The organism is Streptomyces sp. NPDC005811, assembly GCF_040630405.1.
GTDB lineage: Bacteria > Actinomycetota > Actinomycetes > Streptomycetales > Streptomycetaceae > Streptomyces.
On sequence record NZ_JBEXXK010000010.1, the window covers coordinates 1 to 57,671 of the forward strand.

Here is a 57,671-nt window from a genome sequence, read left to right on the forward strand (position 1 = left end):
CTCCGCATACGACAGCTCCACACCCTCGAACGACACCGCCACCGCATCCGGCGTACGCCCCACCTGCTCCTCGAACACCTCATGCACCCGACGGGTGACCGGGGTCTGCTCGGTGGGGTCGATCAGGAGGGCGCGCTCCTCGGGGCCGACGAAGTCGACGGTGGCGAGGCGGGCCTTGGGGTCGGCGGTGACGGCCGTGAGCAGGCGCAGCAGGTGGTCCGTCATCCGTTCGGCCGTGGCACGGTCGAAGAGGGCGGTGGCGTATTCGATGTGGCCGGAGAGGGTGCCGTCGGCGGACTCCTTGAGCTGGAGGTCCAGGTCGAACTTGGCGATCCGGCTGCTGCCCTCGTACGGGGAGACCGTCACGCCGGGCAGGTCGAAGGCGGCCGTGCGCTCGCCGTGCAGGGTGAACGCGACCTGGAAGAGCGGGGTGCGGGACAGGTCGCGTTCGGGCTGGAGTTCCTCGACGACGCGGGTGAAGGGGAGATCCTGGTGGTCGTAGGCGTCGAGGACGGTGGCGCGGGTGCGGGCGAGGAGGTCGGCGAAGGTGGGGTCGCCGTCCAGGCGGCCGCGCATCACGAGGCTGTTGATGCCGTAGCCGACGAGTTGCTGGAGCTCGGGGCGGCCGCGGCCGGAGACGACCGTGCCGACGGCGATGTCGTCGCGCCCGCAGGTGCGGGACAGCAGGGTCTGCCAGGCGGCCAGGAAGGTCATGAAGAGGGTGGCGTCGTGCTCGTGGGCCAGGGTGCGCAGCCGGTCGGCCAGTTCGCCGGGGACGGTGAACGGGACGGAGTCGCCGGCGCTGTCGCGGACGGCGGGGCGCGGGCGGTCGGCCGGCAGCTCCAGCGGCGGCAGGTCCGCGAGCTGCTCCTTCCAGTAGGCGAGGTGCCGGTCGACGGCCGGGCCGGTCAGCTCGGTGTGCTGCCAGGCGGCGTAGTCGGCGTACTGGACGGGCAGCGGGGCGGGTTCGGTGCCCCGGTAGAGCTCGCCGAGCTCCTGGCCCACGACGCCGACGGACCAGGCGTCGCAGGCGATGTGGTGGAGGACGAGGGCGAGGACGTGCTCGTCGTCGGTGATCCGCAGCAGCCGGGCGCGGACCGGCCATGCGGCGGCCAGGTCGAAGGGGCGGGCGAGGTCGGCCTCGATGAGGGCGCGGGCCTGCGCGTCGTCGGTGACGTCGGTCCGCTCCAGGGGGCTGGGGCGCGGCGGGTCGATCACCTGGACCGGGTCGTCGCCGTGTGTCCCGTACCGGGTGCGCAGGATCTCGTGGCGGTCGAGGAGCCGCTGCCAGGCGGTGTCGAGGGCGTCGGCGTCGAGGGCGCCGCGCAGGCGCAGGACGACGGGCACGTGGTACTCGCCCGACTCGGGAGCCAGGCGGTCGAGGAACCACAGCTGCTGCTGGCCGTGCGACAGTTTCAGGGGCCGGTCGCGGTCGGCGCGGGGGATGCCGGAGCGGCGCCGGGCGGTGGTGCCCCGCCCGGCGAGGCGGCGCCGCAGCAGTTCGGCGCGCAGCGCTTCGGCGTCGGCGGCGGACACCGGGGTCTGCTCCATCTCACCGGTACTCATGCGTGGTGCTCCTTGGTCAGCGCTGCGTTGAGGAACGGGGCGGCGTCGAGGATCTGGTCGTCGGGCAGGGCGTCGATCTGGGCGCGGACCCGCTCCTCGACGGCGGCCGCGAGGCGGGCGATCGTGGGGCCCTCGAAGACCGCGCGGACGGTGAACTCGATCTCGAACTCCTCCTGGATGCGGGAGATCAGCCGGATCGCGAGGATCGAATTGCCGCCGACGTGGAAGAAGTTGTCGTGTGCGCCGGCCCGGACGCCGAGCAGTTCGGTCCAGATCCCGGCGACGAGTTCCTCGACGGGGCCGCTCGGCGGCACCGGGGTGTCGGGTCCTGCGGCGGTGGCGCCGGGGGCGGGCAGGGCCCGTCGGTCGACCTTGCCGTTGGCGTTGAGGGGCAGGGCGTCCAGGGCCGTGACGGTCGGCGGGACCATGTAGTCGGGGAGCCGGGCGGCGAGGTGGCCGGGCAGGTCCTCGGGTGCCCCGGGGACGACGTAGGCGGCCAGTTCGCCGTCGACGAGGGTGACGTACGCCTCCCGTACGGCGGGGTGGGCCGCCAGGGCCGCGCGGACCTCGCCGAGTTCGACGCGGTGGCCGCGGATCTTGACCTGGTCGTCGGTGCGGCCGAGGAACTCCACGTCGCCGTCGGGGAGGCGGCGGACCAGGTCGCCGGTGCGGTAGAAGCGGGCGCCGGCCGGGCCGTAGGGGTCGGGCAGGAACCGTTCGGCCGTGAGGTCGGGCCGGGCCGCGTAGCCGCGGGCCACTCCGGTGCCGCCGACGTACAGCTCGCCGGTGACTCCGGTGGGCACCGGCCGCAGGGCGCCGTCGAGGACGTACATCGTCATGTTGGGCAGCGGCCGGCCGATGGGCTGGATCTCGCGGTCGGTCGCCGTGGGGACCGGGTACACGCTGGTGCCGACGGACGCCTCGGTCGGCCCGTACTCGTTGACGAGCCGGACGCCGGGGGCGAGGGCGCGCCAGCGGGTGACGGTGGCCGAGGTGAGGGCCTCGCCCGCGACGACGAGGACGGGGGCGAGCGCCGCGGCCTCGGCGGCGGTCAGCTGGTGGGCGAGGACGTCCAGGTGGCCGGGGGTCAGCTTGACGAAGCTGAAGGGCCCGGCGGCCGACAGCCGCTTGCCGAGCTCCGAGAGGTCGGCGTCCTGCGGCAGCAGGGTGACCGGCTGCCCGGTGACGAGGGGCGCCCACAGGTTCGGTACGACGAGGTCGAAGGCGACCGAGGAGAACAGCGGGGCGCCGCCGGTGCCGGCGCCCGCCAGCTCGCGGGCCGCCCAGGCGACATGGTTGACGAGGCCGCGGTGCGGGACCTCGACGCCCTTGGGGCGGCCGGTGGAGCCCGAGGTGAAGATGACGTAGGCGAGGCGGTCGAGGTCGTCGGCGCGGTCGGGGGCGTGGGCCGGCCAGGCGCGGTCCGAGGCCTCCGTGTCCAGGAGCGCCGGGCCGTCGGCGGGGAAGCGGTTCTCGTGGCGGGGCTCGGTCAGGGCGACCGTGGCGCCCGCCGACGCGACGATGGAGGCGACCCGTTCGGCCGGGTAGGACGGATCGATCGGGACATAGGCGGCGCCCGCCTTCCACACGGCGAGGAACGCGACGAGCAGGTCGGGGCCACGGTCCAGCAGGACCGCCACCCGGGACTCGGGGCCCACACCGCCTGCGCGCAGGCGGTGGGCGAGCCGGTTGGCGCGGGTGTCGAGCTCGGCGTAGCCGACCGTCGCGGTGTCCGCGGCCAGGGCGGTCGCCCCGGGGGTGCGGGCCGCCTGCGCCTCGAAGAGTTCGAGGACGGTCCGCGGCTGCGGTCGCGCCGCGGTGTCGTTCCACTCCACCAGTTCGCGGTGGCGCTCCTGCGGGGTGAGCGGGTCCAGGTCGCCCAGCGGCGCCGAGGGCTGTGCGGCCACCCGCTCCAGCAGGGTCAGGAAGTGCGTGGACAGCCGCCGTACCGTCGTCTCGTCGAAGAGCGAGGTGGCGTACTCCCAGACGCCCTCGAAGGAGCCGTCGGCGGACTGCTTCATGAACAGGGACAGGTCGGTCTTGGCGACCCGCCAGGCCGCCATGAACGCCTCCAGGTCGGCGGCGTTCATGTCGACGCTGGTCAGGCCCTCGGTGTGCAGGTCGAAGGCGACCTGGTAGAGGGGGGTGCGGGACAGGTCGCGCTCCGGCTGGAGCTGTTCGACGAGCTGCTCGAAGGGCAGTTCCTGGTGGGCGAAGGCGGTCCGGGCGCTGTCGCGGACCCGCTGGAGGGCGTCGGTGAATCCGGTCCGCTCGTCCAGCCCGCAGCGCACGACCAGGGAGTTGAGGAAGAAGCCCACCGTGCCCTCGACCTCGGGGCGCAGCCGGCCGGCGACCGGGGTGCCGACCGGCACGTCCCACTGGCCGGTGTAGCGGGCCATGAGCAGCGCGAAGCCGGTGAGGAGCGTGACGAAGGGGGTGGCGCCGTGGGCGCGGCCGAGGTCGGTCAGCCGGGCCGCGGTGGCGGGGGCGATCCGGATCGGCAGGACGGCGCCGCGCGGGTCGCGCTCGGCGGGTCGCGGCCGGTCGGTGGGCAGGTCGAGGGGGGTGATCCCGTCCAGGACGCCGTGCCAGTGGTCGAGTTCGGCCCGGAGGTAGGTGTCGGTGAGCCGGTTCTGCTGCCAGGCCGCGTAGTCGGCGTACTGCACGGCGGGCGGTGCCGGGTCGCCCTGGCGGCCCTCGGTGCGGGCGGCGCACAGCGCGCGCAGTTGGCGTTCCAGGACGACCGTGGACCAGCCGTCGCAGCAGATGTGGTGGAACGTCAGCAGCAGAACGTGGTCCTCGCCGTCGGTGCGGGCCAGCAGCGCCCGCCACAGCGGCCCGGTCGTCAGGTCGAAGCCGCGCCGGAACTGCTCGTCGAAGAGGGCGGACAGCCCGCCGGGCGCGGTGTCCTCGACCCGCAGTTCGACGAGGGTGGTGCCGGCGGGGTCGATGATCTGGTGCGGCCTTCCGCCGCTCTCCGGGTAGCGGGTGCGCAGCGACTCGTGGCGCGCGGCGAGGGTGTCCAGCGCGTCGCGCACGGTCTCGGGGGTGGTGCCGGCCGGCAGCCGCAGGAACAGGGGTGCGACCCACTCTGTGCTGCCGGGGTTCATCCGGTCGAGGAACCACAGGCGGCGCTGGCCGGAGGAGAGCGGGAGGTCGCCGGTGCGCGGCAGCGGCACGACCGGGCCGTCGGCCGGGTCCGCGGCCGGGGTCCCGCCGGGGCCGGCGGTGTCCGCCGTGCCGAGGAGCCGGGCCTGGGCCTCGACGGTACTGGCGGCGAACAGGCCGCGCAGGGAGATCTTCTCGCCGGACGCGGCGCGCAGCCGGGCGGCGAGGCGGGTGAGCTGGAGCGAGCTGCCGCCGAGGGCGAAGAAGTCGTCGTGGGCGGACACCCGCTCGCGCTTGAGCAGGTCGGCCCAGACCCCGGCGACCAGCCGCTCGGCCGCGTCGCGCGGCGCCACGAACGCGGCGGAGTCGGTCTCCGGCGTCTCGGGGGCGGGCAGCGCGGCCCGGTCGACCTTGCCGCCCGGGGTGAGCGGGAACGCGTCGAGGAAGCGGAAGAGGGCGGGCAGATGGCTGTCGGGCAGCCGGTCCCGCAGATGGGCGCGCAGCGCGTCGGCGGTGAGCGGGGTGCGGGTGGTCAGATAGGCGACGAGCCGCTTGCCGCTCGTGGCGCCGCCCGTGGCCGCGGCCGGTGCGACGGCGGTGACGAGCGCCTGGGTGACGTCCGGGTGGGCGGTCAGCGCGGCCTCGATCTCGGCGGGCTCGATACGGACGCCGTTCACCTTGACCTGGTGGTCGAGGCGGCCGAGGTACTCCAGGGTGCGGTCCGAGCGCCAGCGCACCAGGTCGCCGGTCCGGTACAGGCGGCCGCCCGCCGGGCCGTACGGGTCGGGGACGAAGCGTTCGGCGGTGAGGTCGGGGCGGCCGAGGTAGCCGCGGGCCACGCCGGGGCCGCCCGCGTACAGCTCGCCCGGTGTGCCGAGGGGCACCGGCTCCCCGGCCGGGCCCAGGACCAGGACCCGCATCCCGGTCAGCGGGCGGCCGATCGGCACGGGCCCGGAGCTCTGGCCCGGGTCGACGGGCTGGGCGGTGACGTCGATGGAGCACTCGGTCGGGCCGTAGGTGTTCCACAGGGCGACCTGGGGGCCGGCCGCCTCGCGCACCGCGGTGGCGAGTTCGCCGTACAGCGGTTCACCGGCCGAGAACAGCAGGCGCAGGGAACCGCAGCCGCTCCAGTCCCCCTCCTCGACCAGCAGCCGCAGCACCGAGGGCACCGCCTGGAGGACGGTCGCGCCGTGCTCGGCGACCGCGCGCAGCAGCGCGGCCGGGTCGCGCTCGGCCCCCACCGGGGCGATCACCACGGTCCCGCCGCTGACCAGGGGCGCGAAGATCTCCCAGCCGGCGGCGTCGAAGCCGATCGAGGTCTTGAACAGCACGCGGTCGGCGGCGGACAGCGCGTGGGTCTTCACCGTCCAGCCGATCCGGCCGGCGATCCCCGCGTGGGTGACGGCCACCGCCTTGGGGCGGCCGGTGGAGCCCGAGGTGAAGATGACGTACGCGAGCGAGTCGGGGTCGGTGGGGCGCGCGCCGCCCTCGCTCCCCTGCCCGTTCTCGTTCCCGTACGCCTCCTCGTGCGCGCTCTCGTGCGCGTTCTCCGTGGTGTCGTCGGCCGGTTCCGCCGCGGGGGCGACGGGCCGTGCTCCGCCGTCCCGGACCGCCCGGGCGTGCCCGGGCTCGGCGATCACCAGGGCGGCGCCGCTGTCCCGGACCAGGCCGGACAGCCGTGCGGCCGGGTGTCCGGGGTCCATCGGGACGTAGGCCGCGCCGGCCTTCCAGATCCCCAGCAGGGCGACGACCAGGTCGACGCCGCGCTCGAGGATCACCCCGACGGCGGCGTCGGGGCCGGCACCCAGGCCTCGCAGTCGGTGCGCCAGGAGGCTGGCGGCACGGCTCAGCTCCCGATAAGTCACCTTCCGCGTTCCGTCGACGACGGCGACGGCGTCCGGTGTCCGGCGCGCCTGCTCGGCGAAGCGTTCCGGCAGCAGTTCGGTGTTCACGGTTACTCCTGTCAAAGGCCCGGGCTGGTGGGGCGGGGTAGGGGTCAGGCCGCGCCGGCGTCGGCCATGCGCTCGCGGAGGCTCAGCGGGCGCATGTCGGTCCAGATCTCGGCGATGTGGGACAGGCACAGCTCGCGGCTGCCCTCGGTGCCCTCGGCGTGCCAGCCGGCCGGCAGGTCGCGCTCGGCCCACCAGATCGAGTACTGCTCCTCGTCGTTGCGGACGACGCGGTAGGTGCGGTTGTCGGTCTGCTCGGTGCTCATGTCAGCTCCTGGTGATCGGGTTGTGGGGTGGGGCATCGGCGTGGGGGGAAGTGAAGTGGGGCGGTACCGGCGGGAGTTCAGGACGGCAGGAAGTCGTCGACCTGCACGCCGAGGCCCTTGGCGCGGGCCCCCTCCAGCACCCGCTCGGCGAGCGCGAGGTCGAGCACGCCGAGGCCGAACGGCGAGAAGACCACCGTGCGTTCGGGGTCGAGCCCGGTGTCCGTCTCCCGGCCGTCCTCGGTGAGCAGTTCGCCGATCGAGGCGTTGATGAAGTCGCGGTTCCCGGTGAGGTTCTCCGCCAGGTGCAGCGAGGTGTTCTCGCGGCAGACGTGGTCCGGGTCGTCGACGATGTTGTCGGCCTGGAGCAGCGCCTCGGGCAGCAGGTCGCGCAGCGAGATGTGCAGCACCACCGTGCCGGGCTGGGCCGCCGCGAGCCCGATGTGCGGGACGCCGGCCGTGGTGGCGAAGGACACCAGCCGGTGCGCGGCCATCGCGGCGGGCGCGCTGTCGGTCCGGCGGACCGTGAGCGCCGGGAACTCGGTGGCGATCTGCTCGGCGAACCGCGCCGAGCGCCGCGACGAGCGGTCGTACAGCGTCACCGTGCGCAGGTCGGGCAGTGCGGCACAGAGGTGGTGCAGGATCTCCAGGTTGATGACACCGCAGCCGATCAGCGCGACCCCGTCGCGGGGGCGCCCGCGGGTCAGCAGCCGGGCGGCGAGCGCGGCGCTCGCGGCGGTGCGGCGCGCGGAGATGACGGAGCCCTCGATCAGCGCCTCGGGGTGGCCGGTGCTCAGGGAGTTGAGCAGCAGGGCAGCGCTGGCCCGCTGGCGCCCCCGCTCGATGTTGCCGGGGAACGAGGAGATCCACTTCATCCCGGCGACCGGTCGCTCCCCGCCGCGGTAGGCGGGCAGGCCGATGATGCGGTCCTGGGGCTGGTCGGGGAAGCGCAGGAACACCGAGTGGGGTACGACGGTCCGCCCCGCGGAATGCAGCCGGTAGGCGTCGGCCACCGCCTCGATGTTCTCCGTTTCCCGGCCGTCGAGGATCTTCTCCACATCGGAATGGGTGAGGATGAGCACGGGTCAGTCCTTCCAGAGGTGGGTTATCTCGCCGAAGTGCCGTCCGACCCATACGTCGGAGTAGATGGTGTCGAGATAGCGGTCGCCGCCGTCCGGGAAAATGAGGACGCAGTTGGATCCCTCGGGAATCCGGTCGCGGAGTTTCCCGAGCGCGGCCAGCGTGGCGCCGGAGGAACCGCCGGCCAGCAGGGCCTCACGGCCGACCAGACGGCGGCAGGCCACGACGCATTCGAGGTCGGTGACATGGACGATCTCGTCGGCCGCGTCCGGGTCCATCAGCGGCGGCACCACCGAGGCGCCGTGCCCGGGGATGAGACGGCGGGTGGGCTCCTGTCCGAAGATCGCGCTGCCCGCCGCGTCCACCGCGACGACGGTGGTGCCGAGGCCCTGCCGGCGGATGTGATCGGTGCAGCCGCGCAGGGTGCCGAAGGTGCTCACCGAGGCGAACAGGTAGTCGACCCGGCCGTCGAGCGCCTGCTCGATCTCCCGCATGGTGGCCTCGTGGGCCTGCGGATTGCGCAGGTTGGAGTACTGGTCGGGACAGAACGCGTACGGGGTGGCGGCGACGATCTCGCGCACCCTGCGCAGCCGCACGGGCAGGTACTCGCCGGTCACCCGGTCCTGTTCGGTGACCACCTCGACCTCCGCGCCGTACGCCTGGAGGATGGCGAGGTTCTGCTCGGTGGTCTTGCCGTCGACGACGCAGACGAAGCGGAGTCCGAGGTAGCGGCAGATCTGCGCCATGCCGACCGCGAGGTTGCCCGAGCTGGACTCCACCACGACCGACCGGCCCGGCACCAGCGTTCCCGCGCGCACCTCGTCGATCAGCATGCGGAAGGCCGAGCGGTCCTTGATGCTTCCTCCCGGATTGAATCTCTCGACCTTGGCGAAGATCCGGGATCCGAAGTCCGGGAAAATGTGCTCCAGTTCCACCAGGGGGGTATTCCCGATGGTCGCCAGAATTCCTTTGTACGACCTGTCCGGCATGACTGCCCTCTCATGAAAAGACAAGGCACCGATCGCTCTGTCTGACCCTTTGATTCTGCGTTCTTCTTCTATGGCGCCCCTATATTTCCGGCTCTGTTTCCGGGGCTGGGACGGGCGGGCCGGATCCGGTGAAAGGCATGCGGGGATCCGGCCCGCGAGGGGGGTGCGTGTCCCGGTGCGTCAGCCGCGGTCGGTGACCGGTTCGGTCTGTTCCAGGCGTTCGCCGGCGGCCGGTTCGGCGCCCTCCAGGCCCACTCCGGGCAGCCAGCGCAGCCAGCCGGGCATCGACCAGCTGGCGTCGCCGAGCAGGGCCAGCGAGGCGGGCAGCAGGATGCCGCGGACCACGGTGGCGTCGATCAGGACCGCCGTGCCGAGGCCCACGCCGACCATCTTGTAGTCGATGGCGGACAGCGTGCCGAACACCGCGAACACCGCGATCATCACGGTGGCCGCGCTGGTCACCACGCCCGCGCTGCGGGAGATCCCCTCCACCACCGCGGCCTTGGTCGACAGACCCGTGGAGCGGTACTCGCGCACCCGGCTCAGGATGAACACGTGGTAGTCCATGCTCAGCCCGAACAGCGTGACGAACATGAACAGCGGCAGCCAGCTCACCACCGCGCCGTACGACGAGAAGCCGAGCAGTCCGGAGAGGTGGCCGTCCTGGAAGACCAGGGTGAGCACGCCGTACGCGGAGCCGATGGACAGCAGGTTGAGCAGGATCGACACCAGCGGGATCGCCAGCGAGCGGAAGGCGGCCGCGAGCAGCAGGAAGGACAGCAGGACGACGAACCCGAAGACGTACGGGGTGCTGGAGCCCAGCGCGGCGTTGAAGTCCTCCTGCTTGGCGGTGTCGCCCTGGACCGCGTACTCCAGTCCGTCGACCTTGCCGAGCGAGGCGGGCAGCGCCGTCTCGCGCAGTTCCTTCAGCGCGGCCACCGACTCGGCGTCCTTGCCGTCACCGGCGAGCGGCACCCGGATCACCAGCAGCTTGCCGTCGGCGATCAGCGAGGTGTCGACCGGCGTCTTCAGCCTGCCGTCGCTGTCGGCCACCTTCTCCTTCAGGGCGGCGACGGCAGCGGTGACCTCGGACCCGGTCAGGTCGTCTCCCCGTACGACGATCTCGGCGGGCTCGACATCGACACCGAAGGCGCTCTTGAGCCGCTCCAGCGCCTGGAGCGCCGGCACGTTGTCGGGCAGCCGGTGTTCGAGGTCGGGGTCCGACAGCTTCATCCCGGCGGCGGGCACCGCGAGGAGCGCGAGCAGGACCGCGACACTGCCGCCCCAGAGCAGCGGGCGCCGCACGACCTGCCGTACCAGCGTGCTCCACACGCGGGAGTCGCGGACCTGGGTGCGCCGTCGGCCGAGGTAGGGGATGCGCCAGTTGTCGACGCGGTCGCCGAGCCAGGACAGGGTCGCCGGCAGCACGGTGATCGAGCTGAACACGGCCACACCGACCACGGCGACGGTCCCGACGGTGATGCCGGTGAAGGTCTCCGCTCCGGTGAAGAACAGCCCGGCGACCGCCGCCATCACGGTCAGCCCGGACACCACCACGGCCCTGCCGGAGGTCCGGCCCGCCGTCTCCAGCGCGGTGTCGAAGGCCTGCCCGACGGACCGCTCCTCGCGGGCCCGGCGCAGATAGAACAGGGTGTAGTCGACGCCGACGGCCATGCCGATCAGCAGGACCACCGAGAAGGTGCTGTCGCCGATGGCCATCCAGCGTCCGGCGAACATCAGCAGTGCCATGCCGGTGAACACCGACACGAGCGCCAGCAGCACGGGCAGCCCCGCCGACACGAGCGAGCCGAACACGACGGCCAGGATGATCAGGGTGAGCGGGACGGAGAGGATCTCCGCGCGCTGGAAGTCCTTGTCCTTGATGTCGTTGATCGCCAGGCTGACGCTCGCGGCGCCGGTCTCGGTGACGGACACGTCCGGGTGGGACTTCGTCTGCGCCAGCACGGCACGCTGGATCGGCTCCATGGTGCGGCCGGTCACCGAGAAGCGGACGATGGCGGAGCGGCCGTCGGAGGAGACCAGCTGCTTCGCGGCGGCGGCGCTGTCGGAGGGCGACTTCACATCGGCCACCGACTCGGCGCCGGTCACGTCCTTGCCCAGTCCGCGCAGCGCGGCCGCGATGTCCTCGACCGCCTGCCGCATGGCCGCGTTCTCCGGGTATCCGGAGTCGCCGGACGCGGCCTCGACGAGGACGCTCTCCTGGGGCGGCGAGTAGACCTGCGCGTCGTCGAGCATCTGCTGCGCGCGGCCGGTCTCGCCCGGCGCGTGTTCGACCTTGCTGGTGTCGCCGAGTCCGGCGCCCAGCGCGATGGCGAGCACCACCAGGCCGAGCCAGCTCAGGACGGCGCGTTTGCGGTTGCGGACGCTCCAGGCGGTGACCCGGTCGACCAGAGGCCGCCGGGCGGAGCCGGGCAGGGGTTTCATGCTGACACCTCGTGTGGGTAGTGGGGGAAGCGGTGGAGGGGGGAAGAGGGAGAGGGGTGCGGCGTGGTGCCGGGGAGCGGTGGCCGGGCCACCGGCCCGGGTCTCACCAGTCGCCGCCCGCGCCGAGGTCGAGGAGTTCCGAGAGCTGGTCCCGATCGACCAGGGGGACGTCCGACACCGCCGTGTCCGGGGCCTCGATCGCGGTCTCGATCATGCGGACGTAGATGTCGGCGAACCGCTCCACGGTGGAGAGGTCGTACAGATCGCTCGCGTACCGCAGCACCAGCGTCAACGCGTCGGCGCCGTGGCGCAGTTCGACGTTCAGGTCGAACTGGCCCTCCATGTGCGGGAGGTCGAGGAGTTCCAGACGCAGCCTGGCGTACCCGCATCCGCCCGGTTCCAGCAGCCCCGGCACCGGCAGCCGGTCGACGGCCACCAGGGTCACGGCCAGCCGGAAGAGCGGGGTGCGCACGGGGTGCCGCAGTCGGCGCAGGCCCTCCATCAGGCCCCGGTGCGCGGCCGCGACCGCCCCGGTGAGCGTGGTGTCCGGGGTGAAAGCGGCCCGCAGCGGGAGGGAGTTGACCAGATACCCGACCAGCTCGGCGGCGCGGCCGCCGACCCGGGTGGAGGCCGGGCAGCCGATGACGAAGTCGTCGAGCCCCGTGGCGCGGCGCACCGCGGACTGGAAGGCGCCGAGCAGCACCGCGAAGGGCGTGACCCCCGCCGCCCCGGCGGCCTCGGCGAGCCGGCGCGCGGTGTCCGCCGGCAGGGGCCGGGTGAGCGTCGCCCCGCGCAGGGTGAGCCCCGTCGGCCGGGGCCGGTCCGGGGTGAGCGTGGCGGGGGCCGCGCCGTCCTGGACCTCGGCCCAGTACCGCTCGGCGCTCTCCCGCTGCGGGGTGCCGGCCGACCGCCGCTCCCGCTCGACCTCCTCGCCGTACGAGCCGGGCAGCGGGGCGAGGTCCCGGCCGGCGTAGGCGTCGAGCAGGTCGCGCAGCATCAGCCACTGGCTGGTGGCGTCGGTGACGATGTGATGGGCGGCGAGGACCAGGACCGCGTCCTCGGGCGCCCGGCACAGCAGCGTCACCCGGAACGGCCAGGCCTCCGACAGATCGAACGGTGCCGCGCCCGCGGCCCGCGCCAGCGCGAACAGCCGCTCGTCCGGTACGTCACCGAGCTCGCGCACCTCGAACGGCACCGCTCCGTCCGGGAGGTGCCGCCGGAGGGCGGTGCCGCCGCGCTCGACGAAGACCGAACGCAGCGGCTCGTGGCGACCGGCCAGGGCGAGGACCGCGCGGCGCAGGGCGGCACGGTCCACCGCGGTGCGCACCCGCACCGCGGCCAGCACGTTGTAGGCGGCGCTGTCCGGTGCGAGCCGGTGCAGGAACCACATCGCCTCCTGCCCCGCCGACAGGGGCAGTCCGAGCGGTGCGGTCACTGCCGGGCCACCTGTTCGGCGAGATGCGCGGTGAGCGCGTCGACGGTGGGGTGGTCCCAGGCCATGGTCGGCTCGACGAGGATCCCGAACTCGTCCTCGACGTCGCCGCACAGGGTCAGCGCGTACACGGAGTCGAGACCGATCTCGACCAGCGGGCCGGACGGGTCGATCTCGTCCGCGGGACGGTCCAGGTAGTAGGCGATGCGTTCGACCAGCCAGGTCCGGATCTCCTGCGGACCGGTCTGAACGGCGGTTTCGGACATGTGGGTACTCCAAAGGGCGGCGTGAGGTGAAAGGGAGCGCGGTGAAAGGGGCGCGCGGTGAGAGGTGGTGCGTGGGGTGGGCTGTTGTGGTGGGTGCCGGTGGGTCCGGGGGTTCGCCCGGTTCAGCCGGCGAGGCGCAGCGCGGCGGTGTCGAAGCTCAGGCGTTCCTCGTGGCGGTGCGTCAGGTCGTCCCAGACGCGGCTCTCGATCCCGTCCGGCAGCAGCGGCGCGCCGCGCCCGAGCCGGGCCGCGAGCCGGTGCAGGGCGCCGAGCAGCCAGGCGGGCGCGTCCCCGGTGCCGGAGCCCGGCCGTTCGCCGTGCCGCCAGTACCCGAGGCAGGCCGCGGCGGCGAGCACGACGGTGTACCGCTCGGCGAGCACGAAGGACTCCGGGCCCGCCGTCACCGTCCGCTCCCGGGGCCGCAGCGCCGCGCACCGCTCGCGCAGCTCCGCCAGCTCGGCCGTGAAGGCCCCGCAGAGCGCACCGAGCACCGGTTCGTCCGCGAACTCAGCCGCCGCGGCGAGGAGTTCACCGGCCAGACCGTCGGCGCCCCGGGCGTTCACGGCGAGCGGGCCGAAGTCCAGCGCGGGCAGGGCTCCGCCGAAGCGGAACAGCTCCGCCGGGGCCGGCGCGCCCTGTCCGGACCAGCTCCGGTGCGCGAGCTGGGACAGCTGCGGGATGATCGTCGCCAGGCAGACCGTGCTGTTGGCGTGCCCGAAGGTCGCCGCGGGCAGATCGCGCAGCTGCTTCTGGAAGATCCCGTAGGGGCCCTCCCGCAGATACGAGCGGGCTCCGAGCAGGGTGGCCAGCGCATGGCTGGACTCCTGGATCATCTTCGGCACCAGGAACTTGGCCGCCGCGGTGTAGACGCTGGTCTGGTCCGGCAGCACGTGCAGCGCTCGCGCCGCCGTGGTGGCGAGGCAGTCCCCGGCGAGCAGGTCCAGGTAGGCGGCCGTCAGCGTGGCCCGGGTGTACGGCAGATCGGCGACCCTGAGGCCGTACAGCCGTCGCTCCAGGGCGAAGTCCACCACCGTGCGCAGCTGGGTGTCGGCCCCGCCGAGCGCCACGCCCGGCAGGACGCCGCGCGTGGTCTGGAAGGCCTTCAGCACGGTCTCCATGGCCCGTCCGGCGCCGCCCACGATGCCCGTACCGGCGTCCTGCGGCACCGGGCAGGCGGTGAACTCGACGCCGCCGATACGGCAGCCGCGGACTCCGGCCGTGGGGAAGCGCGGCAGCCGGCGGTGCCGGTCCCCGGGCAGGTCCCGCAGGTCGACCAGGACGTGCGAGTGGCTGCGCGGGCCCGCCGCCGCGGAGGTCCGGGCGAGGAAGACGGCGGCGTCGGCCCGGGCCAGGTTGTTGACCACCTGCTTGCCGCCGTCGAGCACCAGGTCGTCGCCGTGCCGGGTGGCGGCCAGCTCCACCCGGGTGAAGTCGTTGCCGTGCGCCAGCTCGTTGTATCCGGCCGCCGCCTTGCCGCCCGCGAGCAGCAGGTCGGCCATCCAGAGCTGCTGGGGCGCGCTGCCGGAGGCCCAGACGGGCGCCGCCGCGATGTAGTTGGTGATGCCGTAGCCGAGGCCCAGGGCGCAGTCCCGGCGGAACACGCTGCGCAGGACCAGTGCCATCTCGTCGGCCTGGGTGAGCCGGCCGCCGAGCGCCTGCGGCACGAACTCGGCGTTGAGGCAGAAGTCGTCGAGCATGCGCTCGCCCTCGGCGGGCAGCTCGCCCCGCTCGTCGGCGGCCAGCACGGCCGCGTATCCGAGGGGGTTGGCGTCGTCGTACGGATCGCCGAACCGCGCCTCCAGGTCGGCGACCCGCTCCCGTGCGGTACTCGTCATGCCCGGTCACCCCCGAAGGCGTTCTCGCGGTGGTTCAGCAGGGTCAGGGGGGCGCCGGCGTCGTACTGCTCGCGAAGACGGCCGAGAAGACGGTCGTACGCGCCGAAGTCCTCGCGGCCGCCGGGGCGCAGCTGCTCCATGAGCCGGCCCAGACAGGCCTCCAGCCAGACCGGGTCGCGCCACAGCAGGGCGTCCTCGGGCCGCTCGGACCGGTTGCGCAGCCACAGCTGGACGCAGCAGGCCGCGCTGAAGAGCAGCGTGTAACGCTTGGCCAGCGCGAAGGCGTCGGCCGGCACCTGCCGCGCGGTGGGCCGGTACTCGGCCATCCGCTGGTGCACCTCGTCGGCGGTCTCCCGCAGCCGTGCCGCGAGCGGGCCGAGCGAGGCCGGCAGCTCACCGTCGGCGACCAGCGCGAGCAGCGCGTCGGTGGCCGCCGGCAGGCTCTGGACGACGCTGGCGCCCCGGCGGGCCACCAGTGACAGCCGGTCGCGGTCGAAGGCGGGCAGCGGTTCGCGCAGCGACACCGCGGTGGCGAGCCCTGCCTCGTCGGTCCTGCCCTCGCGGTAGTTCCGGGCGAGGCTGGTGAACTGATTGACCAGCATGTTCAGATTGACCAGCGTATTGCCGTCGAAGATGCTCACGATCCGGTGATCGCGCTCCAGTTTCTGGAATCGCCCGTGCCGGAACGTCTCCGTCAGGAAGGCCCGTGCCCCGAGGAGCTGCCCGAGCCGCCCGATGAGCTGCTCCATTCCCGTCGGCACCGCGAACTTGGTGGCCGCCGAGACGACACTCATCTCCCCCGTGAGGGCGTGGATGCTCCGGCTCGCCACGACACTCGTCGCCTCGGCGGCCAGCAGATCGGCGTACGACTCACCGAGCACCCGGCGGGACTGCGGCAGGTCGATCAGCAGGCTGCCGTACAGCCGGTGCTCCAGGGTGAAGTCCGTGCCGAGCCGCAGGGCGTGGTCGGCCGCCCCGAGCGACAGCGCGGCGCACAGCGTGCGGGTGAGCTGGAGGCTCTTGAGCACGGTCTCCAGACCGGTGCCCTCCTCGCCGATCAGCGCCGTCCGGGGCACCTCGGCGCCCTCGAAGGCGATACCGCTGATGTCGGCGCCGCGGATCCCATGGGTGCGCGCGGCGGGCAGACACCGGTACGAGCCCGGTGCCAGCCGCTCCTTGTCGATCAGCAGCAGGCTCAGCCCACGCGGTCCGGCGTCGCGCGCGGTGCGGGCCAGCAGCGAGACGAAACGGCCCCGGGTGGCGTTGTTGATCAGCCACTTCTCGCCGTCCACGCGATAGCCGCCGCCCGTCGGCAGCGCGGTCAGCTCTCCGGCCAGCAGATCACTGCCGTGCTCCCGCTCGGTCAGTCCCCAGGAGGCGACCGCGCCCCGGGTGATCTCCCGGCCGAGCCGTCCGGCCTGCTCGGGGGTCCCCGCCACCCAGACGCAGACCGCGCCCAGATACGTCTTGCCGTGCGCGATGGCGACGGTGAGGTCCCGGGCGGCCACGACCCGCATCAGCTGGAGGACGTCCTCGTAGCTGCGCAGCCGCCCGCCGTGCTCCTCGGGCACGTAGTGCGCGGGCAGTCCGAGGCCGTCGAGCATCCGGCAGACGTCCGCGGGGAACTCCTCGCCCGCGTCCAGCGCGGCGCACCGCTCGTGGGAGAACACCTCGCACGGATCGTCCGGGTCACCGAGCAGTCGGTCGAACTGCCGTGCGAGCGCGAAGGGGGGATGCGTCGGCGCCTCGACGGACACCCGCTCCGGAGGCGCGACGAGCCGCACGCCACTCATGCGGCCTCACCCGCATCCGCCGTGCCCGCCTCCGGGATGCCCGCCGTCGTCTCGCGCGCCGCGCGGACGCCGGTGTCCAGGACCTCGTGCAGCGGCTCCAGCTCGCCGGCGAGGAAGCGTCGGCGCATCAGGCCGCGGCGGATCTTGCCGCTGGTGGTCTTCTCGACCCGGCCCGGCCGCACGAGCACCACGTTCCCGATCCGGACGCCGTGCCGCTCCGCGGCGACCGTACGGATCCGCGCCACGACATCGGCCAGGGTCGCGTCCTCCAGCTGCGCCGGGCGGACCTCCTGGACGACGACGATCTCCTCGGCGGGCGCCGGCACCGAGAAGACGCTGGTGGCCAGCGTGCCCAGGGACGGGTGCACACCGCGCGCGTCCCGCTCGATGTCCTGCGGGTACAGATTGCGGCCGTGCACGATCATCATTTCCTTGAGCCGGCCGGTGACGTACAGCTCGCCGTCGAGGAACGCGCCGAGGTCCCCGGTGCGCAGGAAGCCCGGCTCCCCCGACCCCTCGGCCCCCGCCGGCACCGCGTGGAACGTCCTGCGGGTCTCCTCCTCGTTGGCCCAGTACCCCCGCGCCACACTGCCGCCCCGGACCCAGATCTCGCCGATCCGGCCCTCGGCCGCCTCCGCCCCGGACACGGTGTCGACGACGCGCACGTCCAGTCCGCGCACCGATCCGCAGCTCACCAGGGGCCGCCCGGTGCCGTCGGGGCCGACCGGAAGCAGCCGGTTCTGCTCCAGCGCGGCCGGGTCGACGTCGAGGACGAGCGGCTCCTCCGCCGGCGGGCGCCCGGAGATGAACAGGGTCGTCTCCGCCATGCCGTAGCAGGGCAGGAAGGACGCGCCGCGGAATCCGGCGGGGGCGAACCGCTTCGCGAACCTCTCCAGGACGGCCGGGTCGATCGGCTCGGCCCCGTTGCAGGCGATGCGCCACTGCGACAGGTCGAGGCCGGCCACCTGGTCGTCGGTGAGGCGGCGGGCGCACAGGTCGTAGGCGAAGCTGGGCGCCGAGGTGACGGCGACCCGCTGCCGGTCCACGATCTCCAGCCACAGCTGGGGGCGCTTGAGGAAGTCCACCGCCGACAACAGCGTGGTCGTCGACCCCAGGTACAGCGGCAGGAGCAGCAGTCCGATCAGGCCCATGTCGTGGTACAGCGGCAGCCAGCTGCAGAAGTCGTCGTCGCCGTCCACCTGGAGGGCGGCCTGCATCAGGGCGAGGTTGTGCCCCAGGTGCCCGTGGGCGACCATCACGCCCTTGGGGTCGCTGGTCGAGCCCGAGGTGTACTGGAGGAACGCGAGCGCGCCCGGCCCCGCGTTCCCGGGCCGGCGCCACGCCGTCGCCTCGCCGCCCGCCTCGGCCCCGGCGGGCGTCTCGCAGAGCACGGTCCCGAACCCGTCCTCGCGCAGCCAGTCGGCGACCCCGGCCAGGCTGTCCCCGTCGGTGAACACCGCCGACACGGCGGCGTCCCTGGCGATCCCCGCCGTCCGGGCGAGGTGATGGCGCTGTCCCCCCGGCTGCGGTGCGGGCACCGGGACCGTCCCGGCGTACATGCAGCCCAGGAACGCCTTGACGAAGTCGAGCCCCGTGGGCAGCAGCAGAAGCACCCGGTCACCCTCGGCGACCCCCGCGCCGCCGAGCCAGTGCGCGATCCGACGGGCCGACCGGTCCAGTTCGGCGTACGTGACGGTCTCGTCCGGCGTGTCATGGCCGGCGAAGACGACGGCGGCCCGCTCCGGTCGGTCCCGGGCGTGCTGAAGAACGAAATCCGGGAAGAATACCGACATTGCATCCGGAAGGAATTCCGAAGAAGACAAGGCTCCGCCCCCAGCACGAGTCGACAGTGAGAAATCGGCATGGCCCTCAGGAACGGCCCTGGGGCGTTGTCCCGGCGCATGACGCCGAAACCCGACACCATCGATCCTGGCCAGTTGTCGCCGTACGGTCCACCGCTGCCGGCGGCAGCATGTTGCAACGGCCGTACCTTGCAAGGCCGGTGCGGCGCGGGGGATCAGCCGGGTGAGACGAGTCCGGTCTCGTAGGCGAAGACCACGGCGTGGATCCGGTCCCGGAGCTGCAACTTGGCCAGAAGGTTGCGGACATGGGTCTTCACCGTGTGCTCACTGACCACCAGCGCGGCGGCGATCTCCGCGTTGGACATGCCCTGGGCGATACAGCGCAGGGTCTCCTCCTCCCGTGCGGTCAGCTGCTGGAGCAGGGACCGGGGTTCTCCGGCCCGGCCGTGCGCGCCGCCCTCGCCCTCCCCGGCGAAGGCCTGCGCGGAGAGCGGGGCGGGGGCCCCGCCCGGGGCCGGCGCGGCGCCCGGCGGCAGGGGGCGCGCGTACTCGGCGATCAGCCGCCGGGTGATCGAGGGGGCCAGCAGGGCGTCCCCGGCCATGACGACCCGGACGCCGTGTACGAGGTCGTCGCGCCGTACGTCCTTCAGCAGAAAGCCGCTGACCCCGGCCTTGAGCGCGGTGTGCACGTATTCGTCGAGGTCGAACGTGGTCAGCATGATGACCTTGCAGTCGCTCTCCGCGCAGACCTGCTGGGCGGCGGTCAGTCCGTCCATGACCGGCATCCGCACGTCCAGCAGCAGCACGTCCGGGCTGTGCTCGCGGACCGCGGCCACCGCCTGGGCCCCGTCCGCCGCCTCGGCGACGACCTCGATGTCCGGCTGCGCGTCCAGGATCATCGCGAATCCGGTCCTGACCAGTTCCTGGTCGTCGGCCACCACCACACGAATCGCCACGACAGCTCTCCTTCCGGGGCACGGGTCCCGCCGACCACGTGGCCCGCTCGTCCTCAGCTCAGCGGAAGCGTCGCCTCCACTCGGAAGCCCCGGCCTTCGGGGCCCGGACCGGCCTCGGCGCTGCCGCCGCAGGCCGCCGCCCGCTCACGTATCCCGACCAGCCCCCGGCCGCTCCTGATCACGGACGCAGACCCTACCGGGCGCCGGCCGTCGCCGCCGTCGTCCTCGATCTCCAACCGCAGCCCGTCGTCGACGCGTTGGAGCCGGACACTGACCGTGCGGGCCGTGGAGTGCTTGACCACGTTGGTCAGCGCCTCCTGGATGATCCGGTACGCCGCCGAGTCCGCCCCCGCCGACAGGGGGGCGGTCCGCCCGCCGTCGTCGAGCCGGACGTCGATACCCGCGCGGCGCACCCCCTCGACCAGCTCGGGCAGGGCGGCCAGGCCCGGTTGCGGAGCGGTCTGCGCGGTTTCGTTCGCGTCCCTCAGCACGCCGAGCAGGGCCCGCAGCTGGACCAGCGTCTCGCGGCCCGTCTCGGCGATGGAGTCGAAGGCGCGCTCCGCGCGGTCGGGCGCGGAACGGACCACGACCGGCCCCGCCTCGGCCTGGACCACCATCAGGCTGACCGAGTGGGCCAGGATGTCGTGCATCTCGCGGGCGATCCTGGTCCGCTCCTCGGCGGCCGCCTTCGCCGCCTCGGCCTCCTGCTCGCGCTCCAACTGCTCGGCCCGCCGCACGAGTTGTTCGTTGAGCTGACGCTGTGTCCAGACCAGCGAGCCGAGCATCAGCGCACAGCCGAACGTCAGGATGCTGCTGAAGGCGCCGCCCAGTGACCGGGTTCCCAGGACGGCTATGACCACGGTGGCCGCCGCGATCACCGCCCGGGTCCGCGGGGCGGTGTGGGCGGCCGCGGTGTAGAGCGCGATCAGCGCGGCGAACTGGAACTGCGGCTGGATGGCGTGGGCCAGATGGCTATAGGGGCCGAGGGCCGCCCAGACCAGCACCATGCACAGCACGGGGGCCCTGCGCCGCCAGGGCAGCGGCGCGGCCGTCGCGACCGCCAGCAGGTACATCCACCAGGGCCACGGGGAGCCGTCCGGCTGCCGGCTGGCGATCAGCAGGCGCACCGACACGGTCGCCGCGGTCAGGGCGAGCGCGGTGTCGAGCAGATAGGGGTTGCCGGCTGCGGTCCGGTGCAACGACCGGGCCCATGCCGCGGACGTCTGCGGGAACGGGGACAAGTCACGGCCTCCTGGCGGGCTGAACTGGGGAGAGCCTGGCCGATGGAGAACACCCGGCGCAACGGCGAGGCAGGGCTCGGCGGGCGGCTCACACGCCGCAGGCGTCGTCCAGGGCCTGGGAGTCCTTGTCGAGCCGCATCATGTCGGTCGTCAGGGCGGGCACGTCGGACAGCTCCAGGCCGTCCCCGTCGAAGCGGGCGATCATCCGGTCGTAGTCCGCGGAGGTCTTCTCGAGCCCCTCCTTCACGTCCTTGTCCTCGGTCTTCGCGGCCAGGTCCTTGATCTCCTGCGACAGGTCCTTCGCCTGCTTCAGGAACTTGCCGGGGTCGCTCACCGGGTCGGCCGTCAGCTTGCCCGACCCGCCCAGCACATCCGACTCCCCGCACGGCCAGGGCCCCTGCTGCCGGGCCACGACCTCCCCGACGGCCCATCCCGCGCCCACTGCCCCGAGGGACAGCACACAGGCGGTGGCGAGCCCGACGGCGTAACGGCGCTTCATGTCATTCCCCCTGTCCGCCGCCCGGGACCTCCGGTTTCCGGCGTGACACAAGATTCGCCGACCACCCCCCTCGACCACATCGCTCGCCGGGCTGATCATTCGCTCTCCCTCTTGAGAGGTAGGGGGATGAGACCCCGGTCCCCTACGGGTCGACCCCGGGACTCCCCCGCCCTCCCGGGGATCTCAGCTGCCGCGATGAGCCCGGGGCACGGCGTACCCCGCCCGAGGGACCCGGAAGATCGCTCCGGCTGGCGATCACCTCACCCCCTCCCTAGGCCCACGATGACGGAGGCAGCAGCCGTCTCCACCCCTTCCTCCCAAGGAGCCTCACCCATGACCCCCCGCACCGCCTTCCTCGGCGCCCCCCTGCTGACCTTCACGTACGGAGTGATCCGGATCGTGGACGGCCTGGACGGAGTGCGCGGCCCGGGCACCGCCTGGACCGTCGGACACCTGGCCTTCATCGCGGCCATGACCCTGTTCACGATCGCGTTCGGCGAGATGAGCCGCATGGCGGGGAACAGCCGGCTCGCCACCGCGGTGTCGGCGGTCGCCACGGCCGGCGCCCTGTGCCTGACCGCCCAGTTCACCATCGACGTCGTGGCCGGCGCCCTCACCGACGACCACGAGACGATGAGCGAGGCCATCACCCGGGTCTCGGCGCTGCCCGGGGTCTCCCCGGTCGTCTACCAGGTGGGCCCCTACCTCTTCTACGGCGGCATGCTCGCCCTCGTCCTCCTGCTCGCCGTGACCCGCCGCGTCAAGGCATGGACGCCGCTCCTCGTCCTCTGCGACCTCCTCCTCCCCCTCGTCGACAAGGACCTCATCCCCCTCGGCGCCACGCTGCTCCTCGTCTCCTTCACCTCCCTGTCCCGCCGCGTCCCGGCCGCCACCACCGCCGGAACCCCCGCGCTCCCCGTCCCCGGCCGGCCGGCCGCGGGCTGAGTACGCCTACTCATGCCAAGCCGCACCGCCCCGGGGACGATGGGCCTGTTCGCAGGACATTTCACAGGGCATTGCGCAGGACATTGCGCAGGACATTGCGCAGGACATGGGGACGGGAGCCGGGGGCATGGGCAGATTTCTGGGGGCGGTGCTGGCCGTCGTGGCGGCGGCCGGAGCGCTGATCCTCGCCCACGTGGCGGGCGCGCCGACGGCGGTGGTGTTCGCGGTCGGAGCGGGCGTCCTGAGCCTGCTGTGGCTGACGCTCCTGCTGACCCTCCCCTGGAACCTCTACTTCCGCGCGCATGCGGTGCTCGCCGAGATCGCGGTGAGCCGTGAGAAGGGGCTGGAGATCTCCGCGGCCCGGGACAAGGAGGCGGCGCGGATAGCCCGCGTGATGCTCCGGGCGGCGGTGGCGGGCCATCTCCTGACGGCGGCGACGGTCATGGCGGTCACCTGGGCGACGGGCGAGTTCACGGGCTACTGGTTCGCCGCGTTCTTCCTCCTGAGCACCTTCTTCCGCCCGGCCGGCGCCTACTTCGGCCAGCTCCGCCGCCGCCTGGGCACCCTCCTGAAGGAGGTCGCGTACCCGCGGGACGACGTCGTGGAGCTCCGTGCCCGGCTGGACCGCGCCGAGGCCGGAACACGGGTCCTGGAGGAGAAGGCGGAGGAACAGTACAAGGCACTCGCCGAACTCCGCCGTACGGTGGACGCGCTGGCCCTGAGCACGCACGACCGGGCGGAGGGGACGGACCGCCGACTCACCGCGCTGGGCCGCGAGTTCGAGTCCACGGTGAACCGCCTCACGGACAACCAGGAGATCATCGCGGGGGTGAAGGCGTTCCTGCGCCTGCTGCGCTCGGACGATCTGAGCGACGGCGCGGCCCCGCGCTCACGGTGAGAGCCTAGGACCGGGGCACGATGCTCACCGCGCGGTAGTCGTACCCGTCCTGTTTGAAGCCGGGGGCTTCCCAGACGAGTTCGACCTGCTGCCCGGCGGACAGAGTCCGGAAGCCAGGCTGCTGGATGTCGGAGTAGTGACCGAAGCAACCGCCGGGCGTCTCGGGCGAGTCGAGCACGCCCCATCCTTCTTCGTCGTACCACTCACGAACCGTCGCGTTCACCATGGCGAAAATCCTACGGGAGCCGCCGCCGACGCGACTGACTATACGCCGCGCGTATACACCGCATGTATAGTGCGCGGGAGTTCGAGCGCGACGGTGGAGGCTTGCATGGCGACGACCACGACCCAGGACGGCCTGGCGGCACCCGGGAGCGGTCTCGGCGGGTGGGGCGCGATGGTGGCGGGGACGACCGTCGGCGGGGTGCTGCTCGGCGTGCTCACCAACCTGGCCCAGGGCCGGCTCCCGGGAGCCTGGAACCAGCTCGCCAACTCCGGGGCCGTCTGGTCGGCCGTCGCCTTCGCCGCCGGCGCCCTGCTCGCCGTCGGATCCGGCTCGATACGGCGGTCCGCGGTCGGCGGACTGTGCGCGGAGGCCGGGCTGGTGGTGGGGTACTACGGGTACGCCGAGGCCGGGCGCGACGGCATGGGGTCCCTGTTCTTCCCGCTGGTCTGGCTGGGGATGGCCTGCGTGGCCGGGCCGTTGTTCGGCGTCGCGGCGTACTGGTGGCGACGGGGCGAGGACGTACGGCGCCGTGTCGTCGGCCTGGCCGCGTTCGCCGGCCTCTTCGGGATGGAGGGGACGATGGCCGCCCGGGACCTCCACTACGCGTCGCAGGCCTGGAGCTGCTTCGCCGTGTCCGCCCTCGTCCCGCTGCTCCTGGCCCGTACGCACCGGGAGCGCGCCCTCACCCTGGCGACGGCCGTACCGTGCGCACTCCTCGCGTACGCCCTCGTCGAACTGCCCCTGCGGGCGGTCTCCGCCTGAGGTCACCAAAGGAGCCTCCCCGGTGATGACTCCGGTGAGGCTCCGATGGCCGGACGTGCTCGGCTGTTCAGCCGTTCTGCTCTTCGACACGAGCGTGCACGAGGATGTCCACCGCCTTGCGCAGGGCGGCCTTCAGTTCCTCCCGCTCGTCGCGCACACGGTCGACTCGTCTGCCGGACGCCTGGTAGGCGGTCTCGAACGCGACCCACGCCCTGTACGCCTCGAGCATCGACTCGAAGGGCGCCTGGCCCAGCTCGTCCTGCCGCTGAAATCCCAGGCGAGGCTCGTGACTTGCCATCCACATTTCGAACCGCGCATGTTCGGCCATGTATTGCGCCGCGATTTCGACCACGTCGTTGCCGACGATGTTGCTGCCGATGACCTGGACACCGAGATTCAGGGAAGGTGATGCCGTCGGGGCGTAGAGGGCCTCCGGGACCTTGCTGCCCGGCTGCGGAGCCCTGAGCCAATCCCATTCGCCCGCCATCACAGCTTCCTTCTCTCAAAGGTGGTTTCCAGCAGCCAGCTCGCGATTTCCGACGATGTCGAGACCGGCATCTCGTATCCGCCGGCCTTGAGGATCATGGCACAGAACGTCACACAGTTGTTCAGCTTGTTGTCGTGCGGTCCCAGGTTGTTGTCGTCCAGGTAGTAGTCCTGCGCCTGACGTGCTCGCCTGGCGTTCGGCAGAGGTACTCGGATGACATCGGTGCCGGGAGAGTGAGCAGAATCCCTCAGGCCGACGATGGAGTCCTGCCCCACCTGGGAACCCGCCTCGGTGTGGACCGGCGGGCCGTCGTGCGTCACCGCGATCGACGCGTGCCCTTGTTCCCTGTCCAGGTAGACGTCCGCATAGCCCGCGGCGTCGTCGTCCGGCCCGCAATTCTGATTGTGGACGAGGACCGGGGTCCGCCCCGCCAGCACGTAGTACGTGTGCAACATGCTGACGGTGAGGTTGTGGACCGTGGCATCCAGCGCCGTCCACCGCTCGACCGCCGTGATCTGGACCAGCGTTCCGGCGCCGGTGCGCAGCCACTCACCGGCCTTCAGGTCGGTGGCGTCGACCCACTCACCGAGTTCCGGGACCCAGAAGGGGTGCCCGTCGGTCGCGGTGACCTGGGCGGTCTTCGCGCCCTTCGTGCCGTCGGTGTCGATGGTGACCTCGACCAGGTGCTTGATGCCCTTGCCCTTGATCTCGGCGGTGACCGTCTCCGCCGTGGTCTCGCCCGTCTCCGGATCGGTCGCCAGGACCTTGTCGCCGGCCTTGACGTCCTTGATCGGCTTGGTGGAGCCGTCGGCCATCAGAACCTTGGTGTCCGGCGTGAAGCTGTTGACCGGGCAACTGGCGCCCTCACCACCGGACCCGCCGCCCGAGTCCTCCTTGCCCGACCCGTTCCGCGACCCGCCGGACTTGTTCTCCGCCTTGCCGCCGCCCTTCGAGCCCTTCGACTGGGCCTGGGCGCGGGCCTTGGCCTGGACCGGGTTGCCCTTGGCGCCCTTCGAGCCGGTCTGCGCCTTCTTCTTCACCGCCTCCGCGGCGCGTTTCGCGGCTTCCCTGGCCTTGCGTTTGGCCTCCGCCGCGGCCGCCTCCGCCGCCTTCTTCGCGCGGATCAGCGCGGTCTTCGCCGCCTTGGCCGCCTTCATGCCGATCTCGGCCGCGCGCTTGGCCACCTTGAACGCCTTGACCGCGCTCATGGTGCCCTTGAAGGCGCGCCACATCTTCTTGCCCTTGGAGAAGACGCTCGTCCACGGGATGGCGTCCATCAGCAGACTGCCGCAGGCCCACAGGTCGCCCTGGGTGAAGCAGCCGACCACGTCGTTCCAGCCGATGAACTCCTTGAACACGGCCCAGCCGGTCGCGAGGATCACATCGCCGATGGAGCGGTTCAGCGTCTTCTGGTACTCGGCGATCTTCGCGTCCAGCGCGGCGATCGAGGCGTCGAAGCTGGAGGCCGAGGAGGTGAGGCCGGACGGGTCCGCGTGCGTCACCGGGTTGTTGTTGGCGTACGAGTAGCCGTTCGCCTGGAGCGGGTCGCTGTCGTCCAGGACCGGGTCCGCGGAGAGGAAGCGGCCCGTGCCCGGGTCGTACTCCCTCGCCCCCATGTGCGTCAGACCCGTCTCGGCGTCGTCGTCACCCGTGTGGAAGCCGGTGTGCGAGCGCGGGTTGAGGTTGGTGGAGCGGTCCTCGCCCCACGGGTCCCGCTTCGCGACCCGGACGGACATGCCGCCGTCGAGGCGGACCTCCGCCAGCGGCGTGCCGTTGAGGTCGGTCGCCTGGGCGAAGACCTGCTCGGAGGTGCCGGTCGAGGCCTGCTCGCGGTAGCGGGTGACCGACGGTCCGCCGATGCCCGCGTAGGTGCGCTCCGCGTAGCGGACCTTGCCCGTGAGGGTCACCGAGACCTTGGTGTCGGGCAGGTTCAGCACCGCGCCGTTGGCGGTGCGCTCCAGCAGCCGGTTGCCCATGGCGTCGTACACGTACGTCGTCTTCGCCGAGGGCTTCCACAGCTGGGTGGCGACCGTCGAGTTGCAGGCGGCCAGCGTCAGGTCGGTGCCGGCCGTCGCGGCGGACGTGGACAGGCACAGTCCGGTCGGGACGTGCTTGATCTGCCCGGTGCTCAGCGTCTGCCAGCGCTGCGCCGCCACCGTGTTGTCGCAGGCCTGGATGAGGACGGCCGAACCCGCGGCGGTGCCGTTCGGCTGGGCACAGCGGCCCGCCACCACGAACTGTCCGAGGGTCGCGTCCTCGACCGTGCCGTCGCTGTTGGCGTCGGTGGCCTGGATGCGGAAGTTCTGCGCCTTGCTGCCGTTGCAGGCCCAGACCTGGAGGGCGGTGCCGGCGGTCGTGCTGGAGCTGCTCAGGTCGACGCAGAGCTCGCTCGCCCCGACCCAGGCCCCGGAGCCGTCCGCGCCGAAGCCGGTGACGGACTCGACCTTGCCGTCCCAGGTCCAGGTGAGGGTCTGGGCGGTGTCGCCGCCGGTGGAGCGGGTCTCCAGTTCGCCCGCGGCGTCGTAGGTCTGCGTCGAGCGGGTCTTGACCGCCGCGCCCGCCGCCGTCGTCGACGAGGCGGTGGAGGAGGTCAGGGTGTGCGGCTGGTCGTTCTTCGCGGTGTCGCTGGTGCCGTAGAGGTAGTCGGTGACGACGTCGCCCTTGGTGTCGCGCACCCCGGAGGTGAAGGTCGGGTCGGCCTTGTACGCCGTCTTCCTGGTGCGGTTGCCGAGGACGTCGTAGTCGTAGGACTGCCAGTAACCGGAGTTGTTGGAGGAGACGTTGACCGTGCCGTCGGAGTAGACCGGTTCGGCCGTCGACTTGCCGGAGGCGGTGCAGGCGCCGCCGCCCGGCGTGGTCCACGCCTGCTTCAGCTGACCGAGCGTGTCGTAGGTGAAGCACTGCTGGTCGGTGGTGGTGCCCATGCGGTCCGCGACGGACAGGACGTTGCCCGACGGGTCGTAGGAGTAGGACCGCTTGCTGACCTCGCTGCCGGGGACGACCGCGGTGTCGGGGGTAGCGGCCTCCCGGACGAGCCTGCTGGTGAGGAGCTCACCGGTGGACTCGTTGAAGGTGTTCTCCTGCCACAGCCGGTGGCCCTGCTCGCCGATGGTGGAGCGCAGGACCTGGCCGTAGGGGGAGTAGGAGGCCTCGGAGGTGTACCAGTCCTTGCCGGAGATGGAGGTGGGCAGGCCCGCCCGGTTGTAGCGGGTGATGACGTCCTCGGCGTCGAGGCCGCCGGCCGCCGGGGCCGTGTAGGTCTCCAGCTGGCCGTCTTCGTTGTACTGGTAGCTGTACTTGTACTGGGTGGCGAAACCGTCGGCCGTCAGCCCCGCGGTGGAACCCGGCGGGAGGGCCGTGGTCATGTCGGTGGGCTGGTAGTCGGCGGTGTAGCCGCCGATGGTGGTGGTGTAGGCCTTGCCGTCGGTGTAGCGGGTGGCGGAGGCGAGCTGGCCCTTGCCGCCCGTCGCGCCGTCGTAGGCGTAGGTCTGGGCGAGGGTGGCGGTGGTCGAGCCCTTGGGGGTGACCTTGACCTGCTCGACACGGTTCAGGCGCTCGTAGGAGTAGGCGACCGTCTGGCCGCGCGCGTCCGTCGCCTTGTCCACCCGGCCGTAGGCGTCGTAGTCGGTGTGCGTGGCGCCCGCGTCGGGGTCGGTGGTGTCCGTGATCCGGCCCAGGGCGTCGTACTTCCAGGTCCGCGTGTTGCCGACGTCGTCGGTGCTGGTGACCATGTCACCGCGCAGGTCGTAGTCGTACGTCGTGGTGATCGCGCCGGCCTCGGTCAGCGAGGTGTCGCTGAAGGTGTCCTGGCGGGTGGTGCGGCCCAGCGCGTCGGTCCACACCCGGGACGCGGGGGTGCCCTTCGGCTGGCGCACGACCGTGTAGTCCAGGGCGTACTCGTAGCGGGTGCGGCGGTCGGTGGTGGTCACCGTCTTGCCCGCGTTGGTGAACGACTCGCCCGTCTGCGGGTAGGAGCTGTGCACCGGGGTGACCGTGAGGACCCGGCCCAGACCGTCGTACGTGTACGCGGTCGCGTTGGGGACCAGGGACTCGGAGGCGGGGACGACCAGGTCGGTGCCCGGGTCGCCCTCCATGTAGAACGCGTTGCGGGTGTAGCGGACCTGGCCGGCGCTGTTGTGGAGCGTGTCGGTGATCAGCCGGCCGCCGTCCACCGCCGGGGTCTGGGTCTGGCGCTCCCGGCCCAGGCCGTCGTAGATCGTGGTGGAGGACTCGTACCGTCCGTCGCCCGCGGCGGTGCCGGGGTTGTCGGAGAGGGACTCCGTCACCACCGAGACCGGCTTCTTCGGGTCGATGTTGTAGGTGTACTTGACCGTCGGGTCGTCGGTGGCGGTCTGGGTGGCGTCCCAGGCGGCGACGGCGCGGCCCAGCGGGTCGTAGTCGTACGTCGCGCTGCGGCCGTTGGCGTCCGTGGACTTGATCGTGGTGCCGCGGCCGGGCTCCAGGGTCGTGGTGTCGGTGAAGCCGGCGACCACGGCGCCGTCGACGACCTTGTTGCCGGTGACCGTCTCGATCTTGTAGACCTGCCCGCTCGTCGGCGTGTAGGCCGTGGTGTTGTACACGCCGGTCGGGTCGGTGACCTTGGTGACCCGGCCGGTGGAGTCGTACTCGGTGCGCGACTCGGGGTTGGCGGTGTCCCAGCCGGTGCCCGCGCCGGTCGGCGTCTCCGTCCGGGTGACCAGGCCCTTGGTGGGCGTGGCGGTGGACGAGGTCGCGCCGTCGTAGAACATGCGCGAGGCGGTGACCAGGGTGGCGCCGGTGGAGCTGGAGAGGTCGGTGGAGCAGGTGCTGGTGCCGGTGGTGGTGACGGTCCGGGCGACCAGGCCGACCAGGTAGGTGGTGCCGGAGGTGTTGTCGACGTACGAGGTCGCGGTGCACGACTCGTCGCCGGAGACGGCCGTGTCGCCGTAGTCACGGACCTTGGTCGGCAGACCGTAGGTGGAGTCGTACTCGGTCTCGGTGGTGACCGTGTGCAGGGTCAGCCCGTCGGCGGCCTTGCCGGAGGCCTTGGAGATCGTCGAGGTCTTGCCGAGCGTCACCCGCTCGGAGACCACGTCCGGGCCGTCGGTGCGGTTGCGGGTGGCGAGGCGGACCGGGGCGTCGGGGTAGTTGACGGTGCGGGCGACCCAGCCGGTGGTGGTGTCGGCGGACGCGTCCGGGTAGGTCAGCGACTCCGCGACCATGCCCGCGTACGCCTTGCGGTCGGTCCCCAGCGTCGCACCGGTGACGTCGGTCGTCACGACGGAGCGCTTGACGTCGTCGGAGGCCTTCTCCGGGGTGTCGTCCGCCAGGACGTCGTCGTTCATGCCGCGGAAGTAGCGGGTGACGGACTTGGAGGCGACGCCGCCGTCGGCGGCGTCCGTGGTGCCGGTGGTCGTGGTGACGAGGGGGAAGCCGCGGAAGTCGTCCCAGGTGCGCTTCTTGGGGCGGGAGAACTCCGACTGGCTCTTCGCCCACAGCGCGCCGTCGACGGCGTCGCCGTCCGTCTCGTACGTGTACGTCGTCACGATGTCCTGCGCGTCGGCGAGACGCGGGAACTCGGTGATCTTCTCGACGACATACTTATGGAACCAGGAGATCCGTTTGTCCTCCAGCTCACCGTCGGCGTGCCAGTACGCCGGGTAGCAGAGGGAGTGGTTCTTGTCGATCGCCGGGCGGTCGGCGCCCGTGAGGCACTTGCCCTCGGGGTCCTTGTAGTCGACGTGGGTACGGCCGCCGTACTCGGAGACGACGTCCTGGACGCGCAGCCGCGCGAACAGCGGGTCCTTGTCGGAGGAGCCGTTCCTGACCCGGTTGGGCAGGGCCTTCTCGTTGTGCCCGAAGGAGACCGGGTTGAGGCGGTCGGTGGAGCCGTCCACGGCGTACCCCGTGCGGGTGACGGACTCCAGCCACAGCGCCGTGTACTCACCGGTCAGGTTCCACGGGAAGGACTGCTTCAGGCCCCAGGAGTCGACCTTGGACAGCGCGGTCGTGGTCACCGTGTCGCCGTCCAGGCCGCAGGCGTTGCGCTGGCCGGTCTCGTTGCCGTCGGCGTCCGAGGTGTACTCGGTCAGCTTCACGCCCTGCTCGCGCTGGGTGCAGGCGTCGACGGAGGCGAGGCGCTTGCGGGACCAGAACGTCGGGGCGTACGTCGTGCACTTGCCGCCACTCGCGCAGGCGAGGTCGGCGGGGGTGTCGAACCAGGGCCGCGTCCGGTCGGACTGCTTGGAGTCGAAGTTGGTGTTCGAGCACGCCACGTTCAGGGCGGGATCGTCGAAGCAGCGCTCCCGCGCGTTGAACTTCACCCGGCCGAGCGGCTCGTCGGAGAAGAGCGTGGTGGCGCGCTGGCCGTAGTCGATGTGGGAGAGGTAGCCGCCACGGTCGTAGGAGACCGCCGGCTTCTCCTTCATGTTGCGCGCGTAGGCGTTCTTCTCCTTCTCCCACCACAGCGACATCGCGTTGCCGGTGGTGTCCACGACGTAGTCGAGCTGGAAGCGCCAGCCCTGGTCGCAGAAGGAGTCCTCGAACTTCGCGGCGTGGCAGGGGTCCTCGGAGTGGTTGCCCGCGACCGGGACGTTCAGCACCGAGTCGGTCTCCGCCTTGCCGGAGGTCCAGCCGGGCAGCCGGTTCAGGCCGAAGTAGTACTGGGTGCCGTCGTCGGTGGTGATCCGCCAGAACTCGCCGTTGTTGTCGCCGTTGTGGGAGCCGTCGATCCCGGTGAGGGCCTTGTAGTCGGCCGCGTCGAGCAGTTCGACGCGCATGTTCTCGCCGCGCGCGCCCTTCCACTGCTTGGTGGTGTCGTCACGGACCAGCTCGGTGGTGGTGCCGTTCAGGGAGAGGACCGCGTTGTACGAGCCCCAGCACTGGTCGCCGGTGAAGTGCTTGGCGTTGTTGGCGTCGGCGGTGTCCGCGGCGCAGCCCACGAACGTACGGGTGATGGAGCCGGGGTTGTAGTCCCAGCCCTCGCCGACCCAGGAGACCTGGTTGTTCGTGGAGGACGTACGGCCGTCGGAGGTCTGTGAGTTGTAGCTGAGGGTGACGTTCGGCGTCGGTCCGGCCGGGACCTGCGGAGCGGCCATCGTGTACGAGTAGCTGAACGCGCCGGAGGAGCCGCCCGCCGTCCAGGAGCCCGCCGAGACGATGGGGCTGGCGCCGAAGTCGCCGCCCGAGCCCGCGCCGTAGGAGCTGCCGACCAGCAGGCCTCCGCCGGAGGAGTCCGCGATCTGCCGGACGGCGCCGGCCGCGTCCTCGTGCCAGACGGCGGAGTCGACACCGCCGGCATCCGTGCTCACCGCGGTGTTGGTGGTGGACGCGCTGCTGCCGACCGACGCCAGGTCGGCCGTGTCCAGGGTGACGTTGACGAAGGTCTCGGGGACCTCGATGGTCGTGTCGGTGGAACCGGTGACCTCGTCGCCCGCGGTGTCCTCGCCGGTGTCCGCCTCGGAGCCCGAGGAGTCACCGGCGTCGACGGCCACCGTGGCGGTGTCGCCGGTGCGCTCGACCTCGGTGGTCACCGGGATGCCGGTGGAGCACTCCTCCAGGTCGGGGGTGGTCGCGTAGCAGGCCGGCATCAGGGTGAAGGAGAGCCGGTCGAGCCACTGGGCGCTGTAGGTCTCGGCGAGCTTGGTGGCGTCGATGGAGACGACCGCGTCACCGGTGGCGGTGTCGGGCGCGTCGACCGCGAGCAGGAAACCCTGGGCTCCGCTCGCGACCGCGTCCGCCTCGGGCGCCGCGGCGACGCTCCACTGGCCTTCGAGCGCGTCGGCCTCGGCGGGGGTGGCGCCCTCGGGGGCGCCGACGCCGATGGACATCGTGCCGTCGGCCGACTTCGCGACCTCGGTCGTGCCGCCCGCGGTCACGGCGTCGACGGCCTTGGTCCCGGAGGCCTCCGGGACCTCGGCGACCGCCGCCGGAGCGTAGGCCCGCTGGGGGTCGGTCGCGGCGGAGCCGGCGAGTTCCTCCAGGTTGTCGGTCAGCTTCTCGTCGGCCGGGACGGCGTCCGTCTCCTGGAGGTCCTCCAGCTCGACGGTCGTACGGGGGTCGCTGGGCCCGAAGGCCACGGCACCGGGCAGCAGGGCGACGTTGAGGGCGAGAACCAGACCGGCGATGACGCCGACCCGTGTTCTGCGACGGACCAGTCGTTCACGCGGCGATCTCGCCAGCGAACCCCTGCCGCACCAGGACAGCACCGTATGCACGGCCAAGTTGACCTTCCCCCGTCACAATCCAGCAGAAACACTCGACGCAATGGCGCTTGGTGAGCGTGGACTTACAGACCGAGCACGAAAATAAAGACATCGTGAAGATCCGCGTCAAGGTTCCCTGAATCTGTGTTAGCTATGTCACTGATCAAAATCAGACAAAGAACGGCAAAGAAACGCTCCAGGGGTCTTTGCGCCGCCGTTGCCAACTCAGTCCTGATCAAAGGGTGTTGATCTGGCCGGGAGGAGCTGTTCATACTCCAACCGCCCAATCCGGCGCGTCGAGCGCCATGCCGCGGCGGCGCCCGCCGGACCGCGGTCCAGCCTGTTGTGGAGAAGGGCCCCTTGAGCGACCTCGACCCCGCCCTGGAACCAAGTCCCCCTGGCAGACGGCCCGTTCGCCGTGCCCTCGCCACGGCCGTGGCGCTGGCCGTGCTGGCCGGCGGCGGCGCCCTGTTCGCGCTGCGGGACGACGGCGACACCGTGACCGACGCCGGGACCAAGCGGGCCGCGCAACCGGTCGACGAGGACCTGGCACAGCAGCGGGCGCGCAAGAGCGGCAAGAAGGTCGAAGTCGCCACACTCACCGATGAGTTCTCGACCACCTACGCCAATCCCGACGGCACGTTCACCTACACGGTTTCCGTGGCACCGCTGCGGGCGAAGAACGCGCGGGGTGAATGGGCGCCGGTCGACACCGGTCTGCGCAAGAGCGGGAAGGGCTGGCGGACCGTCAACAGTCCCTATCCGGTGACTTTCTCGGCGGGCGGAAACGGAGGGAGTTCGGCCGGTAAAGCAGCGGCGCATTCCTCCGGTACGGCCGCTCGCCCGGCGGTGTTCCGGACCGGAAGCGGAATCCGCCCGGTGGCCGATTCCGGCTCCTGGACGCCGCTGCTGACGATGACCGCCGAAGGCCACGAGATCGCGTTCGCGTGGCCGGGCGAACTGCCCGAGCCCGTCGTCGAGGACAACCGGGCGCTGTACGAGGGCGTCCTGCCCGGCGTGGACCTGATGCTGTCCGCCCGGGACACCGGCTTCACCCACGTCCTGGTCGTGCACACCCCGGAGGCGGCCGAGCGGCTCGCCGCCGACCCGCCGCGCTACCGGGTCACCTCCGCAGACCTGAGCTTCACACTCGACCCCGGCACCGACGTGCTGACCGCGAAGGACGCGTCGGGCAACGAGATCGCCGTCTCCCCGACCCCGTTCCTGTGGGACTCCGCCGGGACGCACACGGCGGACGAGGAGTCCGCCGACCCGGACGCCGCGACCGGCACCAACGAGGGCCCCGAGTCCGTCGAGGAGGCCCCCGCGCGCGACAACCCGGACGACGTGCCGGCCGACGAGGTCCCGAACGAGAACCCGGACGCCACCAGGAACAACGCCGACCCCGTCGCCTACGACGGAGCGCCGGCCGCGGCCTCCGACGGGGTACCGGCCGCCGCCTCCGACACCCTCGCACTGCCCGCCGTGAACGGCCCCGGTGAGGGCGCCCACGCCGCCACCGCCGCCGCCGCGTTCTCCGGCGACGTCCTGACCATCACCCCGCCCGCGAACTATCTCGCGGACACCGAGGACCTGACCTACCCGCTGTTCCTCGACCCCTCCACCACGGGTATCCGCGCCAACTGGACCACGGTCTACAAGCGGTACCCGAGCTCCAGCTTCTACGACGGCGCGAACTACAACGAGGACACGAAGGAAGCCCGCGTCGGCTTCGAGCGGGAGACCTGGGGCACGGCCCGCTCCTTCTTCCGGATGAAGCTGAGGAACTCCATCAAGGGCGCGGACGTCTCCAGCGCCACGTTGAAGCTCCTGGAGACCCACTCCTGGTCGTGCAGCAAGCGCACGGTCCAGCTCTGGGGCACCGGCGACTTCACCTCCAAGACCACCTGGAACCGCCAGCCGTCCTGGAAGCGGAAGATCACCTCGAAGTCCTTCGCCTACGGCTGGAAGTCCAACAGCTCCTGCCCGGACGCGTACGTCAACTTCACCGTCACCTCGCTGGCCCAGGACGCCGCCGACGACGGCGTGACCAGCTTCAACCTGGGCCTGGTGGCCTCGACCTCGTCCTCCGCGCCGACGGGTTCCTCCAGCAGCCTGGAGACGGACACCTACTCCTGGAAGAAGTTCAAGGCCGAGGGCGACGGCTCCCCTTCGCTGTCCATCACATACAACCGGAAGCCGAACACGCCGACCTCCGTGACCATGAGCCCCGGCTCCTGCGACACCTCCGCCTCGCCGTACATCAAGGTCGGCAAGGGCGACACCATCACCATCAGCGGCAAGGCGACCGACCCGGACAGCGACCTGACCAAGCTGGAGTTCCAGCTCTGGCAGACGGGCAAGGCCGACACCACGACGAAGACCTTCACCAAGGCCGTCGACGACGGCGAGGTCGGCGGGGTCTCCATCAAGTCGTCCCTGACCACCGGCGTCACCTACTCCTGGCGGGTGCGCGCCTGGGACGCCAAGGTCAGCAGCGGCTGGGCGCCCACCGGCGGCGACGGCGTGTGCCGGTTCACCTACGACACCGATCTGCCCGACTCCCCCGCCCCGGTCGTCTCGACCGACTTCCCCGGTGACGACGACGGCGACAGCGAGCCCGACGTGTGGTCCGTCAAGCCCTTCGGCAACACGGGCAGCTTCACCTTCGCGGTCGGCTCGTCCTCCGAGACCGACATCGTGAAGTTCGTCTGGTCGATCAACTCCACCAGCTACGCGGGCTACGCCTGCTCGGGCGGGGTGCAGGGCACCTCGGGCGGACTCACCAAGTCCTGCACCACGGCCGTCAAGACGGCCACCATCACCGGTATCAAACCGCCGGCCGCCGGACCCAACACGCTGTACGTGAAGTCGGTGGACTCGGCGGGCAACATCTCGCCCAACGCCCGCAAGTACTTCTTCTACGTCCAGCCCCGCTCGACCGCCGACGGCCCCGGCGACCTGAACGGGGACGGCGACGCCGACTTCGCCCATGTCACCGCCGCCGGAAACCTCTGGATCGACTCGGTGTCACAGGACGGCACCTGGGTGTCCAGCGCCTTCGGCACCCACGACAAGGGCACCCTGATCAAGGACGGCGGCACCGCCCCGCACATCTGGGACGGCACCGGCACCTACGCGCTGGTCACCCACAACGGTGACTTCGCGCCGGGTGACGGCGTCACCGACTGGATGGTCCGCACCCCCGAGGGCCGGCTCTTCCTCTACCCGGGCGACGGCTACGGCGCGATCGACGTCAGCAAGCGCGTCGAGATCCGCCTGCCCGCCAACGCGCCCGACCCCGCCACCTTCTCGGAGATCAAGTCGGCGGGCGACATCACCGGCGACGGACAGCCCGAACTGTTCGTGGCGGGCGGCGTCGACGGCGCCGAGCTGTGGGTGTTCACCGGCTACAGCGGCGGCACGTTCAGCGAGGCCGTGCAGATGACCACGACCTCGTGGGCGGACAAGGCCCGTGACTTCGTGGCGATCGCCGACTACAACGGCGACGGCGCGGCCGACATGACGTACCGCACGGCGGCCGGCAACCTCATCCTGCGCAAGGGCATCCTCGACAGCGACGGGGTCGGCACGGTCCTGAAGAGCCTCGGCCAGTCCGGCTGGAGCCTGGACGGCGACGACACCTACGCCGCGTCCAGCTTCACGTACACCGCCTACCCGCTGATCTACGGCACCCCGGACGTCACCGGCGACGGCATCCCGGACATCTGGACGACCAACGCGGCCGGTGCCCTGCTCCTCCACCAGGGCGGCGCCACCAGCCTCGGTACGTCGACCACGCTGCGGTCGAGCGGCTGGGACACGGTGCAGCGTCTGGGCTGACCTCCGGCCCGGCGCTCCTGCTGTTTCAGCCGCTCGTTCGCTGAGCAGGGTGTCCCCGTGAAGAACCCGACCAAGCCCACCGTGGTGATCACCGGAGCCGGGGGATTCATCGGCCGGCACGTCGTCCGCGAGGCCGAGCGCCGGGGCCTCGCCCTCCGGCTGACGGCCCATCGCAGCCCGGTGCGCCCCGGTGCGCCGGGCACGACGGTCGTCCCCGCCGATCTGACCGACCCGGCCTCGCTGCACGGCCTGTGCGACGGCGCCGACGCCGTACTGCACTGCGCCGCGCAGATCGGCGGCCCGGACGCGCTGTGCGAGGCGGTCAACGCGCGCGGCACCGCGGCGCTCGTGGCCGAGGCCCGCCGGGCCGGCGTCGGCCGTGTCGTCCACCTCAGCACCGCCGCCGTGTACGGGCGCGGCACCTTCCGCCGGGCCCGGCCGCAGGACCTGGACCGCGCACCGGTCTCGGCCACCTCACGGACCCGGGCGGCCGGCGAGGACGCCGTCCTGGCCGCCGGCGGCACGGTCGTACGCCCCCACCTGGTGTACGGCGAGGGCGACACCCGGGTGGTGCCCGCGCTGGCCCGGCTGCTGCGCGGCCTGCCCGGCACGGTGGAGGGCTGGCGCGCCCGGGTCTCCCTGATCACGGCCGAGGACCTGGCCCACGCCCTGGTCTCCGCCGCCCTGGCCCCCGCCGAACGGCTCACCGCGCCCGTCTACCACGCCTGCCACCCCGAGCCCGTGCCCTGGCACACGCTCCTGGACACGGTCGCGCGCCTCGCGTCCGTCCCCCGGCCGCGGCGCGACCTCACGCTCGACGAGGCCCACGCCTGGTGCCGCGAGCGCGGGGTCTCGCGGCACGACCTGGATCTGCTGGTCACCGACCACTGGTTCGACGGGACGCCCCTGTGGGCCGCCCTCGACCACGCACCGGGGTCCTTCGGCGAACGGTTCGCCCGGTACGAGAGCTGGTACCGGCGGACGCTCGCGCCCACGCTCGGCTAGCCGACGGTGAAGTCCACCGCCTCGGTGTCCAGGGTGGTGGTGCCGTCGTCGGCGGTGGCGAGCGCGGCGACATGCCAGGAGCCGCGCGGGAAGGAGGCGGCGTCCGCGGCGGGCACCGTGACCGTGTACACGCACCGCACGGTGTCCGCACCGGCGGGCGTGCACCGGGCGGACTCCGCCTGGCGCATCTCCCCGGCGGTCGGCTGCTTCTTCGCGAGTCCGGACTTCTCCGGCCAGGCCAGTACCTTCAGGCTCTTGACGCCGGACGACGCCTCGACCTGGGTGGAGAAGGTGAACGAGCCGTCGCGCGCGCCGTCGGGGGCGGTGTAGCGGGCGGTGCTGTGCGTCAGGGCGGGCGCCGGGTCCGCGGCGTGGGCGAGAGCGAAGGCCCCGGCACCTGCGAGGACGACGGCGCCGGCGACGACGGACAGGGCGATACGACGGGACATGACGGGATCTCCGTAACTGGCTCGGACACTCTCGGCTGAGGTAGCCGGCGCTCTCGACCGCGCCGCTGCACCGATGCTCGCAAGGCGGGGCCGCCCCGGGCCTGAGTACGGAGGCTCAACCCGGCCTGGGTGATCGGAGCGCCGCACCCCGCCGGAGGCCGAGGCAGGTGGGACGCTGGGGGCATGGCCCTTCGACCACGGCCGGACGCCCGGCGTTCCTGGCGGCCGGGTCACGCACCCGCGCTGCTCGTGATCCCCCTGGTGCTGATCGTCACGGTCTGTGTGGTCGATGTGCTGGCACCGCCGCACATCCATCTCGGTCCCCTGCTGGTGGCGGCACCCGCGATCACTGTGGCGTTCGCCGGCGCCCGGGTGACGGCGCTGACGGGGGCCCTCGCCGTGGCGGCCCAGGTGCTGATCGGCGTGTTCAGGGGCGTCCTGGGCAGCGCCAACATCCAGGCGCAGATCGCCGCCCTGGTCGTCGTCTCCTGCATCTGTGTCGCCATCTGCGTGGTCCGGGACCGGCGGGAACGGCAGCTGCGCCGGGTGCGGTCGGTGGCCGAGGCGGCACAGAGCGTCCTGCTGCAGCCGCTGCCCTCGCAGGCCGGGCCGCTGCGGATCGCCGGGCTGTACCTCCCCGCCGAGGAGGAGGCCGAGCTGGGCGGCGACCTGTACGCGGCCGCCCGGACCGACCACCACAGCACCCGCCTCCTCATCGGCGACGTACGCGGCAACGGCCTGGCCGCGATCGGCAACGCCGCCCTGCTCCTCGGCGCCTTCCGCGCGGCCGCCCACCGCCAGGCCACCCTCCCCCGCCTCGCCGTCCATCTGGACGCCGCGTTCCGCTGGGACACCGGCCAGTGGCGGCCACCGGCGGAGCAGGACACCGACGAGGACTTCGCCACCGCCACGCTGCTCGACATCCCGGACCACGAACCGGTCGTCCACCTCATCACCTGCGGCCATCCCCCGCCCCTCCTCCTGCGCGACCACCGGCTCACCCCCCTCATCACCCGGGCGAGCCACCTCCCGATCGGCTTCGGCGGCGCCTTCGGGATCACCACCTACACCGTCCAGACCTTCCCCTTCGAGGCCGGCGACCTCCTGCTCCTCTACACCGACGGCGTCATCGAGGCCCGCGACACCGACGGCGTCTTCTACCCCCTCGCCGACCGGCTGCCGAACTGGACCAAGGACGACCCCGACGACCTCCTGCACCACCTCCAGGACGACCTGCTGACCCACGTCCACGGCCACCTCGACGACGACGCGGCGGCAGTGGCGATCCGCCGCACGGCCGTCTGACCGCCGGCCCCAGGACAGCGCAAAGCCCTCCGCACCCCCTGCCACCTGCCCCGTATGAAGTTCTCATGCCTCCGGGCTTTGAACATTCATCCCCTTCTCGTGGCGCCCTCACTGTCCCCGTCCCCGCGCCGCGTGCCAGGCTCGCGCCATCCGGAGAGAAGGGAACTGGCATGGCGTATCTGGACATCGGGCTGCTCGGCTCGTTCACGGCCGCCGTGGGCGGTACGTCCATCGTCCCCAGCGCGGCCAAGCAGCGCAGGCTGCTCGCACTGCTCGCGGTCGGCGCCGGACGCGAGATGAGCATGGCCGCCATCGCCGAGGAACTGTGGGAGGGCCGCCCCCCGGCAGGTCCCTCGGCCGCGGTGCAGACGTACGTGAAGCAGCTGCGGCAGCGGATCGCCACCGCTGTCTCCCGGGTCACTCCGCACGTGGATCCCAAGGAGATCCTCAGCCGGGGGCACAGCGGCTACCGGCTCGGCATGCCCGACGTACGGCTGGACGCCGAGGAGTTCGAGCGTCTCGTGCGACAGGCCGAGCAGGCGATCGGCAGGGGCGAGGACGAGCGGGGTGCCCTGCTGCTGTCCGACGGACTCGCCCTGTGGCGCGGGCAGGCACTGAGCGACGTACGGGCGTCGGGGGCCCTGCGGGCCGAGGCGCTGCGGCTGGACGAGGTACGGCTCGCCGCTGTCCAGTCGCGCATCGACGCCGAGCTGCGGCTGGGCCGGCATGTGCATCTGGTGAGCGAGCTGACCGCGCTCACCACCCTGCACCCGTTGCAGGAGAATCTGCACGCGCAGCTCATGGTCGCGCTCTACCGCAGCGGGCGTCCCTCGCAGGCGCTGGAGGCGTTCCGGCGGCTGCGGGAGACATCGGTGGGGGAACTGGGGATCGAACCGTCGCGCAGGCTTCAGGAGCTGCACCGCTGGGTGCTGGCGGGGGAGCCGCTCCTGGATGCCCCGGTCCGTACTCTGACCGCGTTCTGACCGGCGGCAGTTCCCTCGAAAGGAGGGCAGGCCATGCGACACACGCCTGCCGACGTCCTCACGGTCCACCTCTGGTCGCTGTCCGACGACGTGACCGTCGAACACGACGAGGGACAGGACCAGATGGTGCTCAAGAGCCGCTGGGGCATGGACCGTGTGGAGCGGCCCGGGCCCGAGGTGCGGGAGGCTCTGCGGCGGATGGAGCTGGGACCCGTGGTCCTCGCCAACGCCGCGGACCGGCACCCCGACCTGAACGCGGTGCTGCTGCCGGTGCTGAGCAAGCTGTCCCACCTGGTGGTGCGCACGCTCGGCGTCGACGATCTGAGAGGCCCGCTGCTGTCGGTGTTCCCGGTGGCGCAGGACGCCCCCTTCACCCTGGTCTGGCTGCCGGGACAGCGGGCGGTGCGGCTGCCCCGCAGGATGGTCCTGACCGTGCTCGACTCCGGGGTCTCGCTGGAGGCCGCCGACAGTCCGCACCGGGTCGTGCTGCACCGGCCGGAGGCGGCGCTCGTGGTGGCGATGCTGGCCTGGCCGGTCACTCCGGACAAGGCGAAGGCCTCGCTGCCCCTGCCGCTGCAGATGACCGAGGGCATCATCCGCTATCTGGCGGCGGCGGGAATGGCACCCCCGGTGGACGACGACCCGCACGACGACGCCTGAGCCGCCGGACCCCGCGACCGCGGCTCACCTCTCAGACCAGCCAGCCGGCGTCCCGGGCGATGCGGATCGCGTCGACCCTGTTGCGGGCGTTCAGCTTGGCGACCACGGTCGTGAGGTAGTTGCGCACGGTCCCGGTGGACAGGTGCAGGACGGAGGCGATCTCCTTGGCCTCCGAGCCCTCCGCGGCGAGACGCAGCACCTCCGTCTCGCGCTCGGTCAGCGGGCTCTGCGCGCCGCTCCACGAGGCGAGCGCCAGCTTGGAGTCGATGACACGGTGTCCCGCGACGACTCGCCTGATGGCGTGGGCCAGTTCGGCCGGTGACTCGTCCTTGAGGAGATAGCCGTCCACCTCCGCGGCGAGCGCCCGGCGCAGTGTGCCGGGACGGCCGAGGCTGGTGAGCATCAGGGTCTTGCAGCCGGGCAGACGTTCATGGAGCTGGAGGGCGGCGCTGAGGCCGTCCAGACCCGGCAGGTCGATGTCGATCACGGCGATGTCGGGCCGGACCTCGAGGGCCGCGTCGACGATCTCGTCGCCACGCTCCAGTTCACGGACGACTTCGAGATCGCTCTCCAGATTCAGAAGCGCCACCAGCGCCCCCCTGACCATGTTCATGTCTTCTGCGAGTAATATCCGAATCACCGCAGCGCGCACCCCCCGTCGGCACAGCGATCTACAGTTTCAGCCTATCAACTGCCCTATTCAAGCGGGATGTTGATGGTCAAGCTGCCGACTGGCTGTCCCCCGCGCCGGCCTCCCAGCCCTCGTCGGCCGCACCGGCCGGCGCCCGCTTCCCCGAGGCCCGGGCCACGACCCGGAACGTCCCGTCGTCGCCCTGCTCCACGCTCAGGGTGCCGTCGACGGCGGTGAGCCGGGTCTGGAGATTGCCGAGGCCGCTTCCACTGTGCGGGGACGGGTCCCGATAGCCCTTCGTCGCACCGTCGTTGACGATGATCAGCCGCACCTGTCCGGCGGTCCGTTCGGCGGTGATCTCGCAGTACGTCGCACGGCTGTGCCGCAGTACGTTGGTGACCGCCTCGCGGAGCACGGTCGCGAACACGGTCTCCAGCTCCCGCTCCAGCTGCCCGATCCGCACCCGCGCGGCGACCCGCACGTCGGCGGCGCTGAGCACGGACTGGGCGGAGCCGATCTCCTCCTCGAGGGACATGTCACGGTAGCCGCTGGCGACGCTGCGCACATCGGCCAACGACTGGCGGGACATGGTGAGCACGTCCTCGACCTCGGACTTGGCCCGGGCGGGATGGGCGGGCAGGAGACGGTGGATCAGCTCGCCCTTGAGCGTGATCGCCGACAGGCTGTAGCCGAGCAGGTCGTGCAGGTCCCGGGCGAAGCGCAGGCGTTCCTGGGTGACCGCGACGCGGGTGAGTTCACCGCGGGTCTCGTGCAGCACGCGGATCAGGTCGGCGAGCCGGGTGAGGCCGAAGATCACCAGCCCGGTCAGCAGGGTGGACTGGACGTAATAGAACGTTTCAACCATGGGCAGGCCCACGAGCAGCGGCGGGGCGAGCATCGAGGCACCCACCACCCCGTACAGGAGCCAGGCCTGGCGTGGGGGCAGGAGCAGCAGCAGCGAGCCGGCGAGGAACCCCGCCATCGAGCCCCACTGCGTCCGGAAGACGAGAAGGGGGAGGTAGGTCAGCAGCGCCTGGGCGACCAGGGTGACGGCCTTGCGGCCGGTCGGTTCCAGATGGGCGCCGGGTCTGGAGTGCAGCAGTTGCAGTCCGAGGATGCCGACGAGACACAGGACCGCCGCGGCCACGGGGAGGGCCGAGGAGTGGGAGCTGAGGATGTTGAGCAAGGTGATGCTGAAGTAGGACAGCAGCGCGGCGAGCAGGACGAGCCGGCCCAGCCGGGGGGCGGGGACGTTGCCGCTCCCGCCGAGCGGCTCGTCCGGCCGCCCGGCGTCCTCGACCGCCCCGCGTGAGGATGTTCGACGGTACGACATGTTCGGATCCCCTCTCGCGCAGCCCCGTCCCCGTGCGGAGCATAAGCGAGCAGGTTGTGGATCACGTACGTAACACGGAAGCCCAAGCGGCTTGGCAGCCAGGCGAGTTGGGCTTCACGAGCGGACGAGCAGCCCGCGTTCCAGGGCGACGACGACGGCGCGGGTACGGTCGCTGACGTCGAGCTTCGCGAAGACCCGCAGCAGATGTGTCTTCACCGTGGCCTCGCCGATGACCAGGCGCCGGCCGATCTCGGCGTTGGACAGGCCGTCGGCGACCGCGCGCAGCACGTCCCGCTCGCGGGCGGTGAGCGCGACCTGTTCGGGGCGGCGCATCCGGGCCACGAGGCGCTCCGCGACCTTGGGCGCGAGGACCGTCTCGCCCCGCGCCGCCGAGCGGATGGCGTCGGCGAGCTGCTCACGGGAGGTGTCCTTGAGGAGGTATCCGACGGCACCGGCCTCCACGGCCCGTTCGATCTCGACGTCCGTGTCGTACGTGGTGAGGATCAGCACCCGGGTGGCCACCGGCAGGGCGACGATCTCGGTGGTGGCGGCCACACCGTCGAGCACCGGCATCCGCAGGTCGAGGAGGGCCACATCGGGGGCGAGCCGCTCGACGAGGTCGACGCCCTCGCGGCCGTCGCTCGCCTCGCCGACGATCTCTATGGTGGGCTCGTCGGTCAGCAGGGCGATGACTCCGGCGCGCATCACGGCGTGGTCGTCGACCACGACCACCCGGATCCGGTTGTTCGCGGTGTCGGTCATGGTCAGTCCTGACTGTGCGTGGGAAGGCTGGCGAGGACACGGGTGCCGTCCCCGAGGGAGCTGGTGACGGCCAGTTCGCCGTCCAGTTCGGCCAGTCGGCGGCGCATGCCGTCGAGGCCGAAACCGCGGGACTCCTCGACGACGAAGCCGCAGCCGTCGTCGGTGATCTCCAGCTCGACGCCGCCCACGCATTCCGTGAGGACGACGCCGACGGTGGAGGCGCCCGAGTGTTTGCGCACGTTGGCGAGGGACTCCTGGGTGCAGCGCAGCAGGGCGACCCGGGTGCGCTGGTCCAGGTCGATGTCGGGCAGTTCGGCGGTGACGGTGAGACCGGTGTCCTGGACGAAACGGTCCAGGGTTCTGCGCAGGGTGGTCGCCAGCGAGCCGGGTGCGACGCCGCTCTCGGGGGCGGAGCCGACGAGCACGCGGGCCTCCGCCAGGTTCTCGCGCGCGGTCTGCTCGATGGAGGTGAGCTGTTCGGCGCAGCGCACGGGGTCGGTGACGGTGGTGGCGCGGGCGGCCTCCGCGAGCACCACGATGGAGGCGAAGCCCTGGGCGAGGGTGTCGTGGATCTCGCGGGCGAGCCGCTCGCGCTCCTCGGCCGCGCCCTGCCGCTGATGCGCGGCCGCCAACTCCTCTTGAGTGACGGCCAGTTCGGCGGTCAGCTGGTCCTGCCGCTGTTGGCTCTGGCCGACGAAACGGTGCAGCCAGAGCCCCAGGCCCACCCCGGCGACGTAGGCGACGACGGTGAACACCGCGTTGCCGGTGAGGAACTGGGGGCTCCAGCCCTGCCCGAGCGTGCCGCCGAACACGGTGAGGGCCGCGGCGGCCCCGCTGAGCGTGACCGCGTCCCGCGGGGCGCGGGCGAAGAGCCAGAACTGCGGCAGGGACACCACGTAGAAGGCGGCCCCGCCGTCCAGGAGGTAGGCCGTCGTCCCCAGGACGAGCGCGAGGACGCCGAGGTAGGTACGGGGACGCAGGAGGGGGTTGTCCGGCCGGGTGAGGACGACCGTGTGACAGAGCGCGATCAGGGCGAGCAGGCCGAGCAGCGCGAACCGCCGGGCCGGCGACGCGTCGAGCAGGGCGAGGGCCGGGGGCAGCAGGCCGAACAGGATCCAGCCTGCCAGGTTCCAGCGAAGGACACGGTCCCGGCTGAGCCGGTCACCCGGCTGCTGCTGCCACTGACTCACGCTGATTCACCTCGTTCGTAAAGGAGTTGAGCGGCCGGCGGTCGAGTCGATCAGCGTACCGATTCCAGCGGACGGGGTGCCTGTTCGGTGGTGCGGTGGGCACGGCGCACTCCGCGGGAGGGCCACCAGTTGGCCTCGCCGAGCAGGAGCATCAGGGACGGCAGAACCAGCATACGGATCACGAAGGCGTCCAGCAGGACCGCGACCGCGAGGCTGAAGCCGATCTGCTTCATCTCGATGAGGTGCAGGGCGGCGAAGCTGGCGAAGACCGTGACCATGACCACGGCGGCGCTGGTCACCACGCCGGCCGAGCTGCCGATGCCCTCGATCACGGCCTTGCGGGTCGGGACTCCGCGCAGGGCGGCCTCCCGGATCCGGCTGATCACGAAGACCTGGTAGTCCATCGACAGGCCGAACAGGATCACGAACAGGAACAGCGGGACGCGGGAGCCGATCGACCCGGTGGAGGTGAAGTCGACCAGGCCCTCCGCCCAGGTGTGCTGGAAGACCATGACGAGGATGCCGAGCGAGGCGGCGGCGGAGAGGAGGTTGAGGACGATGCCGACCAGGCCGAGGACCACGGAGCGGAACGCCCAGACGGTCATGGCGAAGGTGACCAGGAGCAGCGCCCCGATGATGAGGGGCAGCTTCTGTTCCTGGTGGGTCGGGTAGTCGGTGTAGCGGGCGACGTCACCGGTCACCGCGGTCTCGGCGCCCTTCACCCGGCCGACGGTCTCCGGGACGTAGGTGTCGCGGATGTCCTTGAGCGAGGACTGGGCCTCGTCGCTGCTGACGTAGTACGGGACCTGCAGCTGGAGCATGCTGATCCGGTGGTCGGGGGACGTGGTCAGCCGGGAGGTGCCGCTCAGGCGCGGGTCGTCCTTGACGTCGGCCGCGAGTGCGCGCAGGGCGGCGGTCACCTCGGGCGACTTGTCGGCGTCGGCGCGGACGACGACCTGGTGCATGGACTTCAGATCCGGGTAGGCCGCGTTCAGCCGGTCGTAGACCTGCATGGCGACGATGGAGCGGGAGTGCGTCTCGCGGCCCATGTCGGTGAGCTTGAGACCGAGCACCGGGGCGGCGAGGGCGAGCAGCCCGAGCACGGTGACGGTGAGGGTGGCGGTGGGGTGCTTGGCGACGGGGCGCAGCACGGCGGCGGTCAGCCGGCCGGGGCCGGTCTTGTGCGTCCGCTGCTTCTTCGGCGCGAGCCCGCGGGCCGCCCGGCGCTCGGCCCGGCGCTCGGCGCGCATGCCCAGCTTGGCGAGGAGGGCGGGCAGCACGGTCAGGGAGCTGACGACGGCGACGAGGGTGACGAGGATCGCGCCGGTGGCGATGGACGAGAAGATGACGTCGTCGGCGAGGTAGAGGGTGGCGCTGGAGACGGCGACGGCGAGACCGGAGAGGACGACGGCCCGTCCGGACGTGGCGGCGGCGAGTTCGACGACGGCCTGCGGGCTCAGTTTGCCGCCGGCGCGCGCCCGTTCCTCCCGTTCGCGCTTGAGGTAGAAGAGCGTGTAGTCGACCCCGACGGCGAGACCGATGAGCAGGATGACGTTGGTGCCGACGCCCGCGTCGGGGAAGACGTGCGAGGCCACCATCGACAGGCCGACGGCCGCGACGATCGAGGACAGGGCGAGCAGCAGCGGTACGAGGGCCATCGCCACGGAGCTGAAGACCAGCAGCAGGGTGATGAGGGTGACCGGCAGGGCGATCACCTCGGTGCGCGAGAGGTCGTCGCCGCGCAGCTTCTCGACGCCCTTGCTGATGGAGGGCGATCCGGTCTCCTCGACGCGCAGCCCGGGGTTCGCCTTCTGCACGGCCGCGGTCTGCTCGAGCAGCGGGTCGACGTGCTTCTTGCCCTCCAGCTCCGGGCCCTTCATGGTGATGGTGACGCGCACCGCCGTGTCGTCCGCACTGCGTACCGGGTCGGCGACGGAGAGCACCTCGGGCAGCCTGCCCATCCGGGCGGCGACGTCGGCGGCGGCCGAGTCGGCGGCGGCGATGTCGAGCTTTCCGGTCCCCGGCTTCGCGGTGATGAGGACGTGTTCGACGGGGCGCTGCTGTAACCCGCCCTCCGCGGCGATCTCCTCGCCGCGTCCCGCCTCGCCGATGCGGAAGTCCTCGGTGGTCGCCGGGTTGGATCCGACGGAGATGCCGACGCCGAGGCACAGGACGACGAACACGAGCCAGCCGACGATGCCCCGCCAGGGGTGGGCGGCGCTCCAACGAGCCATCTGTACGGGAAGATTCTTCATGGCATCCATGCTCTTCGTCGGGGGTGCGGCGCCGACAGCGGCGACCGGTTGAACTTGAGGTCCACCGACTGGTGGACCCCCGTCCGGCTCAGTGGAAGCTGAGGGTGTGGAACACCGTCACATTGCCCTCGAGTTCCTGGCACCGCTGTGCGGCGGCGGCGAGCCGGCCCGCGCTGCCGGGCGCCGTGGTGTCCAGGAGGATCCCCAGTGAGGTGCCGCTGTGGCCGATGACGACGCCGAGACCACCGATGTCCTCGCAGACGCGGATCATCGGCTCCAGCGACTTCTTGTGGCGCAGCACCTGGTTCATCCGGGCGCTCTCGGTGGCCACCCGGCCGACCTCGGCCAGGTCCCCGCGGGCCACGGCGCGCGTGACACGGTCCAGGAGGCGGGCGTACTGCCGCCGGTCGGCCGCGGTGAACGGTTTCGGCAGGGCGTTGAAGGCGACGGTGTCGACCGCGCCGCCCTCGTCGATGCCGACGACCGTCATCGGGGGCAGCGAGCCGAGTTCCGCGCGCAGCCGCACGCTGCGGTGGTGGAACGCGACGATCGCCGGGTACAGGACGCCGTCGGTGGGTTCGATGCGGGCCAGGTACGACTCGATACGGCGCGGTGGCATGGGTTCGCCGAGGGCGTTGGCGACGGCCCGCGCCGTGGCCACCAGGTCGGCGGACGAACTGGCCAGGCCCTTGCCCTCGGGCAGGGTGCTGTCGATGACCAGTTCCCCGCCGCCGGGTCTTCCGGCGTCGTCCAGGATCATCCCGGCCAGCCGCAGCGCCTTGGTCTTGTGGGCCGGTTCGACGGCCACCTCCGTCCGGTCCGGGGTGAGGACGAAGCGTGCCGTGGACCAGCGGGCCACCGGCAGGGTGACCAGGAAGTCTCCGTCCTCCTCGGGCAGCACGCCCTGGAGCAGTTCACCGAAGGTGCCGAAGGCGGTGCTCACCCCGGTGGCCGCCACCCGGCGGTGGTCGGTCGTGGTCACGTGCGCCTCCTGTCCTGTACGGGCCTGTCCCGTGCGGGTCCGGCCGGCGGGTGCGTACGGGTGATCGCCTCGCGTACCCGGGCCGCGCTGAGGGCCGGCCGGGTGCCGATGAAGTAGTGGCCGCCGTCGTCCAGTTCGTGGAGCGTGACGCGCTCGGCGAGTCTGCGCCAGGCGACGACGGCACGGGAGGCGTCCGCGGTCTGCGGGTCGTCACGGGCGACGACGACGTCCACCGGGGCGGCCAGACGGCGCGGACGCGGCTCTTCCTGGAGCCGGATGAGATGCCGGTGGGCGGTGTCGACGTCGTGCCGGTAGGCGCGGTCGGCGACCTCGGCCCGTTCCGGCTGGTACGCGTCCAGTTCCACGTAGGCGTGGCCGCCGCGCAGCCGGCCGAGCAGCGTGCGCCGGTCCACGGCGGCGAGTTCGGCGAGGCCGGCCAGCAACGCCGCGGTGTCCGGCAGCAGTTGCGCGCCGAGGAAGACCCGCTCGGCGGGCCGCCCCGCCGCCTCCAGGAGCCGGGCGGTCTCCAGGGCGGCCGCGGCACCGGCGCCGTGGCCCCACAGCAGGACGGGCGTGGTGAGGTGGGCGAGGATCTCGTCCCTGGCGCGGCGGGCCAGCTCGGGGACGTCCAGGAGGGGTTCGTCGGGGGCGGCGAAGTCGTGGCCGGGCGGTTCGGCCCCGTACACGGCGACGCCGTCGCGCTCCAGCTCCTCGGCGAGTGCCCGGTAGTTGACGGCGTTCCCGGCGGCGTACGGGAAGCAGACCAGGGTGCGGTGCGGGCTGCGTACCGGTAGCAGCGGATGCAGCAGCCGGTGCCGGTGCGGTCGGTGGCGTCCGCCGTCGCGGCGGCGGGTCAGGACCTGGGCCAGGTCGGCGAGGACCGGATGGGCGACCAGGTCGGCGACGGTCAGCAGGCGGCCGAGGCGGGCGAGGAGCCGGGCGGCGGCCAGGGACGTGCCGCCGAGCGCGAAGAAGCTGTCGTCCTTGCCGATGCGTTCCACGGGGACGCCCAGCACCTCGGCCCAGGCCACGGCGAGGCGCCGTTCGTCGGGGGCGGCCGGGGCGGTGTGGGCGGCACCGCCGTGGCCGAGGGTGCCGGCGAGTGCGGCCAGGGCCCCCTTGTCGACCTTGCCGTGGGAGGTCAGCGGGAGGTGTTCGAGCCGATGGAAGTAGGTGGGCACCATGTAGTCGGGCAGCAGGGCCGTGAGGAAGTCCCGCGCCCGTGCGGCGGTGTCGAAGGCCGCCGGGTCCGTCTCGTCCGTGGTGAGGAAGGCGACGAGGGTGCGGGTCGCACCGAGGTCGCCGTCGAGGACGACCGCCACGTCCCGCACTCCGGCCATGGTCGCCAACTGGTGTTCGATCTCGCCGAGTTCGATCCGGTAGCCGCGGATCTTCACCTGTTCGTCGTGTCGTCCCAGGAACTCCAGGCGGCCGTCGGGCAGCCAGCGGCCGAAGTCGCCGCTGCGGTACATGCGGGTGTGGGCGCGGAACGGGTCCGGGACGAAGGCCTGCCGGGTGCGGTCCTCGTCGTTGATGTAGCCACGGCCCACGCAGACACCGGAGAAGGCGATCTCGCCGGTGGTGCCGAGGGGGACGAGGTCCAGATGGTGGTCGAGTACGTAGGTGTTGACGTTCGGCAGGGACCGCCCCAGTGGCACGAAGCCGTGCTCCGGGACGCCGTCCAGGATCTCGTGCATGGTGTCGTCGCAGACCTCGGTGGCGCCGTAGGCGTTGACGAGGCGGATGCCGGGATGGGCGGCGAACCAGCGGCGGACCGGGTCGAGGCCGAGGACCTCGCCGGTGACGGAGAGGGTGTGCAGGGCACCGAGGTCGCGCGGGTGCCGCTCCAGATGGCGCAGCAGGACGTCGAGATAGGCGGGGACGGTCTGCGCGACGGTCACCTCGTGGTCGACGAGTTCGTCGAGGAATCCGGGGACGTCGAGCAGCATGTCGGTGTCGATGACGCGGGTCGTGGCGCCGGCCAGCAGCGGGGCGGCGAACTGCCACAGGGAGATGTCGAAGCCCATGGACGCGGTCTGCGCCACGACCTGGCCGGGTCCCGCCGCGAGCCCCATGTCGTCGATCTTCGCGCAGAGGTGGTTGACCAGGCCGCCGTGCTCGCACAGGGCGCCCTTGGGGGTGCCGGTGGAGCCCGAGGTGAAGTAGATGTAGGCGGCCTGGTGGGGGGCGGGCGGGTCGGGCAGCGGAGGGCGGGGACCGGCGTCGGTGTGCGGGAACGGCAGGACGGCCGGACCGTTGTCGAGTTCGGCGGCGGCCTTGCGGACGAGGCTCTCGCCGTGGTGGTCGGTGAGGGCCAGTACGCAGACGGCTTCCTCGAGTTGGACGGCCACGCGTTCCACGGGCAGGTCGCACGGCATCGGGAGGTACACGGCGCCCGCCTTGAGGACGCCGATCGCGCTCGCGATCCATTCGAGGGTGCGGTCCATGACCACCGCGACCACGTCCTCGGCACCCGCTCCCGCCGCGACCAGGGCACACGCGACGCGGTCGGAGTGGGCGTCGAGCTCCTGGTAGGTCCAGCTCCGGTCGCCGTGGGCGGCGGCGGGGGCGTCGGGCCGCTCCCGTGCCCGCCGCCGGAACAGGTCCACGAACGTGAGGCCGGGCGGGTCGAGGCGCGGACCGGCGAGTCCGTAGAGCTGGGTCGCGGTCTCCTCCCGGGAGAGCAGGCTCTGGCGGTCGTGCCGGGCGGACGGGTCCTCGGCGAGCAGCCGCAGGGCGGCCTGCTGGTATCCGGCGAGGCGTGCGGCGTGGTCGCCGTCGAAGGCGCCGAGGTCGTACGTCACGTGCAGGGTGAGGCCGTCCGGGCCCTGCGCCCACGCGAACCGCAGCAGGGCGCCCGGCCCGCTGCCGGGGGTGCCGGTCGTGAGGCCGGACAGGTCGAGCACCGTGTCGGGTGCGGGGTCGGGTGCGGGTTCGGGCGCGCCGGCCGTCGCCTCCCGCGCGGCGGAGACGGCTTCGCCCAGGTCGGCCCAGGTGGAGGGGGCGACGGTCAGACGCAGGGCGCGCGCCGCGCTCCCCGGCCGTGGCGGTACGTAACCGGAGACGACGCCGCGTTCGGAGGTGAGGGTGGCCAGGACGCGGGCGTGTGCGGTGAGCAGGAGGACGGGCAGGTCGGTGCCGAGGGCACGGGCGGTGCGCTCCAGGTCGTCGAGCAGGTCGGGCGGGAGTGCGGTCCGGTGCGTGCCGGCGCCGGGACCGCCCGCGTGCGGGGCGCGCCAGCGGGGGACGGTGGTGGTGAACTCGGGACCGGTGCGCACGCCGTGTTCCTCGGGTGCCCGGCCGGAAAGGCTCGTCGCGGTCATCAGGTGGCGGCCCTCTCTCGTGCGGGGTGCGGGGCGGGAACGGGGTCCAGGTCGACCTCGACGAGGGCGGCGGCCGCCAGGGCACGGCGGGCCGCCTTCAGCGGGTCGGGTGCAGCGGCCACCACGCAGGCCAGACGGTCCTGGAACGAGTGCGTGATGCGGATGTCGCGGCCGGGCGCGGTGGTCGCCCGCGCGGCCAGGACGCCGGGGGCCGTGGCGGCCGCGGACAGCCCGCGTACCGACGCCACCCGGCCCTCGCGGGCCGCCATGACGAAGCGCACGGCGGCATGCCCCGCACCGGGGGCGGGCGCCGCCGCCGGGAGGCCCGCGGCCCGGGCCACGACCGCGTCCACCAGGTCCACGCCCAGAGCGGCCCGCACCGCGACCGGGATCATGCCGCCCGCCAGGCGCGGGTTGACCTCGATGACGACCGGGCCGCCGACGGACCAGCGCAGTTCGGTGTGGGCGGCGCCCCAGCCGAGGCCCAGAGCCGTCAGGGCGTGGACGGCCGTCTCGCCCAGCGCGTGGGTCGTGGACTCGGGGGTGGCGGCGGGCACGTCATGGCCGGTCTCCACGAAGTACGGGGCCGGGCCGACGTGTTTGGCGACCACGGTGACGACCCGGCCGTCGAAGGTCTCGACCGAGAACTCCGGTCCGTCCACCGCCTCCTCGACCAGGATGCGGGTGTGCGCGCCGTCGTCCAGGAGCCGGTGGGCCCAGTGACGGGTGTCGTCCGCGTGACGGCACAGGCGTACGCCGACCGAGCCCGAGCCGCTGACCGGTTTGAGCACGACGGGGTAGCCGAGGGACTCGGCCGCGGCGACGGCCGCCGCGGCATCCGTGACGGCCTGGAACCGCGGCACCGGCACCCCGGCCGCGCGGTGCCGTTCCCTCTGTACGTCCTTGGCGCGGCAGGCCGCCACCGCGTCACCGTCGGGGCCCGGCAGACCGAGCGCCGCGGCGGCGCGGGCCGCTGTCGCGACGTGGTACTCGGAGCTGGAGGTGACCCCCGCGAGACCGCCGGCCGCGGCGAGAGCGGTCAGCGTGCGGAGCACCGCGTCCGGGTCGGAGGTGTCGAGGGTCCTGGTGTCGACGTCGTCCTCGGCGGCGTACGGATACCGTCCGGGGTCGCGGGCGAGCAGCACGGGCCGGAGGCCGCGCGCGCGTGCGGCGGCGCAGAACTCCCGTCCCGTACCGGTGGTGTTGCTCTCCACGAAGGCCATCCAGCCGGCTCTCATCGTGTGCCTCCCGGCGCGTACCGCGCCACGATCCCCTGTGCCTCGGCGTCCAGCCGACGGTGTGCGTCCCGCAGGCGGGCGCGGTGGGAGGCGGCCCACTCCGCGTGGTCGCGCAGGCGGCCGCGCAGGGCGTCCACCGTCTTGCCGCACTCCCCCGGGCCGCCGCCCCTGTTCAGCTCCGCGACGACGTCGCGCAGTGCGGGGAGCGGCGCCCCCGCGGTGAGTGCGGTGTTCCCGGACTCGACCGCCCGGCGCACGGCCGCGCCCACGACGTGGTGCGCGGTGCGGAACGGGACGCCCTGCGCGACCATCCGGTTGGCGACCACGGTCGCGGTCACGAAGCCTTCCGCGGCGCGGGCCTCCATCCGCGCGGCGACCGGGCGCGCCCCGGAGACCAGCACCTGGCCGAGCAGGATCGCGTCCCGTACGGCGGCCAGGGCGGGCCAGGCCGCCGAGACGGCTTCCGTGCCGACCTCGATGGAGTTGGTGAACGGGGTCGACTTCATCGCCGACGCCGCCGCCGTCCACGCGCCGATGGCGAGCGCCGCCTTGGCCTTGACGTGTTCGAGCAGGAACGCGTTGCGTTTCTGCGGCATCGCGGAGCTGCCGCCGACGAGCCGTTCCGGGAAGGCGACGAAGCCGAACTCCTGCGTGCTCCACAGCTGGAGATCCGTGGCCAGCCGGCTGAGGGTGACCGCGGCCGACGCGCTCACGGCGAGAGCGCGCAGCACGGTGTCACGGGCGGCGACCGCGTCGGTGGCGTGCAGCGGCGACGCCGTGAAGCCGAGCAGGAGGGCCGTGCGCTCCGGGTTGATCGGCAGGTCGGTGCCGGCGACGGCGCCCGCGCCCAGGGGGCAGCGGTCCAGTTCGCCGACCGTGTGCCGCAGTGCCGCGAGGTCACGGTCCAGGGCGGCGGCGATGCCCGCCAGGTAGTGGCCGTAGGTCACGGGCATCGCGGGCTGGAAGTGGGTGTGGACGGGCATGACGACCTCGGCGTACGCGCGGGCCCTGGACAGCAGGACGCCTTGCTGGCGCATCAACTGCCCGTGGAGGCCGGAGAGCTCGTCGCGCAGGCGCATCGCCGTCACGGTCGCCTTGATGTCGTTGCGGGAGCGGGCGGTGTGCAGCCTGCCGCCGACGTCCTCCCCCAGTACGGCGGAGAGGTGGCCCTCGTACATGAGGTAGGCGCCGCGCGGGGCGTCCAGGCCCTCCAGTTCGCGGAAGCCGCTCGCCCGCAGTCGCCGTACGGCGTCGATGAGCCGGGCCGCCGCCTCGCCCGGCAGCAGTCCGCACTCGGTGAGCATCACCACGTGGGCGAGGTCGACGGTGGTGATGGGTTCGAGCTCGCGGCGGATCTCGTCGGGGCTCTGTTCGCCGTAGACGAGGCGACGGGTGCGGGGGGCGAGGGTTCCGGTGAGACGGCCGGTGTCCGTGGCCCGGGGGCTCATGACAGGGCCTCTTCCGCCAGCGGGGCGCGCGGGACGACGCCGGGTACCGCGTCGTAGGAACGCCGTCGCCAGACGAGCCGGGACCAGCGCTCCCCCGCGGCTCCGGGCTCGGTGACCTGCGAAGGCCGGGCCGGACGGTCCGCGGTCGTGTGGCCGCCCGCGGCGAGCCAGGCGTCGTCGTAGACCGTGGCCTGGTAGCGGTAGCCCTCGTCGGGGAGCATCACCACACAGGTCCGGTCGGGGTTGCGTCCGGCCCACCAGCGGGCGACCTGGTAGGCGGCGCCGCTGGTGGGGCCCTGGAACAGGGCGTGCCGGGCGTGCAGCGCGCGGGTGCTGGCGTACGCCTCCGCCGCGGACAGCCAGTGCACCTCGTCGAAGACGGCGTGGTCGAGGTTGGCCGGCCACAGGCTGTTGCCGAGGCCGCGCAGCTCGCGCGAGCCGTCCGGCTGGCCGAACAGGACGCTGTGGTGGGTGTCGACGCCGAGCGCGACGGTGTGCGGGGTACGGGTGCGCAGGGCGCGCGTGGTGCCGCACATGGAGCCGCCCGAACCGACGGGGCCGACCAGGCAGTCGACGGTGCCGAGCGTACGCTGCAGCTGCTCGGCGACCGTGCCGTACGAGCGGGGGTTGTCGGGGTTGCTGTACTGCTCGGGGCAGAAGGTGTCGGGCAGTTCGGCCCGGATCTCGGCGAGGCGGTCGAGCCGGGCGGTCTGGTAGCCGCCCACCGGCGCGGGCTCCCGGCAGATCTCGACACGGGCGCCGAGGTCGGTGAGTCGGCGGTACAGATGGGCGTCGATGGCCGGGTCGCTGACCAGGATCAGCTTCCGGCGCATCAGGGCGGCCTGCATGGCCAGGGCGAGTCCGAAGGTGCCGGAGGTGGTCTCCACGATGACCGTGTCGGGGCCCAGCTCACCTCGTTCCCGGGCGCGTTGCAGGATGTAGTGGGCGGGCAGCAGCTTCATCAGGGTGAAGACGGCGCCGTAGAGGTTGGAGCCGATCCGGATGAGGCGCGGCATCATGGTGGCCTCGGTGATCGAGGGGTACGTCGACGTGGCCGGAGGCATGGTGCTCCTGGGATCGTGGGCGGACACGGAGTTCCGGTGGGTGAGGGAAGAGGCTTTCTGTGCGGATATGCGGCTCTTCGGGCGAACACTCCCGTGCGGTCCATGCTGACGCGCGGTCCTGACACGCGGCTGACACCCGTGGCCGGCCCGCCCTGTCAACGGTGTGTCAGCGCGACGCGAGACCATCGCCCGGGCACCGGCGACCGCCGGAGCGCATGACGACCCTTGGGGGCAGGATGCTGTGGACGCAGGTCATGGAACCGCGACCCTTCGCCGAGCGGCGCCTGGTGTGCTTTCCGCACGCCGGCGGTTCGCCCTACTTCTTCCGCGGCTGGAGCAAGGCGCTCCGCGGGCTCGAGGTGCACGCCGTGTGCTATCCGGGGCGTGCCGAGCGTTTCGGGGAGCCGTACGCCACCGCACTCGCGCCGATGGCGCGGGAGATCGCGGCGGAGCTGCTGGCCGTCGACGACTCCCGCCCGCTCGCCCTGTTCGGCCACAGCATGGGCGCGACCGTCGCCTACGAGGCGGCCAGGGCCCTCGAGGCGGCGGGCCGCACCGTGCACCATCTGTTCGCCTCCGGCGCCCGTGCCCCGCAGCTGCACGTTGCGGACCCCGCGACGGCGACCACCTGGGACGAGGCCGCGGTCGTCAGGACCCTGATCGAACTGGGCGGCACCGACCCGGAGCTCCTGGACAACCGCGGGTTCGTGGACCTCGTCCTGCCGTACATCGGCGCCGACTTCCGGATGCTCGCCGCGTACGGGCGGGGTCCCGCCGAGCCGCTCGCCTGCCCGGTCACGGCGCTGGTCGGCGCCGACGACCCCCGGGTGACCGGCGACCAGGTGGCTGCCTGGCGGGAGGTGACCCGGGGACCGTTCCGGGTGCGGACGCTGCCCGGAGGGCACTTCTACCTGGAGCAGGATCCCCCGTACGCGCTGGTGGCCGAGACGCCGGACGCGTCCCGAGGGGGCGCGGGACCGCGGTGACGGACGGCTCCCGCCGGCCGGCCCCCGTCACCGGTCGCGGTACATCTCCGCCAGCAGGAACGCCAGGTCCAGCGACTGCGTGTGATTCAGCCGCGGGTCGCAGGCCGTCTCGTAACGGACCGGCAGGTCCTCCGCCAGGAGGGCGTTGCCGCCGCCGACGCACTCCGTGACGTCGTCGCCGGTCAGCTCGACGTGGATGCCGCCCGGGTGGGTGCCCAGGGCGCGGTGGACCTCCACGAAGCCGCGCAGCTCGTCGAGGACCGTCTCGAAGCGGCGGGTCTTGTGGCCGCTGGGCGCCGTGGTCGTGTTGCCGTGCATCGGGTCGCTGACCCAGCACACCTGGGCCCCCTCGGCGCCGACCTTCTCGACGAGGACCGGCAGCACGTCCCGTACGCGCTCCGCGCCCGCCCGCACCACGAACGTGAGACGGCCCGGCTCGCGGTGCGGGTCGAGGCGGTCGACCAGCCGCAGCACGTCGTCGGCGGCGGCGGACGGGCCGAGCTTCACCGCGATCGGGTTGCTGATCCGGGAGAAGAACTCGACGTGCGCGCCGTCCACTTGGCGGGTGCGCTCCCCGATCCACAGCAGGTGGCCGCTGCCCGCGTGGACGCGGCCCGTCTCCGGGTCGGTGCGGGTGAGCGCCGTCTCGTAGTCCAGGAGCAGCCCTTCGTGGCTCACATAGAACTCGGCGGTGCCGAGCTCCCGGGTGTCGATGCCGCAGGCGTGCATGAAGGCCAGGCTGCGGCCTATCTCGTCGGCGAGTGCCTCGTAGCGCTCCCCGGCGCGTGAGCGGGCGACGAACCCCCGGTTCCAGGCGTGCACCTGGCTCAGGCCGGCGAACCCGCCCGTGGTGAGGGACCGGACCAGGCCGAGGGTGCTCGCCGACGCCTCGTACATGGTGCGCAGGCGGGCCGGGTCGGGCCGGCGGGCCGCGGCGGTGAACTCCAGGCCGTTGACCGCGTCCCCGCGGTACGACGGCAGGGTCACCTCGCCCTGCCGCTCGACGGGGCTGGAGCGCGGTTTGGCGTACTGGCCCGCCATCCTGCCGACCTTGACGACCGGCAGGGCGGTGGCGTGGGTGAGGACCACGGCCATCTGCAGCAGCGTCTTCAGCTTGCGGCGCACGGAGTCGGCGGTCACCTGCGCGAAGGTCTCGGCGCAGTCGCCTCCCTGCAGCAGGATCGCCTCGCCGCGGGCCACGGCCGCCATGCGCTCCCGCAGGTCGGCGCACTCTCGGGCGGTGACCAGCGGTGCCGCGGTGGCCAGCCCGTCGGTGACGTCACGCAGCGCGGCGGGGTCGGGCCAGTCGGGTTGCTGGGCTGCCGGGAACGTACGCCGGAGTTCGGCGAATTCAGCGGTCTGCCTTTCCAGGACTTCCATGGCCGTGCCTTCCCTGTCGGCATCGAATATGCGCCCACTACATATCCGGCCCGGGCATCCGGTCAAGCAATTCGAGAATGGACTGCATCGGCTCCACGGAATTGGTCTG

At 72.3% G+C, this 57,671-nt stretch carries 38 protein-coding genes; 9 read left to right on the plus strand and 29 right to left on the minus strand.

The features are described 5' to 3' along the window. The 14 genes from ABZ490_RS12920 to ABZ490_RS12985 all read right to left on the minus strand — a co-directional run. The coding region (locus ABZ490_RS12920) for a condensation domain-containing protein (protein WP_358988537.1) at positions 1–1,566 on the minus strand (1,566 nt) is incomplete at its 3' end. Next, on the minus strand, positions 1,563–6,626 hold the full coding sequence (locus ABZ490_RS12925; protein ID WP_358988539.1) for an amino acid adenylation domain-containing protein: 5,064 nt from the start codon (positions 6,624–6,626) through the stop codon (positions 1,563–1,565). The genes ABZ490_RS12925 and ABZ490_RS12920, both read right to left, overlap by 4 nt. Positions 6,627–6,670: 44 nt before the next feature. Further along, on the minus strand, positions 6,671–6,889 hold the full coding sequence (locus tag ABZ490_RS12930; RefSeq protein WP_358988541.1) for an MbtH family NRPS accessory protein: 219 nt from the start codon (positions 6,887–6,889) through the stop codon (positions 6,671–6,673). A 77-nt stretch (positions 6,890–6,966) separates the two neighbouring features. Then, positions 6,967–7,968, minus strand: a complete 1,002-nt coding sequence (gene sbnB / locus ABZ490_RS12935) for a 2,3-diaminopropionate biosynthesis protein SbnB (protein ID WP_358988543.1) — start codon at positions 7,966–7,968, stop codon at positions 6,967–6,969. A gap of 3 nt (positions 7,969–7,971) precedes the next feature. Continuing rightward, positions 7,972–8,955, minus strand: coding sequence for a 2,3-diaminopropionate biosynthesis protein SbnA (gene sbnA / locus ABZ490_RS12940; RefSeq protein ID WP_358988544.1), 984 nt, complete (start codon positions 8,953–8,955; stop codon positions 7,972–7,974). Positions 8,956–9,135: 180 nt separating this feature from the next. Continuing rightward, on the minus strand, positions 9,136–11,400 hold the full coding sequence (locus ABZ490_RS12945; RefSeq protein WP_358988546.1) for an MMPL family transporter: 2,265 nt from the start codon (positions 11,398–11,400) through the stop codon (positions 9,136–9,138). A gap of 103 nt (positions 11,401–11,503) precedes the next feature. Continuing rightward, positions 11,504–12,835, minus strand: a complete 1,332-nt coding sequence (locus ABZ490_RS12950; protein ID WP_358988548.1) for a condensation domain-containing protein — start codon at positions 12,833–12,835, stop codon at positions 11,504–11,506. Beyond that, positions 12,832–13,098, minus strand: a complete 267-nt coding sequence (locus ABZ490_RS12955; RefSeq protein WP_358988550.1) for an acyl carrier protein — start codon at positions 13,096–13,098, stop codon at positions 12,832–12,834. The genes ABZ490_RS12950 and ABZ490_RS12955 overlap by 4 nt, the downstream gene beginning before the upstream one ends. 122 nt (positions 13,099–13,220) lie before the next feature. Next, positions 13,221–14,933 carry an acyl-CoA dehydrogenase family protein gene (locus tag ABZ490_RS12960; protein ID WP_358988552.1) on the minus strand — a complete coding sequence of 571 codons (1,713 nt, stop codon included), beginning with the start codon at positions 14,931–14,933 and terminating at the stop codon, positions 13,221–13,223. Continuing rightward, entirely contained in the window at positions 14,930–16,726 is a 1,797-nt protein-coding gene (locus ABZ490_RS12965) for an acyl-CoA dehydrogenase family protein (protein WP_358988554.1), read from the minus strand. Before ABZ490_RS12965 ends, ABZ490_RS12960 begins: the two co-directional genes overlap by 4 nt. Continuing rightward, a complete protein-coding gene (locus ABZ490_RS12970; protein WP_358988556.1) occupies positions 16,723–18,519 on the minus strand; it encodes a fatty acyl-AMP ligase in 1,797 nt (598 codons plus the stop codon). Before ABZ490_RS12970 ends, ABZ490_RS12965 begins: the two co-directional genes overlap by 4 nt. A 224-nt stretch (positions 18,520–18,743) precedes the next feature. Further along, complete coding sequence (locus tag ABZ490_RS12975) at positions 18,744–19,484, minus strand: response regulator transcription factor (RefSeq protein WP_358988557.1); 741 nt, start codon at positions 19,482–19,484, stop codon at positions 18,744–18,746. Positions 19,485–19,537: 53 nt separating this feature from the next. After that, on the minus strand, positions 19,538–20,725 hold the full coding sequence (locus tag ABZ490_RS12980; RefSeq protein WP_358988559.1) for a sensor histidine kinase: 1,188 nt from the start codon (positions 20,723–20,725) through the stop codon (positions 19,538–19,540). 88 nt (positions 20,726–20,813) lie between these two features. Further along, positions 20,814–21,224, minus strand: a complete 411-nt coding sequence (locus ABZ490_RS12985) for a hypothetical protein (protein ID WP_358988561.1) — start codon at positions 21,222–21,224, stop codon at positions 20,814–20,816. A gap of 333 nt (positions 21,225–21,557) precedes the next feature. On the opposite strand from ABZ490_RS12985, the gene ABZ490_RS12990 reads away from it, so the two are divergent. Together ABZ490_RS12990 and ABZ490_RS12995 are read left to right on the plus strand one after the other, a co-directional pair. Continuing rightward, entirely contained in the window at positions 21,558–22,169 is a 612-nt protein-coding gene (locus ABZ490_RS12990; protein ID WP_358988563.1) for a hypothetical protein, read from the plus strand. 127 nt (positions 22,170–22,296) lie between these two features. Next, entirely contained in the window at positions 22,297–23,067 is a 771-nt protein-coding gene (locus ABZ490_RS12995; protein ID WP_358988565.1) for a hypothetical protein, read from the plus strand. 4 nt (positions 23,068–23,071) lie between these two features. On the opposite strand, the gene ABZ490_RS13000 is transcribed toward ABZ490_RS12995, so the two are convergent. Then, positions 23,072–23,293 (minus strand): cold shock domain-containing protein, encoded by a 222-nt coding sequence (locus tag ABZ490_RS13000; protein WP_358988567.1) that lies wholly within the window; start codon positions 23,291–23,293, stop codon positions 23,072–23,074. Positions 23,294–23,398: 105 nt separating this feature from the next. Between ABZ490_RS13000 and ABZ490_RS13005 the strand changes: the two genes are divergently transcribed. After that, the gene (locus ABZ490_RS13005; RefSeq protein ID WP_358988569.1) at positions 23,399–24,055 is read left to right on the plus strand and encodes a DUF6518 family protein; all 657 of its coding nucleotides are present in this window, start codon (positions 23,399–23,401) and stop codon (positions 24,053–24,055) included. A gap of 67 nt (positions 24,056–24,122) precedes the next feature. Here ABZ490_RS13005 and ABZ490_RS13010 read toward each other — a convergent pair whose 3' ends face one another. Together ABZ490_RS13010 and ABZ490_RS13015 are read right to left on the minus strand one after the other, a co-directional pair. Further along, on the minus strand, positions 24,123–24,542 hold the full coding sequence (locus ABZ490_RS13010) for a hypothetical protein (protein WP_358988571.1): 420 nt from the start codon (positions 24,540–24,542) through the stop codon (positions 24,123–24,125). Further along, positions 24,542–32,737 (minus strand): RHS repeat-associated core domain-containing protein, encoded by an 8,196-nt coding sequence (locus tag ABZ490_RS13015; RefSeq protein ID WP_358988840.1) that lies wholly within the window; start codon positions 32,735–32,737, stop codon positions 24,542–24,544. The genes ABZ490_RS13010 and ABZ490_RS13015 overlap by 1 nt, the downstream gene beginning before the upstream one ends. A gap of 348 nt (positions 32,738–33,085) precedes the next feature. Between ABZ490_RS13015 and ABZ490_RS13020 the strand changes: the two genes are divergently transcribed. After that, positions 33,086–36,568, plus strand: a complete 3,483-nt coding sequence (locus ABZ490_RS13020) for a DNRLRE domain-containing protein (protein WP_358988573.1) — start codon at positions 33,086–33,088, stop codon at positions 36,566–36,568. A 57-nt stretch (positions 36,569–36,625) separates the two neighbouring features. Further along, positions 36,626–37,573 (plus strand): NAD-dependent epimerase/dehydratase family protein, encoded by a 948-nt coding sequence (locus ABZ490_RS13025; protein ID WP_358988575.1) that lies wholly within the window; start codon positions 36,626–36,628, stop codon positions 37,571–37,573. Here ABZ490_RS13025 and ABZ490_RS13030 read toward each other — a convergent pair. Next, a complete protein-coding gene (locus tag ABZ490_RS13030) occupies positions 37,570–38,022 on the minus strand; it encodes a DUF5707 domain-containing protein (RefSeq protein WP_358988577.1) in 453 nt (150 codons plus the stop codon). The genes ABZ490_RS13025 and ABZ490_RS13030 overlap by 4 nt on opposite strands. 183 nt (positions 38,023–38,205) lie before the next feature. Here ABZ490_RS13030 and ABZ490_RS13035 point away from each other — a divergent pair, with 183 nt between their 5' ends. The 3 genes from ABZ490_RS13035 (at position 38,206) to ABZ490_RS13045 (ending at position 40,970) form a co-directional block, all read left to right on the plus strand. Then, the gene (locus ABZ490_RS13035) at positions 38,206–39,327 is read left to right on the plus strand and encodes a PP2C family protein-serine/threonine phosphatase (protein WP_358988579.1); all 1,122 of its coding nucleotides are present in this window, start codon (positions 38,206–38,208) and stop codon (positions 39,325–39,327) included. A 170-nt stretch (positions 39,328–39,497) separates the two neighbouring features. Next, positions 39,498–40,310 carry an AfsR/SARP family transcriptional regulator gene (locus tag ABZ490_RS13040; RefSeq protein WP_358988581.1) on the plus strand — a complete coding sequence of 271 codons (813 nt, stop codon included), beginning with the start codon at positions 39,498–39,500 and terminating at the stop codon, positions 40,308–40,310. 33 nt (positions 40,311–40,343) lie between these two features. Continuing rightward, positions 40,344–40,970 (plus strand): NADH oxidase, encoded by a 627-nt coding sequence (locus ABZ490_RS13045; protein WP_358988583.1) that lies wholly within the window; start codon positions 40,344–40,346, stop codon positions 40,968–40,970. Positions 40,971–41,001: 31 nt separating this feature from the next. On the opposite strand, the gene ABZ490_RS13050 is transcribed toward ABZ490_RS13045, so the two are convergent. From ABZ490_RS13050 to ABZ490_RS13095, 10 genes are all read right to left on the minus strand, one after another. Then, the gene (locus ABZ490_RS13050; protein ID WP_358988585.1) at positions 41,002–41,610 is read right to left on the minus strand and encodes a response regulator transcription factor; all 609 of its coding nucleotides are present in this window, start codon (positions 41,608–41,610) and stop codon (positions 41,002–41,004) included. A gap of 79 nt (positions 41,611–41,689) precedes the next feature. After that, entirely contained in the window at positions 41,690–42,934 is a 1,245-nt protein-coding gene (locus ABZ490_RS13055; protein ID WP_358988587.1) for a histidine kinase, read from the minus strand. Positions 42,935–43,048: 114 nt separating this feature from the next. Next, complete coding sequence (locus ABZ490_RS13060; protein ID WP_358988589.1) at positions 43,049–43,696, minus strand: response regulator transcription factor; 648 nt, start codon at positions 43,694–43,696, stop codon at positions 43,049–43,051. A gap of 2 nt (positions 43,697–43,698) precedes the next feature. Continuing rightward, on the minus strand, positions 43,699–44,886 hold the full coding sequence (locus ABZ490_RS13065; protein ID WP_358988591.1) for a sensor histidine kinase: 1,188 nt from the start codon (positions 44,884–44,886) through the stop codon (positions 43,699–43,701). Between the two features lie 50 nt (positions 44,887–44,936). After that, positions 44,937–47,141: an MMPL family transporter gene (locus tag ABZ490_RS13070; protein WP_358988593.1), complete on the minus strand. Its 2,205-nt coding sequence runs from the start codon at positions 47,139–47,141 to the stop codon at positions 44,937–44,939. A gap of 88 nt (positions 47,142–47,229) precedes the next feature. Then, a complete protein-coding gene (locus tag ABZ490_RS13075) occupies positions 47,230–48,123 on the minus strand; it encodes a kinase (protein ID WP_358988595.1) in 894 nt (297 codons plus the stop codon). Beyond that, complete coding sequence (locus tag ABZ490_RS13080; protein WP_358988597.1) at positions 48,120–51,401, minus strand: amino acid adenylation domain-containing protein; 3,282 nt, start codon at positions 51,399–51,401, stop codon at positions 48,120–48,122. Before ABZ490_RS13080 ends, ABZ490_RS13075 begins: the two co-directional genes overlap by 4 nt. 44 nt (positions 51,402–51,445) lie before the next feature. Beyond that, on the minus strand, positions 51,446–52,684 hold the full coding sequence (locus ABZ490_RS13085; protein WP_358988599.1) for an ATP-grasp domain-containing protein: 1,239 nt from the start codon (positions 52,682–52,684) through the stop codon (positions 51,446–51,448). Next, positions 52,681–54,132 carry an argininosuccinate lyase gene (argH, locus tag ABZ490_RS13090; protein WP_358988601.1) on the minus strand — a complete coding sequence of 484 codons (1,452 nt, stop codon included), beginning with the start codon at positions 54,130–54,132 and terminating at the stop codon, positions 52,681–52,683. The genes ABZ490_RS13085 and argH overlap by 4 nt, the downstream gene beginning before the upstream one ends. Continuing rightward, positions 54,129–55,196 carry a cysteine synthase family protein gene (locus tag ABZ490_RS13095; RefSeq protein ID WP_358988603.1) on the minus strand — a complete coding sequence of 356 codons (1,068 nt, stop codon included), beginning with the start codon at positions 55,194–55,196 and terminating at the stop codon, positions 54,129–54,131. The genes argH and ABZ490_RS13095 overlap by 4 nt, the downstream gene beginning before the upstream one ends. Positions 55,197–55,450: 254 nt before the next feature. Between ABZ490_RS13095 and ABZ490_RS13100 the strand changes: the two genes are divergently transcribed. Continuing rightward, a complete protein-coding gene (locus tag ABZ490_RS13100; RefSeq protein ID WP_358988605.1) occupies positions 55,451–56,182 on the plus strand; it encodes an alpha/beta fold hydrolase in 732 nt (243 codons plus the stop codon). Between the two features lie 27 nt (positions 56,183–56,209). Here ABZ490_RS13100 and ABZ490_RS13105 read toward each other — a convergent pair whose 3' ends face one another. Continuing rightward, positions 56,210–57,562: a class II 3-deoxy-7-phosphoheptulonate synthase gene (locus tag ABZ490_RS13105; protein WP_358988608.1), complete on the minus strand. Its 1,353-nt coding sequence runs from the start codon at positions 57,560–57,562 to the stop codon at positions 56,210–56,212. Positions 57,563–57,671: the final 109 nt, after the last annotated feature.

What these genes read in the sequence shown, in the direction of transcription:
- ABZ490_RS13085 (WP_358988599.1), bottom strand. Translation starts at nt 52,684, where the DNA reads ATGAGAGCCGGCTGGATGGCCTTCGTGGAGAGCAACACCACCGGTACG.
- ABZ490_RS12945 (WP_358988546.1), bottom strand. Translation starts at nt 11,400, where the DNA reads ATGAAACCCCTGCCCGGCTCCGCCCGGCGGCCTCTGGTCGACCGGGTC.
- ABZ490_RS13000 (WP_358988567.1), bottom strand. Translation starts at nt 23,293, where the DNA reads ATGGTGAACGCGACGGTTCGTGAGTGGTACGACGAAGAAGGATGGGGC.
- ABZ490_RS13095 (WP_358988603.1), bottom strand. Translation starts at nt 55,196, where the DNA reads ATGCCTCCGGCCACGTCGACGTACCCCTCGATCACCGAGGCCACCATG.
- ABZ490_RS13060 (WP_358988589.1), bottom strand. Translation starts at nt 43,696, where the DNA reads ATGACCGACACCGCGAACAACCGGATCCGGGTGGTCGTGGTCGACGAC.
- ABZ490_RS12960 (WP_358988552.1), bottom strand. Translation starts at nt 14,933, where the DNA reads ATGACGAGTACCGCACGGGAGCGGGTCGCCGACCTGGAGGCGCGGTTC.
- ABZ490_RS12995 (WP_358988565.1), top strand. Translation starts at nt 22,297, where the DNA reads ATGGGCAGATTTCTGGGGGCGGTGCTGGCCGTCGTGGCGGCGGCCGGA.
- ABZ490_RS13105 (WP_358988608.1), bottom strand. Translation starts at nt 57,562, where the DNA reads ATGGAAGTCCTGGAAAGGCAGACCGCTGAATTCGCCGAACTCCGGCGT.
- ABZ490_RS12955 (WP_358988550.1), bottom strand. Translation starts at nt 13,098, where the DNA reads ATGTCCGAAACCGCCGTTCAGACCGGTCCGCAGGAGATCCGGACCTGG.
- argH (WP_358988601.1), bottom strand. Translation starts at nt 54,132, where the DNA reads ATGAGCCCCCGGGCCACGGACACCGGCCGTCTCACCGGAACCCTCGCC.
- ABZ490_RS13035 (WP_358988579.1), top strand. Translation starts at nt 38,206, where the DNA reads ATGGCCCTTCGACCACGGCCGGACGCCCGGCGTTCCTGGCGGCCGGGT.
- ABZ490_RS12970 (WP_358988556.1), bottom strand. Translation starts at nt 18,519, where the DNA reads ATGTCGGTATTCTTCCCGGATTTCGTTCTTCAGCACGCCCGGGACCGA.
- ABZ490_RS13100 (WP_358988605.1), top strand. Translation starts at nt 55,451, where the DNA reads ATGGAACCGCGACCCTTCGCCGAGCGGCGCCTGGTGTGCTTTCCGCAC.
- sbnA (WP_358988544.1), bottom strand. Translation starts at nt 8,955, where the DNA reads ATGCCGGACAGGTCGTACAAAGGAATTCTGGCGACCATCGGGAATACC.
- ABZ490_RS13070 (WP_358988593.1), bottom strand. Translation starts at nt 47,141, where the DNA reads ATGAAGAATCTTCCCGTACAGATGGCTCGTTGGAGCGCCGCCCACCCC.
- ABZ490_RS13010 (WP_358988571.1), bottom strand. Translation starts at nt 24,542, where the DNA reads ATGGCGGGCGAATGGGATTGGCTCAGGGCTCCGCAGCCGGGCAGCAAG.
- ABZ490_RS12930 (WP_358988541.1), bottom strand. Translation starts at nt 6,889, where the DNA reads ATGAGCACCGAGCAGACCGACAACCGCACCTACCGCGTCGTCCGCAAC.
- ABZ490_RS12985 (WP_358988561.1), bottom strand. Translation starts at nt 21,224, where the DNA reads ATGAAGCGCCGTTACGCCGTCGGGCTCGCCACCGCCTGTGTGCTGTCC.
- ABZ490_RS13045 (WP_358988583.1), top strand. Translation starts at nt 40,344, where the DNA reads ATGCGACACACGCCTGCCGACGTCCTCACGGTCCACCTCTGGTCGCTG.
- ABZ490_RS13055 (WP_358988587.1), bottom strand. Translation starts at nt 42,934, where the DNA reads ATGTCGTACCGTCGAACATCCTCACGCGGGGCGGTCGAGGACGCCGGG.
- ABZ490_RS13030 (WP_358988577.1), bottom strand. Translation starts at nt 38,022, where the DNA reads ATGTCCCGTCGTATCGCCCTGTCCGTCGTCGCCGGCGCCGTCGTCCTC.
- ABZ490_RS12990 (WP_358988563.1), top strand. Translation starts at nt 21,558, where the DNA reads ATGACCCCCCGCACCGCCTTCCTCGGCGCCCCCCTGCTGACCTTCACG.
- ABZ490_RS12965 (WP_358988554.1), bottom strand. Translation starts at nt 16,726, where the DNA reads ATGAGTGGCGTGCGGCTCGTCGCGCCTCCGGAGCGGGTGTCCGTCGAG.
- ABZ490_RS13005 (WP_358988569.1), top strand. Translation starts at nt 23,399, where the DNA reads ATGGCGACGACCACGACCCAGGACGGCCTGGCGGCACCCGGGAGCGGT.
- ABZ490_RS13040 (WP_358988581.1), top strand. Translation starts at nt 39,498, where the DNA reads ATGGCGTATCTGGACATCGGGCTGCTCGGCTCGTTCACGGCCGCCGTG.